This window comes from Streptomyces sp. NPDC006259 (genome assembly GCF_042870975.1).
In the GTDB taxonomy this organism is placed as follows: domain Bacteria; phylum Actinomycetota; class Actinomycetes; order Streptomycetales; family Streptomycetaceae; genus Streptomyces.
Window position 1 is genome coordinate 1 of the sequence record NZ_JBIAHY010000008.1, and the last position, 57,671, is coordinate 57,671.

A 57,671-nucleotide genomic window follows, 5' to 3' on the forward strand; every position below is an offset into this window, starting at 1 on the left:
CCCCGCCCGGCCGCGCGCGGGGCGGCCCGGGCGCCGCGCGGGCGCCCCCGCCCCCCCCCCCGCCCCCCCCCCCCCCCCCCCCGGGGGGGGGGGGGGGGGGCCAAAAAGCCGGGGTCCGGGGCACAGCCCCGCGACGCCCACCCCACCCACCCGCCCCGTGGACTAACGCCCGGCCAACAGCACCCGATGCATCGGCGTGTCCAGCAGAGCGACCCGCCGCAGACCGGCGTCCGACAGCCACTGGTCGTAGTCGTGCACGGTGTACGCGTCCCCGCCCCCCGTCGCCAGCATCGACGCCGCGAACAACCGGAAGAACCGGTTCTGGACATCCCCCGAGCCGGCCTCCTCGTCCACGATGTGGTCGACGATCGCGATGAGCCCGCCCTCGGAGAGCCCCTTCGCCGTCTTCAGCAGCAGCTCGTGCGCCGACTCCGGCGTCTGGAGGTGGAAGATGTTGACGAACAGCGCGAGGTCCGTCCCGTTGCCCCAGTCGTCGTTCCAGAAGTCCGCCGTGAGCGGCGAGAAACGCTCGCTGACCCCCAGCCGCGAGGCCTGCTCGGCGGCGATCGCGGTGATCCGGGGAGCGTCCAGCCCGCGCGCGGTCAGCTGCGGGAACGCCTGGAGCAGCAGGTGGCTGTAGATGCCGGTGCCGCAGCCGACGTCGAGGAGGACGGCCTCGGTGTCGTCCCCCCAGCCCCGCTCGCGCAGCGCGTCGGCGAGGACGGAGACGACCGGCGGCGCCCAGAAGTTGATGCCGCGGGCGAGGGAGGTGTAGTCCTCCTCGGATATCTGGTTGACCTGCTGTCCGCCGTGCTCGCCGCGCGCCCCGTTGCGGACGTTCTCGGCGAGGTTCCGCCAGGCGTGCCAGGCGACGTTGCGGTCGTGGGTGATCTTTCCGGCGAGGCTGTAGAGCCCGTCGGGCGCGAACACGCCGTGCAGGGCGAGCGGCAGGGTGTAGACGGCCTGGCCGTCGCCGCCGCGCTCGCGCCCCACGATGTCGTAGGCGTGCAGCCCGTCCAGCAGGACGCGGGTGGCCCGCAGGTCCGTGCCGAGGGTCTCGGCGAGGCCGGCCGCGGTGGCGGGGCCGTCGGTGAGGGTGGCGAAGACGCCGAGGTCCTGGGCGGCTTCGATGACTCCGGGCGCCCACATGCCGATGAGGTGCTCGTAGACGCGGTGGGTGGCGCGGGCGCCGTCGTCGTCGGCGGTCAGCAGCCGGGTGTCGACGAGCGGGGTGTGGTTGGCGGTGGCCTTGGGCGTGAGATCGACGGGCGCGGTCATGGCAGGTCTACTCCCGGTCTGGGGTGGTGGGGTGTGGTGGGTGGTGGGGCGGCCGGTCACACGACGATCCCGCCGTCGATCCGGAGCACGGCGCCGGTGATGTACGAGGCCTTGTCGGAGGCGAGGAAGGCGATGGACTCGGCGACTTCCTCGGCGGTGCCGAAACGGCCGAGCGGTACGGCGGCGAGGGTGCGGGCGCGCTGTTCCTCGGTGAAGGCCCCGGCGGTCATGTCGGTTTCGATCATGCCGGGGGCGACGGCGTTGACGCGGATGCCGAAGCGGGCGGCTTCCTTGGCGAGGGCGCAGGTCAGTCCGATGATTCCGGCTTTGGAGGCCGAGTAGTTGCCCTGGCCGGGGTTGCCGGCGCCGGACACGCTGGACAGGGTGATGATGACGCCGGACTTCCGCTTGACCATGGGGAAGAGGGCGGCCCGGCAGAGGTGGGCGGTGCCGTCGAGGTTGGTGTCGATGACGTCCTGCCAGTCCTGGTCGGACATCAGCAGCAGGGGGCGGTCGCGGGTGATGCCGGCGGAGGCGACGGCGACGGTGACGGGCCCGAGGTCCTTCTCGGTGCGGGCGACCCAGTCCCGTACGGCCCGCGCGTCGACGACGTCGAGTCGCTGTGCGAGCCAGCGCACGCCGAGTGCGTCCAGCTCCTTGCCGAGCCGGTTCGCGGCCTCCTCGTCGGAGCGGTAGGCGATGCTGATGTCGTACCCGTCCTGGGCGAGCCGCAGGGCGGTGGCCCGCCCGATGCCGCGCGACCCTCCGCTGATCAGGGCGGTCCCGACGGCGTTCCCGGCGCCACTCCCCGCGGCGGTCCCGGCAGCGCTGCGGACGTCCGTCCCGGCGCGGCTCCCCCCACGGCTGCCCGTGGGGGTGTTCTGCGTGCTCACGGCGCCTCCCCGAGGAGCCGTACGACCGCGCAGGCCACCGAGCCGTCGCGGTCGACGGAGGTGATCACGGCCGGTCTGCCGTGGGCCTCCGGCGTGCGGCGGGCGGCGGCGAGGACGGCGGCGAGCTGGAAGGCGCTGGAGGCGCCCGCGGTGTCGCCGATGCGCTCGTGGACGTCGACGCGGGTGCTGGCGTCGGCGCCGAACAGCCGTCGCAGCAGGGCGGTCTCGACGTGGCCGACCCGTCCGGTGAGTCCGCCGCCGATGGCCGCCCACACGTCGGCCGGCTCGACGCCGGCGGAGGCGAGGGCGTCCCGGACGCATGCCTCGGCCGTGCTGGCGAGTTCGTCGTCGACGTCCACGCGGACGTCCACGGCGAGGAGTTCGGCCAGAGCGGTGCGACCGGCCGGTATGCCGTTGCCCGGCTCGACCAGGAGGAGGGCGCAGCCCTCCCCGAGCGGGCCGGGTGTCTCGTCGGCGCCCCGGGTGTGGTGCTCGATCCAGGAGCGGGACGGCGAGTACTCCTCGACGGCGCCGACGAGGACCCGTTCGGCGCGGCCGGCCGCGAGGAGGCGGCGGGCGTAGCCGAGCGCGATGAGCCCGGTGGGCCGGCCGCCGGCGAGGGTGGTGTTGGGACCCTTGAGACCGAAGCGGATGGCGCTCGCGGCGGCGGGGCAGTTCATCAGCACGTTCGGCATGAACTGGGCCGGCACGTCGTACGGCTTGTCCCCGGTGAAGGAGGCCATGGCGAAGTCGTGCTGGCTCTGCGCGCTGCCGAGGGTGGTGCCCAGGACGAGCGCGGTGCCGGTGCCCACCGGGACCGGCCGCAGTTCGCGGGAGGCCTCGTCGAAGAGTTCCCGTACGGCGGTGACGGCGAGGCCGGTGGCCCGGTCCATGGTGCGGGTGCCGGCCCGGCCGAGCACCTCCCGTACCTCGAACCCGGGTACCAGGCAGGCCTCCTCGGCGGCGTGGCCCTCGGGGACGGGGACGGCCCGGCTGTCGCCGGAGTCCTTCGTCACGATGCCCCGCGCGTAGTCGGCGCTCGTCACGCCGTAGGGCGAGACGGCCGACCAGGCGGTGATGAAGTGGCGGTCCGTGGGGACCGCGACGGTCGTCATGATCAGGTCTCCTCGTGTCTGCCGAGGACGACGGCGGCGTTGTTGCCGCCGAAGGCCAGGCCGTTGTTGACGACGACCCTGAGGTCGGCCTCGACGGCGTGGTTGGGCACGCAGTCGACGGCGCATTCGGGGTCGGTGGAGCGGTGGTTGACGGTCGGCGGGATGAACCCGTGGGTCAGCGCGAGCGCCGAGGCGGCGGCTCCGAGGGCGCTGGCGGCGCCCATGGAGTGGCCGAGCATCGACTTCAGGGCGACGGTGCGCGGCGGCCGTTCCCCGAACACCTGGCGGACGGCCCGGATCTCGGTGACGTCGTTGGTGGGGGTGCCGGTGCCGTGCGCCGAGACGAGGTCGACCTCCTCGGGCTTGACGCCCGCGTCGGCCAGCGCGAGCCGCATGACCTGGGCGACGCTGTCCATGTTGGGTGCCGTGGGGTGATGGGCGTCGCAGTTGAGGCCGTAGCCGAGGAGTTCGGCGTAGACCCGGGCGCCGCGGGCGCGGGCGGAGTCGAGGCTCTCCAAGAGGAGGATGCCCGCGCCCTCGGCGGTGAGCAGTCCCTCCCGGTCGGCGTCGAAGGGCCGGCAGCGGTCGGAGGCGACCAGGCCGAGCCGGTGGAATCCGGCGAAGGTCCGCCGGGTCAGGGCGTCCGCCCCGCCGACGAGCGCCCACTCGGCCTCGCCGGAGCGTACGGCGTCGTAGCCGTCGCCGACGGCGTAGTTGCCGGCCGCGCAGGCGGTGCCGAGCACGGAGGGCACCGCCCGCGGCAGCCGCAGCTCCTTGACGACGGCGAGGGCCAGCCGGTGGGCGGCGAGGCGGCCGACGCCGACCGGGTCGAGCCCGGCCGGGTCGGTGCCGTTCGCCTGTGCCTCGACGAGCCGGTCGAGGGCGTCGGCCTCGCCGTCGGTGGTGCCGACGGTGACCAGGCCCGGCCCGCCCCGCAGGTCCGCCGGGTCGAGCCCGGCGTCGCTCACCGCCATCCGGGCGGCGGCGACGGAGAACTGCGTGGCGCGGCCGAGCTGTTCGGCCGGCGTGTGGCGGACCCATGCGGACGGGGTGAAGTCGTGCACCTCGTGGGCGAGTTGACGGCGGAATCCGGTGCTGTCGAAGCGGGTGATGGGGCCCGCCCCGCACCGGCCCTCGCGCAGACCCCGGGTGAACTCGGTGACACCGTTGCCGATGCTGGACAGGACCCCGATCCCGGTCAGCACCACACGCCGGGCGGTCATCGCGCCGCGGCCCGGGACAGCACCTCGAGGACGGCCTCGAGGTTGACCATCTTGGGCAGCTCGTCCTGCTCGATCGTGACGCCGAAGGTCTTCTCCAGCGTGGACAGCAGCTCGATCGCGGCGAGGGAGTCGGCGCCGTAGTCGTCGACGAACAGACCGGTCGCGGTCAGTTCCTCCTCCAGCTCGAGGGCGTCGGTGACGATCGCTCTCACCTGGATCTCGACGGCCTCGTCGATGGTGATGGCACTCATGGTCTCGGTTCCTTTCCTGGGTGGTGAGGTGGTGCGTGGTGGGCGGTGGGTGCCTGGCCGGTCAGCTCGCCTCGGCGAGACTCCTGGGCCGCAGGTCGGTCCAGTTCCGCTCGATGTGGTCGAGGGCCTCGGCCCGGCCGGCGTCGGACAGGACGGCCTTCCAGCCGTCGGGTATCTCCGCGAATGCCGGCCACAGGCAGTGCTGGCCTTCTTCGTTGACCAGCACATGAAATGTCCCGGTCTCGTCGTCAAACGGATTTCCCATTGCCGTGACGTGTCCCTTCTCTTTCCACGGACGCGGGCGCACTCATCCCGCGCGGGCATTGCATGGAATGCCTCAGAATTCGCATCGCGCTCATTCGGATGCCGGTCGGCCGATGTCATTCCATGAGGTCGGTCAGCACGCGGGCCACGGCCGCCGCGGGGGCGGCGTCCAGCATTCCGTCGTGGTCGGCGTCCACCTCGTGGCGGACGATCCGGCCGGTGGTGTGGGGGGCCCAGACGGAGGCGTCGGTGGCGTGCGTGTCCCCTCGCGTCGCCGCGAAGAAGTGCAGGTCGCCCTGGTGGAGGCGGGGACGGTGGGTGACGGCGAGCGCGTCGAGCGCCCTGATCACCCGCAGCAGGCGGGTGTACTGGTCCTCGGTCAGCTCCGCCAGCGTGTCGCCGGCGGCGCCGAGTCTGGCGCGCAGTTCGTCGCCCAGGAGGGCGTCGTCGGGAACGTCGTCCGGCTCCGCTTCCGAAGCCCCGCCCGTTCCTGCCGGGAAGCCGTCGAGGTTCGCCAGCAGGGCGACCTCTTTCCCGGATTCCACGAGCTGGCAGGCCATTTCGTGGGCGACCAGTCCGCCGAACGACCAGCCGATAATATGATACGGGCCGTCCGGCTGAATTTCCACCATTCTTTCGACGTATTGCCCGGCCATTTCGGATACGGATTCCGGCTGCGGGGCGTCCTCCTGGATTCCGGCGGCCTGGAAGGCGTGCACGGGTGTGTCCGGGAGGTGCGCGGCCAGGGACAGGAAGGGCCAGCCGAGGCCGACACCGCCGTGCACGCAGAACAGGGGCGGACGGCTGCCGTGCGGGCGGATCGGCAGCACGGGCGCGAAGGCGGCGTCCCCCGAGGTGTCCGGTTCGGCCACGCCGAGGTCGGAGTCGGCCACGGAGTCCAGCGCGGCCAGCGCCGCCGCCGTGCGGTGCACGAACACGTCCGCCGGCGTGAACCGGACTCCGGCCGCCCTGGCCCGGCCCACCAGCCGGATCGAGCGGATGGAGTCGCCGCCCAGGGAGAAGAAGTCGTCGTCGGCGCCCACCGCTGCGGCGCCGGTCCCGAGGGTCTCGGCGAACAGGCGGCACAGCAGCTCCTCCCGCGGGCCGGCCGGCGCGCGGCCGCCCCTGCGGGCCGGTGCGGCGGGTGCGGGCAGCCGTGCCCGGTCGACCTTGCCGTTGGGGGTGAGCGGCAGGGCGTCCAGGACGACCAGGCCGGCCGGGACCATGTAGTCGGGCAGCCGGCGGGCCACCCGGGAGCGCAGGTCGGCCGGTTCCGTACCGCTCGCCGTGACGACGTATCCGGTGAGCCGGTCCTCGCGCACCACCACCGCCGACTGCTCGACGTCGGGATGGTCGGCCAACGCGGCCTCGATCTCGCCGAGTTCGATGCGGAAGCCGCGCACCTTGACCTGGTGGTCGACCCGGCCGAGGTAGTCGATCGTGCCGTCGGTCCGCTGCCGTACCAGGTCGCCGGTGCGGTACATGCGGGCGCCGGGCGTCCCCGCGAACGGGTCGGCGGCGAACCGTTCGGCGGTGAGGCCGGGGCGGCCGTGGTAGCCGCGGGCCAGGCCGACGCCGCCGATGTACAGCTCGCCGGTGGCGCCGGTCGGCACGGGGTGCAGGTCGGGGCCGAGGACGTAGACGCGGTTGCCGCCGAGGGGGCGGCCGATGCCCGGGGTCCCGGTGCCGTCGAGTTCGGTGGCGGTGGACCAGATGGTGGTCTCCGTCGGGCCGTACAGGTTGGTCAGCTTCCGGGTCGTGGCGGCCAGCCGGGCCGCGAGGGCGGGACTGATCGCCTCGCCGCCGGTCAGCGCGTGCAGACCGGCGAGGGCGTGCGGGTGCTCGGTGACCAGCGCGTGCCACAGGGTGGGCGTGGCCTGCATGACGGTGGCGCCGGAGCCGGTCAGCAGGGCGGCGAGGGCCTCGGGGTCGCGGACGGTGTCGTGTCCGGCGAGGACCAGGCGGGCGCCGGAGACCAGCGGTCCGAACAGTTCCAGGTTGGCGATGTCGAAGCCGAAGGTGGTGACCGCGACGAACCGGTCCTCCTCCCCCAGTTCCAGGCGGGCCCGCAGGTCGGCGAGGAAGTTGGCGAACGCGGCGAAGGAGATCACCACGCCCTTGGGGCGGCCGGTGGAGCCGGAGGTGTAGATGGTGTAGGCGGCGTCGGCGGGCGCCGGGCCGCCGGTGAACGCCGGCGCGTCCGGGACGGGTTCGTCCAGGAGCAGCCGCGGTACGGCGTCCAGGGCGGGCAGGCCGTCGGCCACGTCGGTGGTGGTGAGCGCCAGGACCGGCCCCGCGTCGTCGACGACGTACCCGATGCGTTCGGCGGGGTAGGCCGGGTCGATCGGCAGGTAGGCGGCGCCGGCCTTGTGCACGGCGAGGACGGCCACGGCCAGTTCGGCCGAGCGGCGCAGGGCGACGGCGACCAGGCTGCCGGGTCCGGCACCCCGGGCGCGCAGGGCTCGCGCCAGGTGCCCGGCCTCTTCGTCGAGCCGGCGGTAGGTGAGGACGCGGTCCCCGGAGACGAGGGCGGTGCGGTCGGGGTGGGCGGCGGCCCGCTGTTCGAACCAGCGGTGCGGCGGACCGTCGTAGTGGTGGGCGGGGGTCCGGTTCCAGTCCTCCAGGAGGGTCTCGCGTTCGCCGGGCAGCAGCGCGGAGACCGCGCTGAGGGGACGGCCGGGGTCGGCGGTCAGGGCGTCCAGGAGGTGCGCGAACCGGTCGGCGAGGCGCCGGGCGGTCTCCTCGGTGAACAGGTCGGCGCTGAACTCCAGGCGTCCGGCGAGCCCGGCGGGCGCGCCCGTGGTGTCCTGTTCCTCGGCCAGGTCGAAGGCGAGGTCGAAGCGCGCGCCGCCGGTGGCTGCCGCGCCGAACTCGACGTCGAGACCCGGGAGTTCCAGATCGGGCCGGGTGTTGTTGTGCAGGGTCAGCAGGGTCTGGAAGAGGGGGTGGCGGGCCAGGGAGCGGGTCGGGGCGAGCGCCTCGACGAGCTTCTCGAAGGGCACGTCCTGGTGGGCGTAGGCGGCCAGGTCGGCGGTGCGGACCCGGTCGACGAGGTCGGTGAAGGTCGGGTCGCCGGACACGTCGGTGCGCAGCACGAGCGTGTTGACGAAGAAGCCGACCAGGTCGTCCAGGGCCTCGTCGGTACGGCCGGCCACCGGCGTGCCGAGGGGCACGTCCTGGCCGGCGCCCAGCTTGGCGTAGAGGGCGGCCAGGGCGGCCTGGAGGACCATGAAGAGGCTGGCGCCCGAGCGGGCGGCGAGAGCGGCGGCCCGACGGTGGGTGGCGGCCGGCACGGTGAAGCCGACGGTGGCGCCCCGGTAGGAGGCGACGGCGGGCCGGGGCCGGTCGGCGGGCAGCTGGAGTTCGTCCGGCAGGCCGTCCAGGGCCTTGCGCCAGAAGCCGAGCTGTTCGCCGGCGAGGCTGCCCGGGTCGTCCTCGTCGCCGAGCAGGTCCCGCTGCCACAGCGCGTAGTCCGGGTACTGCACGGGCAGGGCCGCGAACAGCGGGGCCGTGCCGGAGAGCCGGGCCCGGTAGGCGGTGCCGAGGTCGCGGGCGAGGACGGCGTTGGACCAGCCGTCGGCGGCGATGTGGTGGATGACGACGGTCAGCAGGTGCTCCTCGTCCCCGGCCGCCGACAGACCCGCCCGCAGCGGGAGTTCGGTGGCCAGGTCGAAGCCTCGGGCGACGAACTCCCCAAGGTCGCCGACGGCGGCCAGCGGCACCCGGGCCGTCTCCAGCACCCGCTGGTACGGCTCCCCGTCCGCCTCCGGGAAGACGGTCCGCAGCGCCTCGTGCCGGGCGACCACGTCGTTCAGCGCCGCCTGGAGGACCTCCCGGTCCAGCGGCCCGGTCAGCCGCAGCGTCCACGGCAGGTGGTAGGCGCCGGCCGTCCCCTCCAGCCGGTTGAGCACCCACATCCGCCGCTGTGCGTACGACAGCGGCGGCCGCGCGGGCCGTACGGCGGGGGCGAGCGCGGGCCGGGCCGCGTCCGCCGTGCGCAGCCGGGCGGCGAGGCGGGCCGGGGTGGGTTCCTCGAAGACCAGGGCCATCGGCAGCTCGGCGCCCAGCAGTGCGCGCACGCGGCTGATCAGGCGGGTCGCGAGCAGCGAGTGACCGCCCAGGTCGAAGAAGTCGTCGTCGGCGCCGACCCGTTCGACGCCGAGGACGTCGGCGAAGGCCTGGCAGAGCGCGGCCTCCTGCGGGGTGCGCGGCTCACGGGTGGTGACACCGGCGAGGTCCGGGGCGGGCAGTGCCTTGCGGTCCACCTTGCCGTTCGGGGTGAGCGGCAGCGCGGGCAGCACGACGAACGCGGACGGCACCATGTACTCGGGCAGCAGCGCGGCCAGTTCGCGTCTCACGCGCGCGGGATCGGCCGGGCCGGCGAGGTGGGCGGCGAGGCGGGCGGTGCCGGGCTCGCCGACCACGGTGACCACGGCGTCCGCGACCCCGGGCAGGGTCCGCAGGACGGCCTCGATCTCGCCGGGTTCGACGCGATGGCCGCGCACCTTGACCTGGTGGTCGCGCCGCTCCAGGAACTCCAGCCTGCCCTCCCCCTCCGGGGAGACGGTCCGCACCACCCAGTCCCCGGTGCGGTACATCCGGGCGCCGGGCGTCCCCGCGAACGGGTCGGCCACGAACACGGCCCCGGTGCGCCCGGCGTCGTCCAGGTAGCCGCGGCCCACCCCGCGCCCGCCGACGTACAGCTCCCCCGGCACCCCTGCGGGCACCGGACGCAGGGCGTCGTCGAGGACGTACAGCCCGGTCTCGCGCACGGCCCGGCCGATGGGCGCCCGTACCTCGCCGAGGCCGGCGGCGTCGGTGATGACGGCGTGGGTGACGTCGTCGGAGCACTCGGTGGGGCCGTAGGCGTTGACCAGGGGCACGGCGGGGAAGCGGGCGAGCCAGCGGCGGCACAGGTCGGCGGGGAGCGCCTCGCCGGTGACGACCAGCTGCCGCAGCCCGGCCAGGACCGGCGGGCGGGCGCCCGCGTCCCAGGCGTCGAGGGCGGCCCTCAGCAGTGAGGGCACGACCTCCAGGACGGTGACGGCCTCGGTGTCGGCGAGGCCGAACAGGGCCTGCGGGTCGGCGGCCGTGGAGCGCGCCACGACCCGCAGCCGGCCCCCGCTCACCAGGGCGGCCAGCATCTGCCACACGGAGATGTCGAAGGTCACCGGCGCGTTGTGCACCAGCACCGTGTCCTCGTCGAGGCCGAGGTCCGCCGCCTTGGCGAGGAGGTGGTTCACCATGCCGTCGCGGTGCACCATGGCGCCCTTGGGCCGCCCGGTGGACCCGGAGGTGAAGATGACGTAGGCCAGGTCGAGGGGGCCGCCGGGCGCCTCCGGGAGGGGGGCGGGCGGCAGGGTGGCGACGGGGGTGACGGGCAGGTCGGCCCCGGCGGCGGCCAGTACGTCACGTGCCGCGCCCTCGTGCTCCGCGTCGACCAGCAGGTGCCGTACGCCCGCGTCCTGGACCAGGGAGGCGCTGCGGGCAGTCGGGGCGTGCACGTCGAGGGGGACCCAGGCGGCGCCCGCCGCGAGGGTGCCGAGGACGGCGGCGACGAAGTCGCGGCCGGGGGCGGCGAGGACGCCCACCAGGGAGCCGGGGCCGATGCCGGCGCCGGTGAGGTGGGCGGCGATGCCGCCGGCCCGTCCGGCCAGGGCGCCGTAGGTGAGGCCGCCGTGGTCGTCGGCGACGGCCTCGGCGTCGGGCCGGGCCGCGGACAGCTCACGCACCCGGGCGACGACGTCCGTGAAGGCGTCCCCGCCGGACGGCGCGGGCAGGTCCAGCACGTGCTCGCCGGGCAGCAGCGCGCCGATCCGGCCGGACGGCGTCTCCGGTTCGGCGACCGCCGACCGCAGCACCCGCTCCAGCCGGGCCACGACGGAGGCCGCGTCGGCGGCGGTGTACCGGCCGGGGTCGTAGGAGACCGTCAGCTTCAGCCGCTCGCCGGGGATCGCCATGAGGCTCAGCGGGTAGTGCGTGGCGTCCTTCGCCTCCAGGCCGGTCACGGCGAGGCCGGGGACCGGGTCGCGCAGGGCGGCCGGGTCCAGCGGGTAGTTCTCGAAGACCAGCACGGTGTCGTACAGCTCGCCCAGGCCCACCGCCCGCTGGATGCGGGCGGCGCCGAGGTGCTGGTGGGGCAGGAGCGCGGCCTGCCGCTCCTGGAGCCGGCCGAGGATCTCGGGGAAGGTGGCGTAGGGGTCGAGCGTGACCCGCACCGGGACGGTGTTGATGAACAGGCCGACCATCGACTCGACGCCGGGCAGCTCCGGCGGGCGGCCGGAGACGGTGGAGCCGAAGACGATGTCGGCGCGCCCGGTGAGGGTGCCCAGGACCGCCGCCCAGGCGCCCTGCACGACGGTGTTGAGGGTGAGCCCGCGTTCCTTCGCCCAGGCCGTCAGCTCGGCGGTGAAGCCGGCCGGGAGGTCGAGGACGTGGTGGTCGGGCAGCCGGGAGCCGTCCGTGCCGCCGGGGGCGACGAGGGTGGCCTCGGTGAGCCCGTCCAGCGCCTCCCGCCAGGCCGTCTCGGCGCCGGCGCCGTCCTGCCGGGCGAGATGGGCGAGGTAGGTCTTGTACGGGGTGACGGGCGGCAGCGGGGCCGACGGGTCGCCGTACAGGGTGAACAGTTCGCTGATGATGACCGGCATGGACCAGCCGTCGAAGAGGATCTGGTGGGCCGTCAGCACGAAGCGGTACGACGCCTCGCCGGTGCGGATCAGACGGAACCGGAGCAGCGGCGGGCGGGCCATGTCGAAGGGCCGCAGGCGGTCCTCCTCGGTGAGCTTCCCGACGCGGTCCGGGTCGGTGACGTGGTCCTCCTGCCAGGGCAGGGCGATCGTGCGCGGCACGAGCTGGACGGGGTCGCCGTTGTCGCGGTAGCGGAACCCGGCCTTGAGGTGCGGGTGGCGGTCGAGGAACCGTTCGGCGGCGGCCTTCAGGCGCGCCCCGTCCAGCGGCCCGGACAGGTCCAGGACCAGCTGCACGGTGTAGACGTCCAGCTCCCGCCGCCCGGAGACCGCGTGGAAGAGCAGGCCTTCCTGGAGCGGGGTGAGCGGCAGGACGTCGCTCAGGTTGGATCGTCCTCGTGTCACAGGGAGGCCCCCCAGTCGTCCATCTCGTTCTCGAATGCGTCCAGTTCGTCCTGGCTCAGGGCGATCAGCTCCACGTCGCTGGGCGTGTGGCCGCCCGCGTCGGGGTTCTGGGCGTGGGCGACGAGCGCGCGCAGCGCCCGGAACCAGCCCTCGGCGACGTCGGCGGCGTCCGCCTCGTCGAGCAGTCCGCCCGGCCAGGTCCACACGGCCGTCAGGCGCGGCCCGTCCGGCCCGTCCTCGGTGAGGGCGTTCAGGCCCAGCACGTGCGGCAGCGCGAGTCCGGGGTCGGCGCCCGCCGCGATGAGCGGGGACTCCTCGGTGGTCGCCCAGTCCGCGTCGCGCGGGGCGGGCAGCCGGCCCAGGTAGTTGAAGCCGAGCTGCGGGGTGCGCTCCAGACCGGGCAGGGCGGCGATGCGGCGCAGCACGCCGAAGCCGATGCCGTGGTCGGGAACGGCCCGTAGCTGTTCCTTGACCTGCTTGAGCACGCGTCCCGCCGAGGGCCCGCCGGCCCACACCTCCGCCCAGTCCGGGGCGCCGAGGTCGACGCGCAGCGGGTAGGTGGTGGTGAACCAGCCGACCGTGCGGCCGAGGTCGACGCCGTCGGCGATCTCCTCGCGGCCGTGGCCCTCCATCTCGATGAGCACCGCGGCCGCGTCGTCGCGGGTCCGGCGCCGCCAGTCGGCGACGGCCAGCGCGTAGGCGGTGACCAGGACGTCGTTGATCTCGGCGTGGAAGGCGGCGGGCACCTCGGTGAGGACCGCCCGGGTGGCGTCGGTGTCGAGGGTGAGGCGCAGGGTGCGGGCGGTGGCGTGGGTGTCCCGCGCCGGGTCCGGGGCGCGCCCGGCGAGCAGCGGGTCGGGAGCGGCCAGCGTCCGTCGCCACAACTCGCCCTCCGCGAGCCGCCGTTCGGAGGCGGCCTCCTCGTCGAGCAGTCCGGCCCAGTGCCGTACGGAGGTGCCGACCGGCTCCAGCTCCGCCGGAACGCCGGCCACGGCCGCCTCGTGGGCGCGGGCGAGGTCGTCCAGCAGGATCCGCCAGGAGACTCCGTCGCAGACCATGTGGTGCAGGGTCAGGACGAGCCGGCCGGGGCGGTCGGCGCCCGCGTCGAGCCAGGTCGCGCGGAGCATGGTGCCCTCGCGCGGGTCGAGGCGTGCGGCGTCGGCCGGCGCGGCCCGCCGCACGGCCTCGGCGAGGGCGGGGCCGTCCAGCCGGGCCACGTTCTCCCGGCCGAGCAGCCAGGGCGCGTTGACGGCGCCCGGCTCGCGCACCTTGAGGGTCCAGGCGCCGTCCTCGTCGATCAGCCTCGTCCGCAGGGCGTCGTGGTGGTCGATCACCGTCTGGAGGGCGGTGGCGAGGCTCGCCCGGGTGGCGCCGGCCGGGGTGCGGACGGCGACCGCCTGGCGGAAGGCGTCGTAGGGGCCGTCGAGGGCGTGCAGCCAGCGCATGATCGGCGTGGGTGCGAAGGTGCCGATCCCGTCGTCCGTGCCGCGCACGACCTGCTCCCGCACCGGGCGGGCCACCGCGGCGAGCCCGGCGGGCGTGCGGTGCAGGAAGACGTCCTGCGCGGTGAGCAGCAGCCCTGCCGCGCGGGCCCGGCCGACGAGCTGGATGGAGCTGATGGAGTCGCCGCCCAGGTCGAAGAACCCGGCGTCGGCGCCGACCTCGTCGAGCCCGAGGACCTCGCCGAACACCGCGCACAGCGCGCGTTCCCGCTCGGTGACCGGGGCCCGGCCGCGGGTGGCGTCGGTGTAGTCGGGGGCGGGCAGGGCGCGCCGGTCGAGCTTGCCGTTGGTGGTCAGCGGCAGGCCGTCCAGGGTGACCACGGCGGCCGGGACCATGTAGTCGGGCAGTCGCCCGGCCACGTGGCTGCGCAGGGTCGCCGGGGGCGCCGCCGTGCCGGCCGCCGGGACGACGTAGGCGACGAGGCGCTTGTCGCCGGGGCGGTCCTCGCGGACGACGACCGCGGCCCGGTCCACCTCCGGGTGGGCCGCCAGCGCGGCTTCCACCTCGGCGAGTTCGATGCGGAAGCCCCGCAGTTTGACCTGGTCGTCGGCGCGGCCGACGTAGTCGAGGGTGCCGTCGGCGCGGCGGCGCACGAGGTCGCCGGTGCGGTACATGCGGGCGCCGGAGGGGCCGTAGGGGTCGGTGACGAACCGCTGGGCGGTCAGGTCCGGGCGGCCGAGGTAGCCGTGCGCGAGGCTCGCGCCGCCGACGTACAGCTCGCCGGTGACGCCGGCCGGGACGGGCCGCAGGTCGTCGTCGAGGACGTGGACGACCGTGCCCGCCAGCGGGGTGCCGATGGGCGGCCTGCCGCCGGGCACGAGCGGTTCGCTGACGGTCGCGCAGACCGTCGTCTCGGTGGGCCCGTAGGCGTTGAGCAGGGTGGTGTGGGCGGCCCACTTCTCCACCAGCGCGGGCGGGCAGGCCTCCCCGGCGGTGATCACGGTGATCCCGGCCGGCACCGGACGGTCCTCCGGCCAGGCCGCCAGCACGGCCGGCGGCAGGCAGACGACGTCGATGGCGGCGTCGGTGAGACAGGCGGCGAGCGGGTCGCCGGGCGCGCGCTGGTCCTCGGTGGCCAGGACCAGGACGGCGCCGGTGACCAGGGCGGTCAGCGTCTCCCAGGCCGCCGCGTCGAAGCTGAGCGAGGCGAACTGGAGCAGCCGGGTGCCCTCGCGCACCCCGAACCGTGCGGCCTGCGCGGTCAGCGCGGTGGCCGAGGCGTGCCCGACGACCACGCCCTTGGGGCGGCCGGTGGAGCCGGAGGTGTAGATGACGTACGCGGGGTCGTCGGGGACCGGACCGTGCTCGGGGGCGCGGGTGGGCCGTCCCACGAGGTCGGCGAGGGTGGCGTCGGCGTCCAGCACGATCGGCTCGGGGGCCGTCGCGGGGACGCGGTCGGCGACGGCGGCCGTGGTCAGTACGGCGGCGGGGCGGGCGTCGTCCAGGACGTACGCGATCCGCTCGTCGGGGTAGGCCGGGTCGATGGGCAGGTAGGCGGCTCCGGCGGCCAGGACGGCGAGGACCGCGGTGATCGTGTGCGCGGAGCGGTCCGCCATCAGCGCCACGATCTGGCCGCGGCGCACACCCCGCTCCACCAGCAGGTGCGCGAGCCGGTGCGCCCGGTCGGCGAGGTCGCCGTAGGACACGGTGGTGCCGTCGGGGAGAGCGAGCGCGGGGCGGTGCGGGTCGGTGGCGGCGCGGACGGCGAACAGGCGGGCGATGGTGCTGGGTTCGGGCGCCGCGGCCGCCGCGCCGTTCCACTCGCCGAACAGCCGCTCGCGCTCGGCGGGCAGCAGGGCGTCGAAGCCGCTGAGCGCGGTGTCCGGCCGCTCGGTGAGGGCGTGCAGGAAGCTCACCATGCGGGCGGCGACCGACTCGGCCGTCTCGTGGGTGAACAGGTCGGCGCTGTACTCCAGCAGGCCGCCGATGCCGGCGGGGCGGCCCTTGTCGTCCTGTTCCTCCGTGAGTTCGAAGGCCAGGTCGAAGCGGGAGGTGCCGGTGGGGACGGCGGTCGTCTCGGCCCGGGTGCCGGGCAGCGCGAGATCGGTCGCCGCGTTGTTCTGGAGGGCGAGCAGCACCTGGAACAGCGGCTGGCGGGCCAGCGAGCGCTCCGGGTTGAGGGCCTCCACGAGCCATTCGAAGGGCACGTCCTGGTGGGCGTAGGCGGCCAGGTCGGTGGTGCGGGCGCGGCCGATCAGCTCGCGGAAGGTGGGGTCGCCGGAGACGTCGGTGCGCAGCACGAGGGTGTTCACGAAGAACCCGACCTGCCGCTCCAGGGCCGCGTCGGTGCGGCCGGCGACGGGGGTGCCGAGCGGGATGTCGGTGCCGGCGCCGAGCTTGCGCAGCAGGGCGGCGAGCGCGGCCTGGAGCACCATGAAGACGCTGGCGCCGGTGGCGCGGGCGAGGGCGGTGACCGCCTCGTGCAGTTCCCGCTCCAGTCGGAAGGCGATCTGGCCGCCGCGGTGGCCGGGCAGCGCGGGGCGCGGGAAGTCGGCCGGCAGTTCCAGCTCGTCGGGGGCGCCGGCGAGTTCGTCCCGCCAGAAGCGGAGCTGGCGGGCGGCGAGCGAGCCCGGGTCGGCGCTGTCGCCGAGCAGCTCGCGCTGCCACAGGGTGTAGTCGGCGTACTGCGCGTCGAGGGGCGCCCAGCCGGGGGCGTGGCCCGCGGCGCGTGCCGTGTAGGCGGTGCGCAGGTCCTCGGCGAGGGGCAGTACCGACCAGCCGTCGCCGGCGATGTGGTGCAGGACCACCAGCAGTACGTGCTCCCGCTTCTGCGCCGACGTCTGGTCCTGGTCCTGCTCCTGCTCCTGGTCCTGCTTCTGGTCCTGCTTCTGGTCCGCGAGCGTGAACAGTTCGGCGCGCAGCGGCAGGTCGGCGGTGAGGTCGAAGGGGCGTACGGCCCGTTCGGCGAGCACCGCGTCGAGGTCGTCCGCGGTGACCTCGGTGACGGGGAGGTCGAACGGTCGGTTCTCGGCGGGCCGGACGACCTGGACGGCCCGGCCGTCGCGCTCCGGGAACACCGTGCGCAGCGACTCGTGGCGGTCGACGACGTCCCCGAGGGCCGCGGCGAGCGCCGCGTGGTCGAGGGGGCCGGTCAGCCGCACGGCGCGCGGCAGGTGGTAGCCGACCGCCGCCTGCGCGTCGAGCCGGTCCAGGAACCACAGGCGCTGCTGGGCGAAGGACAGCGGCAGTTCGGCGGGCCGCTCCCGGGCGGTGACCGGGGGGCGCGCGGCCCCCGCCTCGGTGAGGTGTTCCGCGAGCGCGGCCACGGTGGGGGCCTCGAAGAGGACCCGGACGGCGAGTTCGGCGCCGAGCAGCACCCGGATACGGCTGATCGCGCGGGTCGCGAGGAGCGAGTGGCCGCCGAACTCGAAAAAGTCGTCGTCGATGCCGATCTGCTCGACGCCGAGGACCTCCGCGAACACCGCGCACAGCACCTGCTCGCGCGGGTTGCGGGGGCGGCGTCCCGCCTGTGCGGCGCTGAGGTCGGGCGCGGGCAGCGCCTTGCGGTCGACCTTGCCGTTGGCGGTGAGCGGCAGCCGGTCCATGACCACGAACGCGGCCGGGACCATGTAGTCGGGCAGAGTGGTGGCCAGTTCGGCCTTCACCTCGGCGACGTCGACGTCCCCGGTGACGAACGCGGCGAGCCGGGTCGAGCCCGCGCTGTCCACGGCGACGTCCACGGCCGCGTCGGTGACACCGGTGACACCGCGCAACGCGGCCTCGACCTCGCCGAGTTCGATGCGGTGACCGCGGATCTTGACCTGGTGGTCGACGCGCTCCAGGAACTCCAGGCGGCCGTCCGTGCGGTGCCGTACCCGGTCGCCGGTGCGGTACATGCGGGCGCCCGGCGCCGGTGCGAACGGGTCGGCGACGAACACGGCCGAGGTGCGGCGCGGATCGTCCAGGTAGCCGCGTCCCACGCCGACCCCGCCGACGTACAGCTCGCCCGGCGCGCCCACGGGCACGGGGCGCAGGCCGTCGCCGAGGACGTACAGGCGGGTGTTGCGGATCGCGGAGCCGATCGGGGTGTGGACGTCGCCGAGGTCGGCCTCGGAGCGGATGAAGGCGTGGGTGACGTCGTCGGAGGCCTCGGTGGGGCCGTAGGCGTTGACCAGCGGCACGTCGGGGAAGTAGGCGAACCAGCGGCGGCACAGGTCGGCGGGCAGGGCCTCGCCGGTGACGACGAGGTGACGCAGGGAGGCCAGCGTCGGCCGGGCGGCCCCGCTGTCCCAGTCGTCGACGGCCGCCCGCAGCAGCGAGGGTACGACCTCCAGGACGGTGATGTCCTCCTCGTCGACGAGCGCGAACAGGCCCTGCGGGTCGGAGGCCAGCGTGCGCGGCACGACCCGGGTGCGGCCGCCGGCCACGAGCGCGGCGAGCATCTGCCACACGGAGATGTCGAAGGTGACGGGCGCGTTGTGCACCAGGACGTCGGTGGACGTCAGCCCGAGGTCCTCCACCTTGGCGAGCAGGTGGTTGACCATGCCGGCCCGGTGCACCATGGCGCCCTTGGGGCGGCCGGTGGAGCCGGACGTGAAGATGACGTAGGCCAGGTCGTCGCCCCGGCCCGCGGCCGGTGCGGCAGGCGTCGGGGCATCGCCGGATCCTCCCTCCCGGAGTTCGACGATCTTCGGCCAGTGGTCGCCGGCGGCCAGCAGCTGGTGGGCGTATCCCTCGCGGTCGGGGCTGAACAGCAGGGCGTCCGCTCCGCTGTCGGCGAGCAGGGCCGCTCCCCGGGCGACGGGCGCGTGCACGTCCAGCGGGATCCAGGCGGCGCCCGTGGCGAGCACCCCGAGCACGGCGGCGACGAACTGCGTCCCCGGATCGGCGACCAGCGCCACCAGCGATCCGGTGGCCACCCCGGCCCCGGCCAGCCGCAGGCTCACCTGGTCGGCCCGTGCGCACAGTTCGGCGTACGTCAGCCGTACGGTGCCGTCGTCGACGGCGATCGCGTCCGGGCTCGCGGCGGCCAGTTCGCGCACCCGCTCCACCACGTCGGTGAAGCCGCCGGTGCGGACGGTGGCGTTCCAGTCCTCCAGGACGATCTGCCGCTCGGCGGGCAGCGTGACGTCGAGCCGGCCCAGCGGCAGGGCGGCCGGGGCGAGCGCGAAGCTCTCCAGGTGGCCGAGCAGCCGCTCGCCGTGCGCGGCGAGCTCCCCGTCCGTGAACAGGCCCGGGTTGGCGTCCAGCCGCAGTGTCCAGCGGCCGTCCGGCGCGTCCAGGTAGATGAGCTGGAGTCCCGGCACGGGCCCGGTGGACAGGTTGTGGAGCCGGCCGGTGCACGCGCCGAAGACCAGGTCGGCCCCCGACTCCAGCACGTTGACGGTCGGCCCGTACGACAGCTCCGCGTCCCCGGCCAGACCCAGCTCGCGGCGCAGCCGGTCACCGCGGTAGCCCTGGTGGCGCAGGGTGCCGCGCAGTTCGGCCGCGGTGAGTTCCAGCAGGCCGTCGCGGGTCAGTTCGGGCGTCACGTCCAGCGGCAGGGGCAGGAAGTTGGCGCGCATGCCGGGGACGGTGCGGGCCGCCGGCGTGGTCCTGGCCGGCACGGGCAGCGTCAGCAGCACCCGGCTGCCGCCGGTGACCCGGGCCAGGTAGGAGGCGGTGGCCGCGACCAGCGCGGCGGGGAGGGTGACCCGGCTCTCCCAGGCGACCCGCTCCAGTCGGGTCACGGTCGCTGCGGGAACGGGGGAATTCCACCTCAGCGTGTGCCGTGCCCGCAGGGGGCGGCGCGGGGAGAGCCGGGTCGGCTCGGGGGTCTCCGCGAACCGGCCGGCCCAGAACCGGGCGTCCCGCTCGTGCTTCGCGGAGTCGAGATACGTCTGCTCGTCGTCGACGAGGAGCCGCAGGGCCGGCAGGGCCGTGCCGCCGTCCGTGCCGGCGTACAGCTCCGCGAACCGCCGGTAGAACGGGGTGCGGCTGAAGCCGTCCAGCAGGATGTGGTTGGCCGACAGGTAGAAGCGGTGGTGGTCGTCGGCGAGCCGGTGCAGCTGCCACCGTACGGCGCCGTCCGTCAGCGAGGACGGCAGGGCCAGGTCCTCCTCCATCAGCCCGCGCGAGACGGCGTCCGGGTCGGCCTCGGCGCGCAGGTCGCGCACCGCGACGCCGGGCGCGGCCAGCGGACCGGTGGGGTCGCCGGGGTCCGCCCGGCGCAGTGCGCCCTCGTGGACCTCCCAGGTGAAGTCCGCGATCGTCTGCACGGCTTCGCCGTCCCGCTCGGTGAACAGCGCGCGCAGGGCGTCGGTCTCGGCGAGCAGGCCGTGCCAGGCCGCCGCGAGGCGGGCCGGGTCCAGGGGTCCGTGCAGGTCCAGGTGGTCGGCCATGGTGAAGACCGGGTTGCCGGGGTCGAGCTGCTGGGCGTACCACATCTCCCGCTGCGCGAGCGAGAGCGGCAGTTCGTGGCTGAACGACTCGCTCATCGTTGATTCACTCCAGAAGTGGCGGGGGTCGGCCCGGTCCCCAGGCCGAACTCGTCGAGGCCGTAGATGTCCTGGACCCAGTTGCTCTGGTAGATCGTGTCCAGGTAGCGATCACCGAGGTCGGGAGAGATGGCCACGGCGGTCACGTCCTCGCCGGGCCGGTGCTCGGCGAGCCAGCGCACCGCGCCGTTGACGACCGTTCCGGTCGAGCCGCCGAAGAGGAATCCGCTGCGGGCCAGCTGGTGGCAGGTGCGGATGGTGTCGATCTCCGGCACCAGCACCATGTCGTCGACGTAGGACTCGTCGAAGAGGGCCGGCCGTACGCCCGCGCCCAGGCCGGGGATCATGCGGGCGCCCGGCGGCCCGCCGAAGGTGACCGAGCCGACGCTGTCGACGCCGACGATCTTCACCTGCGAGCCGGGGCGGTCCTTGAAGTAGCGGGCACAGCCCATCAGCGTGCCGGTGGTGCCGGCGCCTACGAAGAGCAGGTCCAGGCCGGGAAACTGTTTCTCGATGGCGGGAGCGGTGGTGCGGTAGTGCGCCATCCAGTTGTTGGCGTTGGCGTGCTGGTTGAGCCAGAGCACCCGCTCGTCCTCGGAGCACAGCGCCCGTACGTGGTCCAGCCGGGCGCCCAGGAACCCGCCCGCACCGGTGGCCTCGGTGATGACGTGCACCTCACCGCCCAGCGACTCGATCGCCTGGCGCGTCGTCAGGTTCGTGCGGGCGTCCACGACGCAGATGAAGCGATATCCCTTGGCCGCGGCGATCATGCTCAGCGCCAGGCCCAGGTTGCCCGACGAGGACTCCACCAGAACGGAGTCCGGTCCCAGCGTGCCGCTGCGCTCGGCCGCGTCGATCATGGAGGCGGCTGCCTTGAGCTTCACCGAGCCGGCGAAGTTGAAGGCCTCGCACTTCAGATAGAGCGGCCATCCGTACAACTGCCGCAGGTCTACGAAGAGGTCTTCCTCGTGGAACTCCTGCGGGGTTCCGATGATGGGCACCGTGCCCGACCTCCCCCGTCTTCCCGCGTCAGGACCACTCGGGCTCGCCGTGGAGCCCGCCGAGCCCCTGAAGGGCGCCGACCAGCTCCGCGAGCGCTTCTCCGACGGCGGGCAAGGTGACCGCCGTCTCCGATCCCGCTCTGAGCGTGCTCGCGGAGGCGGAGCCCGCGCCGACAGCGATCGCGGAAACGGCGACGACGGTGCAGGCGGCAATTCGAAGCATCGAGCGCATGACTAATTCCTCGTTTCAACTGGTCGGGTATTTCCGGGGAAGCCCGCTCGGAGTTTTCCGGGGGAAAGTCCGGGGCATCTCGTCCGATGCGTTGATTCTTACAACCCGTCACCCCTGGGTTAAGGCTTTCGACTGTCAGGGTCCTGCCGTGACAACGTCATGCCAGATTGTTTTCTGGGGATCCGGGAAAAGGGAATTAACCATTCCCCCATGACATATGAGGCCCCGCCGAAATAGGAGGACAACATTCCGGGAACCGGGGGCGCGGACGGGGCCGGTCGGACGCCGGCGGGATGCGGACAAGTGACGCCCGAATGCGGACGGATACGGACAGATGGCGGCCGGATGCCGGTCGGGGGGCCGGTCGGGTGTCGGTCAACCGCCGGTCTGGTGTCGGCCAACCGCCGGTCGGGTGCCGGCCAAGCACCCGGGGGGCCAACGGTCCGGTGCCGATCAAGCACCGGGAGGCCGGCGGTCCGGTGCCGATCAAGCACCGGGGGGGGTCGGCGGTCAGAGTCGGTCATCAGCCGGTCGACGGTCAGACGCCGATCAGAGTCGGTCAGTCGCCGGGTGACTGTCAGCGGGTCGCCGATCAGAGTCGGTCAGTCGCCGGTGACTGTCAGCGGGTCGCCGACCAGACGCCGGTCAGTCGCCGGCGGACCGTCAGCCGGTGGCCGGTCAGAGGCCGGTCAGTCGCCGGCGGACTCCCGGATCGCCCAGCCGCGCAGCGAGTCCACCCGCAGGAATCGCGCCACGACCCGCCGCGCGGCGGCGTGGGCCGCGGCCGGCGTGGAGGCGGAGACGAACAGTACGAGGTCGGCGCCGTCGGCACCGACCTCCGCGTAGATGTGCTGCACACCGTCCTGGCTGCCGGCCACCGCCCGGACGGACCGACGCAGCTCGCGGTCGTCCAGTGGCCTGAGGCCACGCGCCAGGCGCACATTAATCATGTACATAGCAAGCTCTCGCAGCTTGGCCGACAATCGGTCAACTTGGGGTGTATTCGCGCCACACGTGTCTCATTCCGGTAGGACAGCCGGGGGCCGTCACTGACGATCTACCTAGCCCGCGGGGACCGGGAGAGCGGGAGACTGGTACGTGGTCTGAAGGCGTACGTAGGGGGCGAGAGTGTTGCGGATACTCGGGCTGGCATCGGATCCGGAGAGTCTGTATCGAGCCATGATCGGCGAACCCCACCTGGATGTGCCGGGGCTCGCCGATCATCTGGACTGGGCTGTGGAGCGGGTGCGGCACGCCCTCGACGAGCTGGCCCGGCTCGCCCTGGTCCGCCCCTCCGGCGACACCCCAGGCGAACTTCTCCTCGTCAACCCGGAGCTGCGACTGACCGCGCTGCTCACCCAGGAGGAGGTCCGGCTCGCCGAACGCCAACAGGCCATCGCCACCAGCCGCCAGGCCGTCACCGAGATCATCGGCAGCTACCACAACGCCGTCCGCAACCAGCGGGGACTCGAGGTGGAGCGCATCACCGGCCTGGAGATGATCCGGGCCCGGCTGGAGGAACTGTCCCAGGAGTGCGCCGAGGAACTCAGCGGGTTCATCCCGCTGAGCAGGCAACCGGCCGATTCCCGCCGCGCGGTCCGCCCGCTGGACGAGAGCCTGCTGAGCCGCGGCGTCCACATGCGCAGCATCTATCTCCAGGGTTCGCTGAGCGACCCCGACATGACCACGCACTTCGACTGGCTGACCGACCTCGGCGGCCGGGTGCGCACGGTGGCCACCCTGCCACTGCGGCTGATCATCTTCGACCGGCGGGTCGCCGTGGTCCCCTCCGACCCGGAGAACACCGCGTCCGGCGCCCTGCTGCTGCGCGGCAAGGGCCTGGTCTCCGCCCTGTGTTCGCTGTTCGAACACGTCTGGGAGGCCGCGACGCCCTACGGCCAGGAGCCGATCAACGACTCCCGCACCGGTCTGTCCAGCCAGGCGCGAGCCATTCTCAGCCTGCTCGCCCAGGGCTACACGGACGACGTGGTGGCCAGAAAGATAGGGGTCTCGGTCCGCACCTCGCGCCGCATCACCGCGGAGCTGATGAGCCAACTCGGCGCCCGAAGCCGTTTCCAGGCCGGCGTTCTCGCAGGGGAGCGCGGCTGGCTCAGAGGGGCGACCGCAGAGGGCGGGACGACGGACTGACCGGGCCGAACCGCCGACACCGACCGGGCGCCGCACCCTGACGGCGCACGCGCAGGAGAACGGACCGGACAGGAAGGCTTCACGAACCGGCACTGCGCCAAGGGTCCGACGGGCCGGCCGAGACCCGGAGGCCCCTACGACCGGCGCAGCCCCCGGAGCCCGACGGACCCGCCCGGACCCGCCGCCACCGACGACCGACCCGGACCCGAAAGCCCGACGGACCCGCCCGGACGCCAGGGCCCGCCGGACCGACGCGGACACGAACGGGCCGCGGACCACCGTGGAAGCCGAGGTTCCGCGAAACGCCATGGGAGCCGGGGTTCGGCGGACCGCCGTAGGGACTGCGGTGAGACAGATCGCGGTAGGGACTGCGGTGAGGCAGATCGCCGTAGGGACTGCGGTGAGACAGACCGCCGTAGGGACTGCGGTGAGGCAGGCCGCCGTGGGGACAGAGGTGAAGAGGGCCGCGGTGGACGCGGACGCGCGGCGGGCCCCGGTGGACACAGAGATGAGGCGGACCGCCGTCGACACAGACGCGCAGCGGGCCGCCTCAGAGACAGACGTACAGCGGGCCGCCTCGAACCACCAGGTGAGGAGGACCGCCGTGGACGAAGACGTCAGACCAGCCGCCGTAGAAAAGGACGTGAGGCGGGCTGCCCTGGACACAGACGTAAGGCGGGTCGCCCTAGACGAAGACGTGAGGCGGGCCGCCGTGGACACAGATGTACGGCGGGCCGCCGTGGACACGATGGCCGCGCGGACCGCCGTGGTGGTCGGGGCCGCGCGGGCCGCCGTAGGAACAGAGGCCGCCCCCCGGGGGAAGCGGGTGTCGCGGCTGTGGCGCCGGGCGCCACGACACCCGCCGCTCACCGGGCCGCGGCGGAGCGAAAGGCGCGCAGGGCCAGCGGTACGACGACCGCCAGCAGCACGCCCAGGGTGAGCACCGACGCCAGTTCCGGATGCCGTACCGGCAGGCTCGCGCCCGAGGAGGCGGGGGCGTTGCCCCACAGCACCCGGCAGGCCTCGGCCACCGAGCTGACCGGGTTCCACTCCGCGACCGTCCGCAGCCACCCGGGGAGTCCCCGCAGCGGCATGAAGGAGTTGGAGAGGAACGAGAACAGCACGAGGGCCAGGGCGGTGACGCCGTTGATGGCCTCCATGTTGCGCATCGCGAGTCCGATCAGCACGCCCAGCCAGAGCATCGCGTACGTGAATCCGAGGAGCAGCGCGAAACCCGCGACGACCTCGAAGAACCCGCCGTGGACGCGCCAGCCGACCAGCAGGCCGACCCCCGCCACCGCGACCATCGCGGCGGCCGCGGTGACCAGGTCCGCCACGGTGTACGCGAACAGCACCGAGGCCCGCGAGATGGGCATCGAGCGGAACCGGTCGGTCAGCCCGGCACGCAGGTCCGACGCCACCCCGAGCGCGGTGGCGCCCACGCAGGCCAGGCCCACCTGGGCGAACACGCCGGCCATCACGTAGTCGTGGTACTCGCCGCCCTTGACGCTGATCACACTCGCGAAGAGATAGCCGAGGATGACCACCATCGCGATCGGTGTGAGCGACACCGAGATGAGCTTCTCGGGCGTCCGGCGCAGATGCGTCATCTGCCGTCCCGTCAGGGCCAGGACCTCACTCATCGCCGCTCTCCTTGGTCTGGGCGCCGGCCCCGGTCAGCTGGAGGAACACTTCGTCGAGCGAGGGCCGCCGCAGGGCGAAGTCGGTGACCGGGACCCCGGACCGCTCGAGTTCCGCGGCCGCGCGGGCCACTCCCCCGATGCCGTCCACGAGCCGCACCGCGACCTGCCGGGTCTCCCGGTCGACCACCGGCACCTCGGACACCGCGCGGCCGAGCGCCGCCGCGGCCGCGTCGAGCGACGCGGAGCCCTCCACGGAGATCTCCAGCCGCTCGTCACCCACCTTCCGCTTGAGTTCGTCGGCGGTCCCCTCGGCGATCACCCGGCCGGAGCCGAACACGGTGATGCGGTCGGCGAGGAAGTCCGCCTCCTCCAGGTACTGCGTGGTCAGCAGCACGGTGACACCCCGGGCTATCTGCTCGCGGACCTGCTGCCACAGCGTGATCCGGCTGGCCGGGTCGAGCCCGGTGGTCGGCTCGTCGAGGAACAGCACCTGCGGCGAGGCGACGAGGCAGGCGGCCAGATCGAGCCGCCGGCGCATTCCGCCGGAATACGTCTTCGAGGGCCGGCCCGCGGCGTGCTCCAGCCCGAAACCGTCGAGGAGTTCCGCGGCCCGGGTCTGCGCGCCGCGCCGGCCGAGGCCCATCAGCCGGCCGATCAGCACCAGGTTCTCGCGCCCGGTGAGCAGCTCGTCCACGGCCGCGTACTGCCCGGCGAGGCCGATCCTGCGGCGCACCTCGCGCGGCTGGCGCACCACGTCGTAGCCGGCCACCGTCGCACGGCCGGCGTCCGGCGTGAGCAGCGTGGCCAGCGTGCGCACCGTGGTCGTCTTGCCCGCGCCGTTCGGGCCGAGCAGCCCGAGCACCGTTCCCGGTGGCACGCTCAGATCGACACCGGCCAGCACCTCGTGGTCACCGAATCTCTTCTTCAGCCCTTCGGCTTGAATGGCGAATTCCATGCCCCTCCCCGCCCTCTTCTGGATCTTTCCGAGTGTGTGTGCATTACCTTTCCGAGGCGTGAAGGTAGCAGGATAAATACCGGCCAGGTGCCCGCTATGTCCGGTATGACATGGCAGCACTCTGCAGCCGCAGCATGCTGCCTCCGCGAGACCTACGAATGCCCGCGAGCCCGCGCCAAGCTCTTTCCTGGAACCCCGCACCCCCCATGCCGCAGGAGAGAAGAAGCGAAATGGCAGCCAAACGGAACCTCGCAGCCGCACTCGGCAGGTGGAGTGCCGAACACCGGAAGACCGCGGTGTTCGGCTGGCTCGTCCTGGTCGTTCTGGTGATGACGCTGGGCAGCTCGGCGGGCCAGGTCAACCTCACCGAGGCCGACTACGGAACCGGCGACTCGGGCCGCGCCGAGCGCATCCTCCAGGACGCCGGACTGACCGAACCCGCCGGCGAGCTGATCTACGTCCGCAGCGACGAACTCACCGCCGACAGCCCCCGGTTCGCCAAGGCCGTCGCCGACACCACCGACGCCTTGGAGGCCACCGGCCTGGTCACCCGCGTCCGCACCCCCGACGCCACCAAGCTGGTCTCCGGCGACAAGCACGCCGCCCTCATCACGTACGACGTCAAGGGCGACCCGGACACCGCCGCCGACCGCGTCCAGCCGGTCATCGACGCCGTCGAGAAGACGGACGCCGCCCACCAGGACGTGACCCTCGGTCAGTACGGCGCCGCCACCGGCCTGAAGGCCATCAACGACAGCCTCGGCGAGGACTTCGTGCGCGCCGAGTACACCGCGCTGCCGGTCTCGCTGGGCATCCTGCTCGCCGTGTTCGGCGCGCTGGTCGCCGCCCTGCTGCCGATCGCGCTCGCCGTGACCGCCTGCGTCGGCGCGATCGGCCTGCTCGCCCTGACCAGCCACGTGGTGCCGGTCGACGGCATGACCAACTCCATGATGTTCCTGATGGGTCTGGCCGTCGGCGTCGACTACTGCCTCTTCTACCTGCGCCGCCAGCGCGAGGAGCGCGAGGCGGGCCGCGACAACGCCACGGCGCTCCAGATCGCCGCGGCCACCTCCGGCCACTCCGTGCTGATCTCCGGCATCACGGTCTGTGTCGCCATGGCCGGCATGTTCCTGTCCGGGCTGACCGTCTTCGAGGGGTTCGCCATCGCCACCATCGAGGTCGTCGTCATCGCCGTCCTCGGCTCCATGACCGTCCTGCCCGCCCTGATGGCCATGCTCGGCGACAGGATCGGCGCCGGCCGCATCCCGTTCCTGGGCCGCCGCCGTGCCCGCCGCGCCGCCACCGGCGTCCCGCGGCGCGACAGCGTCCTGCTGCGCGGCGTCCTCGCCCGCCCCGCCGTCTTCGCCCTGCTCGCCGCCGCCTTCCTGCTCGCCCTGGCCGCGCCCGCGCTCGGCATGAAGACGGAGAAGCTCGGCACCGACAAGCTGCTGCCCGAGACCAACCCGACCGTGGTCGTCTCCCAGCAGATCGAGAAGGACTTCCCCGGTTCGCCGGCGCCCGCCAGTGTCATCGTCAAGTCCGACGACATCGACTCGGCGGAGATGAAGCGGGCCATCGCCGACTTCCAGGCGAAGGCCGTGGCCTCCGGCCAGACCGGCAAGTCCATCGACGTCACCGTCCACGCGAAGGAGAACATCGCCGAGCTGAGCGTCCCGCTGGCCGGAAACGGCTCCGACGCCACCTCCAAGAAGGCGCTCACCACCCTGCGCGAGACCCTCGTCCCGGACACCGTCGGCAAGGTCGCCGGCAGCACCGCCCTGGTCCGCGGCGACCTCGCCTTCTCCGTCGACTACAACGACCAGCTGAAGAAGAGCATCGTCCCGGTCTTCGCCTTCGTCCTCGGCGTGACCTTCCTGCTGATGCTGTTCTCCTTCCGCTCCCCCGTCATCGCCCTCACCTCGATCCTGCTGAACCTGCTCTCGGTCGGCGCCGCGTACGGCGTGATGACGGCCGTCTTCCAGCACGGCTGGGGCGCGTCCGTGGTGGGCACGGAGGGCATCGGCGCGGTCGAGTCCTGGATGCCGCTGTTCGTCTTCGTGGTGCTGTTCGGCCTGTCGATGGACTACCACGTGTTCGTGGTCTCCCGGATCCGCGAGGCCTACGACCGCGGCGCCAGCAACCGTGACGCCATCGCGCACGGCATCCGCACCACCGCGGGCGTCGTCACCAGCGCCGGTCTGATCATGGTCGCCGTCTTCGCGGTCTTCGGAACGCTGGAGATGCAGGACTTCAAGCAGCTCGGCGTCGGCCTCGCGGTCGCCGTCCTGCTGGACGCCACCCTGGTCCGCGCCGTCCTGCTGCCCTCGGTGATGCTCCTGCTCGGCGACGCCAACTGGGCGGCCCCGAAGTTCCTGCGCAAGTCCCGCCCGGCCACCTTCGACGGCCCCACCTCGGCCCCCACGGCCCCGGAACGCGCGGCAGCAGGCCGATGACCCCCACCCGTGCGACGGAAGGCACCCCCGTGTTCGAGTTCAGCGTGGTCGGCGGCACCACGGCCCGTGAGGTCATCGCCCGCTCCCGTCCCGAGATCGTGCGCGAGGTGCGCTCCACCTACCTGGCCCACGACGACGGCGACTCGGTCAACCCCGACAGCTACTTCCTGCGCTTCCCCGACAAGCCGGACGCCCGCATCATCGCGCTCCCCGCCTACCTGGGCGGTGAGCACGACGTGGCCGGCATCAAGTGGATCGGCTCGTTCCCGCAGAACATCGCCGACGGCATCCCGCGCGCCAGCGCCGCCCTCCTGCTGAACGACTACGCCACCGGCTACCCGTTCGCCCTGCTGGAGGCCTCCCAGATCAGCGCCGCCCGTACGGCCGCCTCCGCGGTCCTGGCCGCCGAGCAGCTCTCCGGCTCCCGCACCGCCGGCCATCTGTCGGTGATCGGCGGCGGCATCATCGCCCGCAACATCCTGGAGTTCTTCGCGGCGCAGGGCTGGGAGTTCGGCGGCGTCACGGTCCACGACAAGATCCCCGAGTACGCCGAGGCCCTCGCCGCCCACGCGGACGACCACCTCGGCTACCGCACGTCGACCACCGCGAGCCTCGAAGTCGCCCTGCTCAAGGCCGACATCGTGGTCTTCGCGACGACGGCGGCGGAGCCGTACGTGCTGGACGCCGGGGCGTTCGCCCCCGGCCAGGTGGTCCTGAACATCTCCCTCAGGGACATCGGCCCGGAGCTGGTCAACGACGCCTACAACATCGTCGACGACATCGACCACTGCCTGAAGGCGAACACCTCGCCGCACCTCGCGGAACAGAAGTACGGGCACCGCGACTTCATCACCGGCACCCTCGCCCAGCACATCCGCGGCCAGGTGAGCACCGGCACCGACAAGCCGGTCATCTTCTCCCCGTTCGGCCTCGGCGTCCTCGACCTCGCGGTGGGCCTGCACATCTACCGGGAGGCCCGGGCGGCCGGCGAGGCCATCGCCATCGACGGCTTCTTCGGCGAGACGACCCGCTGGCCGACGCGCCCGCCCCAGCACGGCTGACCCGGCACCCCACGGAGCCCCCGCCGACCTCACCGGCGGGGGCTCCGTGGCACACCGGCACATGGCAAGGGGCCCGTCCCTGAAATCAGGAACGGGCCCCTATGATGCGTGGACCTGTGGGGATTTGAACCCCAGACCCCCTCGATGCGAACGAGGTGCGCTACCGGACTGCGCCACAGGCCCTTGCAACGAGTGAAACTCTAGCATCCCCGTCGGGGTGCTTGGAAATCCGTTCCCCGGGCCCCCGACCACCGCGAATACGGCGTCCCCCGCGGACGGTCGATCACTCGTCGGCTCTCACTTCTCAGCCGCTCCCACGCTTCGGCGCCGGCTCTCCGGCGCTCACTCGTTGGCGCCGGCTCTCCGGCGCTCACTCTTCGGCGCGCGTTCGCGCTCACTCGTTGGCCGCCCGCGGCCGCTCGCCGTCCTCGTACTGGTCGAACAGGGGCGTGCGGCCCCGCTCGCGCGAGCGCCGGGCCGACGCGGCGCGCCGCGCGTCGCTGCGCTCGCCGCCCTCCGCCCGTCCCGCGTCCCCGTCCGGTACGTCCTCCGCGCCGTCGGCGCCGTCCCGGCCGGCTGCCTCGTCGGCCGCCTCGTGCTCGGGCGCGACCGAGCTGGACCGGGCCGAACTCCAGGTGTCCGGCGCCCCGAGGTCCACGTCGGAGGTGGCCCGCGGCGCGACCGGCGCGGTCACGTACGTGGGCAGCGGCACCGGCACCGGGTCCCAGCTGTCGCCGTGGCCCGGCCGCCGCTGCCGTTCGCGCTGCTGGTCGACCCACTCGGCGTGGTCGGTCTGCTCGACGAGCGCCCTGCGGTCCGCGGCGAGCGCCACCAGGCCCGGGTCGGTCTCGACCTCGGGGCCCGCGGCCGGCTCCTCTGCGCCGGCGTCGAGACCGGGGTCGTCGGGGGTGTGCGCGGCCGAGGCGGACGCCCGCCGGCGGGGCTGCCGCTCGCGCAGCCGCTGGGCCGCGGCCTCGGCCTGCCTGCGGTCCATCTGGTAGGCGAAACGGCGGTGCTCCTGGGAGCGCAGGTAGGCGATGTAGCCGCTGAGCAGGACGGCGGGCACGCCGGGCGCCCAGAGGAACGCCAGTCCGCCGACGGCCGCGACGATCGCGCCCAGGGTGAAGGCGAGGAAGAGGACGACGGTGGTGCGCCTGCGGCGCGCGAGCACCTTCGAGCGCCGGGCGCGCGCGGCGGCCGCCTGCGCCTGCGCGGCCGCGGCGGCGGAGACCGCCGGCGCGGAGGGCGCGCGCCGCGTTTCGGGCACGCGCTGGTGCGCCGGCGCGGTGCCGGATTCGTGCGCGGACCTGACCGCCTGCTCACGGGCCGCCCTGGCCGCCTGCTCGCGGGCCTCGTGCGCCTCGTGCGCCTCGTGGGCCGCGAATGCCTCACGGGCCGCACGGGCTTCCTGGGCCAGGTGGGCCGCCTCGGCGGCGGCCTGTTCGCGGGCCGCCGCCGCGAGGGCCTGTTCGCGGGCCGCCCGCGCGGCGACCTGCTCGCGGGTCGGCTCCGGGCGGGGCTGTTCGCGGGCCGGCTCCGGGCGGGCGTGCTCGTGTTCCGGGACCTGCCCCTTGACCTGCGGACGGGCCGGAGGCATGGCGAAGGCCCGGACGTCCACCGAGTCGGTGGCGTGGTCCGGCGCGTCGGCGTCGGGCTGCTCCCCCTCCTCGGCGAAGCGCGCCCGGTCCTTGGCGTACCGGCGCTCCATGCCCGCTCGTCCGGACAGGAGCCGGATGGCGGTGCTGAAGCGTTCCGTCGGACGGGCCTCGTTCAGTTCGTCCTGCCTACGGAGCCACATCGGCACCAAGTAGGCGGCCCAGGCCCCGACGATGACTGCGTAGATCAGGCCGCTGCTGCTCACGTCTCACACGGTAGAGGGGTTTGTGTGAGGCCATCCGCCAATTGAGCCGGTGTGTCGCACGATCTGGCTGATATTTCGAGCTTTTTTTGTGACCGATCCGATCAGCAGGCCGCCCCGGCGGTGAATTCCCTGCCTCAGACGGTCATCGCCCGCCATTTTCGAACACTTATTCAATTCCCGGGGCTCGCGTGATTCCCGCGGCTGCTCTGCGGGTCACGGGGCGAACTCCGGGGGCGGTTGCGTCGCCAGCGGCTCAGCAGGCCCTCCGGCACCTCCTCGGCCGTGAGGGCGAACACGAGATGGTCGCGCCAGGCCCCGTCGATGTGGAGATAACGCGGCCGCAGCCCCTCCTCACGGAATCCGAGTTTCTCCACGACCCGGCGGCTGGGCCCGTTCTCGGGCCGAATGCAGACCTCGACGCGGTGCAGCCCGACCGTACGGAAACAGTGGTCCACGACCATCGCGACGGCCGTGGGCATCACGCCGCGCCCGGCCACCGACTCGTCCACCCAGTAGCCGACGTGCCCCGAGCACATGGACCCCCAGGTGATCCCGGCGACCGTCAACTGCCCGACCAGCCGCCCCTGGTACTCGATGACGAACGGCAGCATCCGTCCCGCGTTCGCCTCGGAGCGCAGGTGGCGGACCATCTGCCGGTAGGTCGGCCGGTGCGTGATCGGTCCGGCGGGCGCGGGCGGCGGAATGGTCGCCTCCCAGGGGCGCAGCCAGTCCCGGTTGCGCCGGTTGACCTCGCGCCAGGCCCGCTGGTCGCGCAGCTTTATCGGCCGCAGGACGATGTCGCCCTCCGTCAGTTCGACGGGCCAGGACGGGCTGTTCAGCTCGCACCCCCAGGACTGGCGCCGGGGCCGGTGTGGTCACCGCCGCGGAGCTGGTCCACGGCGTGGGTCAGCAGGGGCTCCAGGACGGCGAGCCCGTCCCTGACCCCGCCGGTGGAGCCCGGCAGGTTGATGATCAATGTGCGGTGCGCCACTCCGGCCAGGCCCCGCGACAGCGCCGCGGCCGGCACCTTGTCGCGGCCGTACGCCCTGATGGCCTCCGCGATGCCGGGCACCTCGTGGTCGATCACCGCGCGGGTCGCCTCGGGCGTGCGGTCGGTGGGCGAGATGCCGGTGCCGCCGGTGGTGACGACCACGTCGTACCCGGCCGTCACGGCGGCGCGCAGCGCGGCCTCCACCGGGTCCCCGTCGGGCACGACCCGAGGCCCGTCGACGGCGAATCCCAGGCGGGTGAGGGCCTCGGCGATCAGCGGACCGCCCCGGTCCTCGTAGACCCCGGCGGAGGCGCGGTTGGAGGCGGTCACGACCAGCGCGCGGTACGGCGGCGCGGGGCTCACGGCCGGCTCCAGTCGCCCGACTTGCCGCCTGTCTTCTCCTCGACCCGCACGTCCGTGATGACCGCTCCCTTGTCGACCGCCTTCACCATGTCGATCACGGTCAGCGCGGCGACGGAGACCGCGGTGAGGGCCTCCATCTCGACGCCCGTGCGATCCGTCGTCCTGACCGTGGCGGTGATCTCCACGGCGTCGTCCGCGACCGACAGATCCAGTTTCACACCGGAGACGGCCAGAGGGTGACACAGCGGGATGAGGTCGGGCGTGCGCTTGGCCCCCATGATGCCGGCGATCCTGGCGGTGGCCAGGGCGTCCCCCTTGGGCACCCCCTCGCCGCGCAGCAGCTCGACCACGCGGGGCGAGACGAGGACGCGCCCGCTGGCCCGCGCCGTCCGCGCCGTGACGTCCTTGCCGGACACGTCGACCATGCGGGCGGCGCCCGCCTCGTCGATGTGCGTCAGTCGGTCCTGCACAGGGGGTCCGGGGGTCTTCCCCCGGGAAGGCACAGTCATGGTGGTGTCGCGCTCCCGGTCCGGGCGTGTTGTGCGCGACACGGTACCCCCATGCGCGGGTCCGCAGCGGACCAGGACCGGCCCACGGACCCGGCACCCGCGGGTGCGCTCAGCCGAGCAGCACGACCTCGACCTCGGTCCCCGGCTCGACGGACTCCACGTCCTCGGGTACGACGATCAGCGAGTCGGCGTGCGCGAGGGCCGCGACCAGGTGCGAGCCGGCGCCGCCGACCGGGCGCACGGTGTCCCCGGCGCGACTCGCCCGCAGGAACTGCCTGCGCCCCTTCGGCGAGGTCAGCGCCTGGTCCGCGACGAGTGTCGCGCGCGTCGTGGGCCGGTGGACGTCCGGGAGTCCCATGAGGGCGCGGATCGCGGGCCGCACGAACAGCTCGAAGGAGACGTACGACGACACCGGGTTGCCGGGCAGGGCCAGCAGCGGGGTGTGGTCGGGGCCGATGGAGCCGAAGCCCTGGGGCTTGCCGGGCTGCATGGCGAGCTTGCGGAAGTCGATGCCGCCGCCCGCCTCGTCCTCGTCGCCGACGTGCGACAGCGCCTCCTTGACGACGTCGTACGCCCCGACGCTCACGCCGCCCGTGGTGACCACGAGGTCGGCGCGGACCAGCTGGTCCTCGATCGTGGACCGGAGGGTCTCGGCGTCGTCGGCGACCGCGCCCACCCGGTAGGCGATGGCTCCGGCGTCACGGGCGGCGGCGGTGAGGGCGAAGCTGTTGGAGTCGTAGATCTGGCCGCTGCGCAGTTCCTCGCCGGGCTGGACGAGTTCGCTGCCCGTGGAGAGGACCACCACGCGCGGGCGTGGGCGTACCCGCGCGGTGCCGCGTCCGATGGCGGCGAGCAGGGCGATCTGCGGCGGGCCGAGGACGGTGCCGGCCTCCAGGGCGCGGTCGCCGGCCCTGACGTCGCTGCCCTTGGCGCGGACGTGCGCCCGCGCCTGCGCCGCGCGGTACACGCGGACCTGCCCCGAGGCCTGTTCGGGGGCGAGGGCGCGGGCGCGCATCCCGTCGACGGGGCCCTCGCCGAGGCCCCCGTCGGTCCACTCCACCGGGACGACGGCCTCGGCGCCGGGCGGCAGCGGGGCCCCGGTCATGATCCGGGCGGCCTGTCCCGGCCCCACGTGCAGGAGGTCGGCCTGGCCGGCGGCGACGTCCCCGACGACCTCCAGGGCGGCCGGGTACTCCTCGCAGGCGCCCGCGACGTCCGCGACCCGCACCGCGTACCCGTCCATGGAGCTGTTGTCGAAGGGCGGCAGCGAGACCGGCACCATGACGTCCTCGACCAGGACGCAGCCCTGGGCATCGGGCAGTTGCAGCTCGATGGGTTCCAGGGGGCGGACGGCGGCGAGGATGTCCTCCAGGTGCTCGTCCACCGACCAGAGACGGTCCTGGCCGTTGGTGCGGGGCGCGGCGGTGCTCAAGGCTGGTGCATCTCCTCGGTGACGTAACTGCGGAGCCAGGACCGGAAGTCCGGTCCCAGATCCTCACGTTCGCACGCGAGTCTGACAATGGCACGCAGATAGTCGCCGCGGTCGCCTGTGTCATAGCGGCGGCCCTTGAAGACCACGCCGTGCACCGGACCGCCGGCCTTCTCGTCCTGCGCCAGCTGCTGGAGGGCGTCGGTGAGCTGGATCTCGCCGCCGCGTCCGGGCTCGGTCCGGCGCAGTATGTCGAAGACGCCGGGGTCCAGGACGTAGCGCCCGATGATCGCGTAGTTCGACGGGGCGTCCGCCGGGTCCGGCTTCTCGACCAGGCCGGTCACCTTGACCACGTCGCCGTCCGTGGTGCCCTCCACGGCGGCGCAGCCGTAGAGGTGGATCTGTTCGGGGGCGACCTCCATGAGGGCGACGACGCTGCCGCCGTGCCGCTCGCGCACCTCGATCATCTGCTGGAGCAGCGGGTCACGGGGGTCGATCAGGTCGTCGCCCAGGAGAACGGCGAAGGGCTCCTGCCCGACGTGCGGGGCCGCGCACAGCACCGCGTGTCCGAGGCCCTTGGGGTCGCCCTGGCGCACGTAGTGCATGGTCGCCAGGTCGCTGGACTGCTGGACCTTGGCGAGGCGGGCGGCGTCGCCCTTCTTCTGAAGTGCCGACTCCAGTTCGTAGTTGCGGTCGAAGTGGTCCTCCAGCGGGCGCTTGTTGCGTCCGGTGATCATGAGGACGTCGTCGAGGCCGGCGGAGACGGCCTCCTCGACCACGTACTGGATCGCGGGCTTGTCCACGACCGGCAGCATCTCCTTGGGAGTGGCCTTGGTCGCCGGCAGGAACCGGGTGCCGAGGCCGGCTGCGGGGATGACAGCCTTGCTGATCCTGGGGTGCGACTGAGTCATGTCGGAACCTTATCCGGTGGCTTTGTGAGGGATCTGTGGCTCCGGTCAATTAATGATCATATGAGCGTATGGAAAGCATGCGGGAGCCACACATGAGCCACACCGAAGGCGGAGCAGAGTCTCACAAACGGGTGTTGCGGCGAGAGTTCCTCACGGTGAGGAACAGGTTGACGACGGATGACCTGCGGGAAGCCGCCACCTCGCTCGCCGAGCGCGCCCTGCAACTTCCCGAGTTGGGGCGCGCCCGGACCGTCGCGGCGTACGTCTCCGTGGGCAGCGAACCGGGAACCCTCGCGCTGCTGGACGCGCTGCTCGCGCGGGGCGCGCGCGTCCTGCTCCCCGCGCTGCTGCCCGACAACGACCTCGACTGGGGCGCGTACGGCGGCGAGGGATCCCTCGCACGGGTCCAACACGGCGGGAGAATGACCCTCTTCGAGCCTGCGGGCGCGCGGCTGGGGCCCGACGCGGTGACGGAGGCCGACGTGGTGCTGCTGCCCGGCCTCGCCGTCGACGCGCGCGGCATGCGCCTCGGCCGCGGCGGCGGATCGTACGACCGCGTGCTGGCGCGGCTGGAACGCGCGGGCGCGGATCCCGCGCTGGTGGTGCTGCTGTACGACAGCGAGGTCGTCGGGCATGTCCCGGAGGAGCCGCACGACCGGCCGGTGCACGCCGTGGTGACGCCGTCGGGCGTGCGGCGCTTCACCGGCTGACGGCACGACGGCACGGCTCACGACAAGGCCGGTGACACGACGGAGGGCCCCGCACGCGCGCGTGCGGGGCCCTCTCGGCTGTTCGGCGTCTCAGCCGTTCACGGCTTCAGCACCAGGGTGTCGCTCGTGCTGTCGTCGACCGCCTTCTTCTTGAACGACCAGTCGAGCAGTTCGCCCTTGGCCCACTTGTCCGTCTGATCGGTGTAGTGGGCGCTGAAGGCGTGCCCGGAGGCACCGGTGAGGTTGATCCACTTCGACTTGTCGAGGTCGTCCAGGTTGACCACCATCCGCATCGACGGCACCCAGACGACGTCGTAACCGCCCGCGGCGTTCCAGCCGGTCGCGTCGACCGCCGCCTCGCCGCCGCCGAGCTTCCAGGGGCCGCGGTTGAGGATGGTCCGCAGGATGCCGGGACCGCTGGTGCCCAGGGTCTGGTTCTTCAGGAACAGGCGGTGCAGCCGGCCCCAGCTCCAGGTGTCGATGTCCTTGCCGAGCTTGGCGGTCAGCTCCCAGCGGGCGTCGATCATGGCCCGCGCGAACAGCTTGTCGCGGTTCTTCTCGGCGCCGGGGCGGGTGCCCACCTCGGGCGTCGTCCACCAGTCGCTGTCCTGCTTCTCCATGAGGGTGCTCACGACCTCGAACCAGCGGTCGCCGCCGTCCGGCTGCGCCTGGTCGCCGTCGCGCTGGCCGCACTCGCGGACCTTGTCCTTGTCGTCGACCGGACCGGTGGTGTCGACCGGGTCGACCCACAGGCACTGGCCCTCGACCCGCAGTTCCTTGGGCAGCTTGTGGCCGAAGGCCAGCTTGAGGATGTTGCGCCACACCGCGTTGAAGTAGGCGGCCGCGGCGGAGTCGGCGTCCTGGGTGCGGTCCCAGCCCTGAAGCAGTTCCTGCGCCTCACGGACGTCCGCGTCGTCCAGGTTGATCTTCAGCAGCGTGGGCACCAGCTTGTTGGCGATCTGGCTGCTGTTGTCCAGCTGCATCTGGCGCATGTCGTCGGTGGAGACCTTGCCGCCGCCCTTGATCTTCTGCTTGATCAGGTCGGTGATCCGCTGGCTGCGGGTGCCGTAGCCCCAGTCCGCGGTGAGCGTGTACGGGTACTTGTCCGGGTCGACCACGGCCTGGTTGGCGGTGACGATGTAGCCGCGCTCCGGGTCGTACTCGTAGGGCAGCTGGTCGAACTTCAGATAGCCCTTCCACTTGTTCCTCGACTCCCAGCCCAGGGTGGGGACCCTGCCGTCGAGGCCCTTCGCGCGCGTGGGGATCTTCCCGGGCAGCTGGTAGCCGATGTGGTTCCTGGTGTCGGCGTAGACCAGGTTCTGCGAGGGCACGTCGAACTTCTCGGCCGCCTTGCGGAAGGCGTCCCAGTCGGCCGCCCTGTTCATGGCGAACACGGCGTCCATGGAGGTGCCGGGCTCCAGCGCGGTCCACTTCAGGGCGACCGCGTAGCCGTTCCCGCGGTCGGGGGCGTCGTCGTCGACGGTGGCCTTCCTGCCGACCTTGACCAGTTCGTCGTCCCGGTCGGACAGCAGCGGCATCCCGTCCTCGGTCTGCCGGACCACGATCTTCTTCGCCGTGCCGCCCGCGACCTCGATGGTCTCCTCGCGCGTGACGAAGGGCTTGACCTTGCCGTCGTAGAGGTAGCCGTCGCCGGAGAGTTTCTCCAGGTAGAGGTCGGTGACGTCGACGCCGGAGTTGGTCATGCCCCAGGAGATGTCCGCGTTGTGGCCGATGACCACGCCGGGCATGCCCGCGAAGGTGTAGCCCGAGACGTCGTACTGGCACTTGTCGGAGACTTTGCGGCAGTGCAGGCCCATCTGGTACCAGACGGACGGCAGGGAGGCCGACAGGTGCGGGTCGTTGGCCAGCAGCGGCTTACCCGTGATGGTGTGCTCACCGCCGACGACCCAGGAGTTGGAGCCGATGCCGTTGCCGTTCACGCCGACGGCCGTGGGCAGGTCGTCCAGGACGTCGTAGAGGCCCGCGAGCTGGCCCTCCAGGGCCGAGCCGGACGTGTCGGCCGTGTCGGAGGAGGTGCCGGACCCTCCGGTCGCGCCGTCCAGGGAGGAACCGTCCGAGGTGCCGTCCGCGGAACCGTCCGAAGTGCCGTCCGAAGTGCCGTCCGCTGAGTCCCCGGAGCCACCGGAGCTGCCGGAACCGCTCTGCTCGAACGTCTCGGTCAGCTCGTCGTACTGGCCCTCCTGGACGATCGGCTTGTTGCGGTCGTACGGGTACTGCGGGTACAGGTCGGCGATCTGCTGCGGGCCGAGGCGGCTGGTCAGCAGGGCGCGGTCGATCTCGTCCTGCATGTTGCCGCGCAGGTCCCAGGCCATCGCCTTCAGCCAGGAGACCGAGTCGACGGGCGTCCACGCGGCGGGCTTGTAGTCGTTGGTGAACCCGAGCGCCGCGTACTCCAGCGAGATGTCCTCGCCGTCCTTGCCCTGGAGGTAGGCGTTGACCCCCTTGGCGTACGCGTCGAGGTACTTCTTCGTGGAGTCCGACAGTTTCTTGTCGTACTCAGCCCGGGCGATCCGGTCCCAGCCGAGGGTGCGCAGGAACTCGTCGTTGTCGACCTGGCTCTTGCCGAACATCTCCGACAGGCGCCCGGAGGTCATGTGACGGCGCACGTCCATCTCGTAGAACCGGTCCTGCGCCTGCACGAAGCCCTGCGCCATGAACAGGTCCTCGTCGGAGGAGGCGTAGATCTGGGGGATGCCGTACCCGTCCCGCTTCACGTCCACCGGCCCGGAAAGGCCGTCCAGGGTGATCGAACCCTTGGTCTGCGGGAAGGAGGCGCGGACGGTACTGATCGACCAGTAGCCGCCGTACGCGATGCCTCCGATGAGGGCCAGCACCAGGACGAGCACGAAGAGCCGGGCTTTGCGCCCCTTCTTCCTGCCGGACTCGGCGGGCTTGTCGCCCGTTGTGGCGGTGGTGTTGGGGGGCATCGCTGTCCTTGCTGTCCTAACGCGAGCGGCAGGTCGGGCTATGACTATGAATGAGCGCTGGAGCAACCATAGGCGCAGGGGTCCGCGCCACTTGACGCGGAGTCGGCAACCAGCGCGTAAGGATGTTCGATCTTCCACCGTCGAGCGTCAAGAAATCGTCAAGAGTTAGGTAAGGTAACGAAGTAATGGGGTCCGGGGCGCCGCAGCTTCGTGTCCGATGTACATGTGCGCCCCGCGCGCGAGACGCGCGGGCCAGCGAAGGGAACCGCCGCTGACTGTCCACCACCTCAACCAGCTCCTGTTCGTCTGCTCGCTCGTCCTGCTCGTCGCCGTCGCAGCGGTCCGGATCTCCTCGCGCAGCGGACTCCCCAGCCTGCTCGTGTACCTGGGCATCGGCGTCCTCATGGGCCAGGACGGCATCGGCAACATCCACTTCGACAACGCCGAGATGACCCAGGTCATCGGGTACGCGGCCCTGGTCGTGATCCTGGCCGAGGGCGGCCTCGGCACGAAGTGGAAGGAGATCAGGCCGGCCCTGCCCGCCTCCTCCGTGCTGGCGCTGGCCGGGGTCGCGGTGAGCGTCGGCGTCACCGCCGCGGCGGCCCACCACCTCGTCGGGCTGGAATGGCGGCAGGCGCTCATCATCGGCGCGGTGGTGTCCTCCACGGACGCGGCGGCGGTCTTCTCCGTGCTGCGCAGGATCCCGCTCCCCTCGCGCGTGACGGGCACCCTGGAGGCCGAGTCCGGCTTCAACGACGCGCCTGTCGTCATCCTGGTCGTCGCCTTCTCCACCGCCGGACCCGTCGAGCACTGGTACGCGCTGCTGGGCGAGATAGCGCTGGAGCTGGTCATCGGCGCCGCCATCGGCCTCGCGGTCGGCTGGCTGGGCTCCTGGGGCCTGCGCCACGTGGCCCTGCCCGCCTCCGGCCTCTACCCGATCGCCGTCATGGCGATCGCGGTCACGGCGTACGCGGCGGGCGCGCTGGCACACGGCAGCGGCTTCCTCGGCGTGTACCTCGCGTCCATGGTCATGGGCAACGCGAAACTCCCGCACTGGCCCGCCACCCGCGGCTTCGCCGACGGGCTCGGCTGGATCGCCCAGATCGGCATGTTCGTCCTGCTCGGCCTGCTGGTGACCCCGCACGAGCTGGGCGACGACGTGGTGCCGGCGCTCGTCATCGGTCTGGTGCTGACCATGGTGGCGCGCCCGCTCAGCGTGGTGCTCTGCCTGACGCCGTTCCGCGTGCCCTGGCAGGAGCAGACGCTCATGTCCTGGGCGGGCCTGCGCGGCGCGGTCCCCATCATCCTGGCGACCATCCCCATGGTGAGCGGCATCGAGGGCAGTCGCCGGATCTTCAACATCGTCTTCGTCCTGGTCGTCGTCTACACCCTGATCCAGGGTCCGACGCTGCCCTGGCTGGCCCGCACGCTGCGGCTCGGCAAGGACCCCGAGGCCGACGACCTGGGCATCGAGTCCGCGCCACTGGAGCGGCTGCGCGGGCACCTGCTGTCGGTGGCGATCCCGGAGGGCTCCAAGATGCACGGCGTCGAGGTCAACGAGCTGCGGCTGCCCGCCGGGGCCGCCGTCACCCTCGTCGTGCGCGGCGGCACCTCCTTCGTGCCGCTGCCCACGACCGTCCTGCGGCGCGGCGACGAGCTGCTGGTCGTCGCCACCGACCCGGTCCGGGACGCGGCCGAGCGACGGCTGCGCGCCGTGGGCCACGGCGGCAAGCTGGCCGACTGGCTGGGGACGGACGGCGCGGACGCACGGTGAGCGCGCGCCCCCGCTCGACCGGGTCGGCACCCGGCACCCGGCCCGGCACCCGCGAGCGTTAAGCGCAGGTTTCGTACCGTTCACACCTCCTTCATTCGGAGGCGGTCCCGTTCGTGGTGCTCACTTTCACAGGCACCGCGGGCGGTGATCCCTGTACGATGAAGGCACACCTTGATCGAACCAACTCTGCCTGACGCAGAGCTGGCGCGACCGTATGGCGGCCGGAACACCTCCCGAGTGGGCACCGGTATCTACCGCAGTGCGCGCAAGAGGACAGCTCTCGGCGCCGCCCGAACACACAAGGGGTCGCGCTACCAGGCGGCAGAAAGGCACGGGCCGTGGCATCCACGGTCACCTCCGAGCCGTCGCAGGACGCGCCGGCCTCGCCCCGCCCGGGGTACGGGCAGCTGCTGCGCACCCGCGGCGCCTGGACGTTCCTGCTGCCCGGCTTCGCCGCGCGCCAGCCGTTCGCCATGCTCACCATCTCCATCGTGCTGCTCGTGCAGCACACCACCGGCTCCTACGGCGTGGCGGGCGCCGCCGCGGCCGTCACCGGTGTCTCCATGGCGCTGTGCGCGCCCTACACCGGCCGTCTCGCCGACCGGTACGGCCAGCGCGCCGTACTGATCCCGGGCGTCCTGGTGCACTCGCTGTCGGGCCTGACCCTGACGGCGCTCGCGCTGGGCCACGCCCCCCTGTGGGCGCTGTTCGTGGCGGCGGTGCCCACCGGCGCCTCGGTCCCGCAGGTCGGCCCGATGGTGCGGGCCCGCTGGGGCGTGAAGCTCAAGGGCTCACCCCTGATGACCACGGCGGCCGCCTTCGAGTCCGTCACGGACGAGCTGACCTTCGTGGTGGGCCCGCTCCTGGCGACCGCGCTGTGCACCGCCGTGAACCCGGCCGCCGGCCTGGTGACCGAGGCTTCGCTGACCCTGCTCGGCGGTCTGCTGTTCGCCGCGCAGAAGGGCACCCAGCCCTCCGTCGCCGTCGACGGGCACGCGCGCGTGGAGCACGCCTCCGCCCTGGGCATCCCCGGTGTGCGGGTGCTGATCGTGGCCTTCCTCGGCATCGGCTCGGTCTTCGGCGGCATGCAGGTCTCCCTGGCCGCGTTCACAGAGTCGATCGGCGAGCCCGGCCTGAACGGCGTCCTGTACGGCACCTTCGCCGCCGGCAACATGCTCTCCGGCCTGGTCTGCGGCGCCGTCGCCTGGAAGTCGGCCCCCCAGCAGCGTCTGGTGGTCGGGTACACGGCGCTGGCCCTCACGGCGTCCGGCCTGTGGGCGGCGCACTCCGTGCTCCTGCTGGCGGGCCTCGGCCTGCTGGTCGGCATGTGCATCGCGCCCGCGCTGATCACCGGCTACACGCTGGTCGAGGGCCTGGTCCCGGCGGGCGCGCGCACCGAGGCGTTCACCTGGCTCACCGGCGCGGTGGCGCTCGGCCAGGCGGCGGCCGTCACCGCGGCCGGTCAGTTGGAGGACCGCTTCTGGGGCGGCGCCGGTTTCCTGGTGCCGCTGGCCGGTACGGTCCTGGCCCTGGGGACGCTGCTGGCGCTGCGCTCGCGGCTGGTGGCGCGGCCGCGGGGCCGTACCGTCGCACGTGGCGTCGGTCACCGCTTGCCGGTCGCAGTGGACTGATCCCGGGGAATGCGTCAGTATGGACCGTCGTTAGCACTCATTGAGTGAGAGTGCCAGGAGGAAGACAGTGCCGACCTACCAGTACCAGTGCACCGAGTGCGGCGAGGGCCTCGAGGCGGTGCAGAAGTTCACCGATGACGCCCTGACCGAGTGCCCCAACTGCGGTGGCCGCCTCAAGAAGGTGTTCTCCGCCGTCGGCATCGTCTTCAAGGGTTCCGGCTTCTACCGGAACGACAGCCGCGGCTCCTCGTCGAGCAGCGCGCCGGCGTCGTCGCCCTCGAAGTCGTCGACGCCCTCGACGCCCTCGACCACGTCTTCGTCGTCCTCCTCGGACTCGAAGCCGTCCAGCTCCGGCACCTCGGCGGGCAGCTCCGCCGCGTAAGCCACACTTCCCGGACCCCGCCGTCGTACGACGGCGGGGTCCTCGGTGTTCTCTGCGCTCCGCCGACGCCGGCCGGGGGCGTCGGGCGGCCGGGGGCGTCCGGAGCCCGGAGCCGGATCCAGGGCGTGAGCGGCGCCCGCTACTGTGCTGGTCATGGTGAACGCAGAGATCGGCGTAATCGGCGGCTCGGGCTTCTACTCGTTCCTGGACGACGTGACCGAGATCCAGGTGGACACCCCCTACGGGCCACCCAGCGACTCCCTCTTCCTCGGTGACATCGCCGGCCGGCGGGTCGCCTTCCTGCCCCGGCACGGTCGCGGTCACCATCTGCCGCCCCACCGGATCAACTACCGGGCCAACCTCTGGGCGCTGCGCTCGGTCGGCGTGCGCCAGGTCCTCGGCCCGTGCGCGGTGGGCGGCCTGCGCCCCGACCACGGCCCCGGCACGCTGCTGGTGCCGGATCAGCTCGTCGACCGTACGAAGACGCGGCCCGGGACGTACTTCGACGGGCTGCCGCTGCCCGACGGCTCGGTGCCCAACGTGGTGCACGTGTCCCTGGCCGACCCCTACTGCCCCACCGGCCGCTCGGCCGCGCTGAAGGCGGCGCGCGGGCGGGAGTGGGAGCCGGTGGACGGCGGGACGCTCGTCGTGATCGAGGGGCCGCGGTTCTCCACCCGTGCCGAATCGTTGTGGCACCAGGCGCAGGGCTGGTCGGTGGTGGGCATGACGGGTCACCCCGAGGCGGCTCTCGCACGCGAACTCGAACTCTGCTACACGTCGTTGACACTGGTCACGGACCTCGACGCGGGTGCCGAGACCGGCGAGGGCGTCTCCCACGAGGAGGTGCTGCGGGTGTTCGCCACGAACGTGGACCGGTTGCGCGGGGTCCTCTTCGACGCGGTGGCCGCGCTGCCCCCGACCGGCGAGCGGGACTGCCTGTGCGCCAACGCGCTGGGCGGGCTGAATCCGGGGTTCGAGCTGCCGTAGCGGCGGAGGGCCGAAGGCAGAGGGGCAGATCCGGAGTTCGGGCTGCCGTGGCGGCGGAGGGCGAGGGCAGAGGACGGAAGGCGTCGCCGGTGCGGACGGCCTCGTCCAGCTTGGGGAGGGCGGGCGATCCTCACCCACTGCGCCCGGTTCTTCGGAGGCGGAAGTCGGGACTCATCGTTCGGGTGAGGGAGTTGTCCACAATCCGGCGGTGATCCACCGGTTCGGGCGGGCGGTGGCGCGAGGGCTCACCGTGGATGGACAGGCCCCGTCCGTCCTCGCTGGTGGTGATCCCGTTGTCCTTTCGGTCCGCGTCTCCCTGTAGCCCTCCTTCTCCGCTTGTGCGGCCTTCTCCTCCTGCCCCGCCTTCTCTCCCCGGTGCTCCTTCTCTTCCCGTCGCTTCATCGCTCCTCGTTGCTCCGTCCCTTCTCGTTCCCTCCCTCCCCGTTCCGCCCTCGTGCGAGGTCCCGCAGTTCGCTCCGGTGCGGGTCCGGGGCGGGCTTCACCTACTGCACCGGCTGGCACGGAACCGGAGGCGGGCTCTCGCGGTCGGCCTGGCCGTCACGGCCGCCGCGCTGGTGGCGGCCGGCCCGCGGGACGGTGAATCGACTCGCGGACACCCGGTCGGAGGGTCGCCCGCTCGCGCCCAGTCGTCGGCACGCGCTCCTGCCGGTGGCTCCCACACCGCCGGGAGGGTGAGGGCGGCGGTGCGGATCGCCGACGCGGCCACCGTGCGGCTGCTGCGCCCGGGCGACCGGGTCGACGTCATCGCCGTCGACCCCGCCGAGCGGCCCGCGGTGCGGGACGGCGAGGCCCACGTGATCGCGCGCGGTGCGCTGGTGACCAAGGTGCCGGGACAACCGTCGTCCGACTCGGTCGGCTCCGGTGCCGAGGGCACCGACCGGGCCGCCGACTGGACCGCTGACGGGGCCGTCGAGGGCGGCGGTGACGGCGGCGCGCTGGTCGTGCTGTCCGTACCCCGGTCCACCGCGGCCCGCCTCGCGGGGGCGAGCGCCACGGCTCGGCTGGCGGTGACCCTGTGGTGAGTCTCGTCGTCCGGGGCCCACGGGCCTCGCTGCCGCTTCCCCTGTCAAGTCCCTCCTTGGAGCTACCGCATTGGACACGCCCGCCCGGGGGTGACGTAGGTTGCGGAGCTGTTTGTTCCACGACCCGTCCATGCGAGGAGTGTCACCGAGGTGAGCGAAAAGGCGAGCGTCTGGCAGGGCTTCAAGGCCTTCCTGATGCGCGGGAACGTCGTCGATCTGGCAGTCGCGGTGGTGATCGGCGCGGCCTTCACCAACATCGTCAACTCGGTGGTGAAAGGGGTCATCAACCCGCTGGTCGGCACCATCGGGACGAAGAACCTGGACAGCTACAACTCCTGCATCAAGGGGCCCTGCGTCGGCACGGGCGACACCGCGACCGGTGTCCGGATCCTCTGGGGATCCGTCCTCGGCGCGACGCTGACCTTCGTCATCACGGCGGCCGTCGTCTACTTCCTGATGGTCCTGCCGATGTCGAAGTACCTGGCGCGAATGGAGGCCCGCAGGAAGGCCAAGGAGGGCACGCACGAGGTCATCGAGATCACCGAGCTGGAGGTGCTCAAGGAGATCCGCGACGCGCTGGTCGCCCAGCGCGGCTCCGGGCACGGCGAGCGGTAGCGGTCCCGCGCGGGGCCTGGCGGCCGGTGGTCCGACGGGCGATGGCCCGACGGATGGTGGTCCGGCGGGCGATGGCCGGGCGGGCTCGCCGGGTTCAGATGTGGTGGGGCGGCTTCTCGTCGAGGAAGCGCTTGAGGTCGGCCGCGCTGTCGCCGCCGGCTCCTGGCCGATCGCCCCATCCGCCGTCCGTGTCGTCCGAGGACTGGCGGTCCAGCGGGTCGTCGAAGATCAGCGCGGCCTTGGGCTCACGCGGCTCGGGGGCGGTGGGGGTACTCATGGCTCCAGGGTACGGCCCCGGGTGCGGACCGGGGCGGCCCTCGACCGCCGCCCGGCCCCGGCCCCCTCACCCGCCCGTCTCCCCCGCTGAACTGCGCCTTCGCGCACGGCATCAGCCGTCATCGGCCCGTGCACTCCTCGGCAAGATTTTCCCCGCGACATCTGTTGTGCTGGGATCCATGACGCCCAGTCCTCCTCCGCCGTCCTCCCCGTCCCCCTCTTCCTCCCCGTCCCCCACGCCCACACCCGGTGCGCCGGCGCACCCCAGGCCGCTCCGCAGACTGACGTCCCGCGGCCGGGGTGAGGCCCACCGCGTCGCCTCCCCGCTGGAACTGTTCTTCGACCTCTGTTTCGTCGTGGCCATCGCCCAGGCGGGCATCCAGCTGGTGCACGCCGTGGCGGAGTCCCACGCGGGCGAGGGCATCCTGAACTACGCGATGGTCTTCTTCGCCATCTGGTGGGCCTGGATGAACTTCACGTGGTTCGCGTCGGCCTACGACAACGACGACGTCCTCTACCGGGTCGTCACCCTCGTACAGATCGCGGGCGTCCTGGTCCTGGCCGCCGGGGTGTCACGGGCGTTCGAGGACCACGACTTCCTGGCCGTCGTGGTGGGCTACCTGATCATGCGGCTGGCCATGACCACGCAGTGGCTGCGCGTCGCCCTGTCGAGCGAGGGCGCGGAGAGAGCGATGGCCCTGCGGTACGCCGTCGGCGTGGCGCTCTGCCAGATCGGCTGGCTGGGGCTGCTGTTCCTGCCCGAGGGCGGCAAGCCCTGGCTGTTCCTGGTGATGGCGCTGCTGGAGATGTGCGTTCCGGTCTACGCGGAGAAGGACCACCCGACCTCCTGGCACCCGCACCACATCGCCGAGCGCTACGGGCTGTTCACGATCATCGTGCTGGGCGAGACGATCGCCGCGGCCACGGTCGCCGTGAAGGTCGGCATCGACGAGAACGACGCCCTCGACGAGCTGCTCCCGATCGCCGCGGGTGGGCTGTTGATCATCTTCTCCGCGTGGTGGATCTACTTCGTGGTGCCCATCCACGGCCGGCTGCGCTCCAGCAAGGAGGCCTTCCGGTGGGGTTACGGCCACTACCTCGTCTTCGCCTCGGCCGCCGCGATCGGCGCGGGCCTGGAGGTGGCGGTCGAGCAGGCGGTCGGCGAGGCGCACCTGTCGACGTCCGCCGCGTCGGCGGCGGTGACCCTGCCGACGGCGCTGTATCTGCTGACCGTCTGGGCGCTGCATTCCCGCCACTTCAAGGTGGGCCTCGCCCAGCAGTCGGTGCTGCCGGTCGCCGCGCTGCTGGTGGTCTGCTGCACGTTCCTCGGTGACTGGTCGGTCCTCGCGGCGGGCCTGGTGTCGGCACTGACGGTGGCCACCGGGACGACGCTCACGGCGCGCATGGCCGCGCGGGACAACACGCCGCGGGGCGCCGGCGAGGCGGTATGACGGAAGCCGGGTGACCTTCGGGTGCGCTGCCTGGCCCGCTCCCCGCGACGGCTGCGCGGCCACCCGTGGGCCGGCAGGCGGAGGTGGTGCGCGGGGACGTCACGGACGTCACGGACGTCACTGACGGCGCGGTGCTCGCCGAGGCCATGGACGCGGGCCGTGTGACGCCGGGCCCTGCGGGACGCCGCGCCGCGTGCCGCTCACGCCGTACGGGACGCCACGCCGCGCGCCGCCCGCGCCGCGTACCGCCCACGCCGTACGGGACGCCACGCCGTGCGGGACCGCCCCGCTGTGTGCCTCAGGGCGTGCGACGGGAGCTGCTGGGGAGCCGGTGCGCGGGAGGCGGGGTGAGGGCCGCGCGGTGTCGGTCGCCGCGCGGGACGAGGGGCTGGGGCGGAAGAGGGCTGAACGGGGTTGAGCGGGGCTGCCCCGCCGGGTCGGCGGCGCGCGAGACTGGGGCGTATGACAGTTGACGCTCTGACAGTCGGCGCTCTGACGGATGTGGCCGGGATGCGCGTGGGGCATGCCTCTCGCACCGGGGACGGGTGGCTGACCGGCACCACGGTCGTCCTCGCCCCGGAGGGCGGGGCCGTGGCCGCCGTGGACGTACGCGGCGGTGGCCCCGGGACCAGGGAGACCGACGCCCTCGATCCGCGCAACGTGGTGCAGCGGGTGGACGCGATCGTGCTGACCGGTGGCAGCGCCTACGGACTCGACGCGGCGTCGGGGGTGATGGCCTGGCTGGAGGAGCGGGGCCGCGGGGTGCCGGTCGGCGCGGACCCCGCACACGTCGTGCCGGTGGTGCCCGCCGCGTGCGTATTCGACCTGGGGCGCGGCGGTGACTTCCGGGCCCGCCCGGACGCCGCGCTCGGCCGGGCCGCGGTGGAGGCGGCCGCGGCGAGCACACCCGGGGCGCGGGTGCCGGAGGGGTGCGTGGGTGCCGGGACGGGCGCCGCGGTGGGGCCGATGAAGGGCGGGGTGGGTACCGCCGCCACCGTGCTCGACTCGGGTGTCACGGTGGCCGCGCTGGTGGTGGCCAACGCGGCGGGCTCGGTCCTGGACCCGGAAACGGGCGTGCTGTACGGGGAGTTGTTCCAGGGACGTGTGGCGTATCCGGAGGAGGAGGTGCACGAGGCGGCCCGTCGGCGTCTGGCGGAGAGCGCCGCGAAGAGTGCGCCCCCGCCGCTGAACACGACCCTGGCGGTGGTCGCGACCGACGCGGACCTCACGAAGGCACAGGCGCAGAAGCTGGCGGGCACGGCGCACGACGGCATCGCCCGCGCGGTACGGCCGGTGCATCTGCTGCACGACGGGGACACGGTGTTCGCGCTGGCGACCGGCGGGCGTCCGTCGGGCGCCGATCCGCTCGGCACCGCGCATCCGCTCGCCCTGAACGACGTCCTCGCGGCGGGTGCGGACATGGTGACGCGGGCGATCGTGCGGGCGGTGCGCGCCGCGGAATCGGTGACGGCGGCCGGCGGGACGTGGCCGTCGTACGGGGAGTTGTACGGGAACCGGTAACCAAGTCCCCTCAAAAGGCGGGGTCATTGTCCCGGTTCTGTCACGCGACGGGCTCAGTGGCGGACGGCGGGAACCCCGGCGGCCGTGGTGGTCCTCTTCCTCCACGTACTGGAGCGGATCTCGCACATCACACGAAGCTGGAGCAGCCCGTGACAACGCCGAACAAAACAGCGCGGCGCACACTGGGGGCCTGTGCCGCCCTGGTGGTCGGCGCCCTCACCCTGTCCGCCTGCGGCGGCAGCGCCAACGCCGAGGACAAGAACGGCAAGGGTGGTGCGGACTCTCCCAGGACGTCCACCGCCAAGATCGTCATCTCGGCCGCGGACGGTTCCATGAACGCCTCGATCAACAGCACCGGCGTGAAGGTGAGCGACGGCCGGCTGACCACCGTGAAGATGACGGTGGCCGGGACCCAGCAGGTCGTGGCGGGCACGCTCGCGGCGGACGGCAGCAGCTGGAAGCCGAAGGAACAGCTGGAGCGCGGGACGAAGTACGAGATAGCGGCGACCGCGAAGGACGCGGGCGGCCGGACGGTGGCGGCCGACTCCGTCTTCACGACGGTGTCCTCGGCCAACAGCTTCATCGGGACGTACACGCCGGACAACGGCACGACGGTCGGTGTCGGGATGCCGGTGTCCTTCACCTTCGACAAGGCCATCGACGACAAGAAGGCCGTCCAGTCGCACATCACGGTCTCGGCCAGCAGCGGGCAGAAGGTGGTCGGCCACTGGTTCGGGTCGCAGCGGCTCGACTTCCGGCCCGAGGAGTACTGGAAGGCCGGTTCCAAGGTCACGATGAAGATCGACCTGGACGGCGTGCAGGGCGCCAACGGCGTCCACGGCGTGCAGAAGAAGACGGTCACCTTCACCATCGGGCGCTCGCAGGTCTCCACGGTCGACGTCGGCACCCAGACCATGTCCGTGGTGCGGGACGGGGCGGCGCTGAAGACGGTCCCGATCTCCTCGGGCAGCGCCGAGCACACGACGTACAACGGCCAGATGGTGATCACGGAGAAGTTCACGCAGACGCGGATGAACAGCCGGACGGTCGGCCTGGGCGGCGAGTACGACATCCCGGACGTGCCGCACGCCATGCGCCTGACCCAGTCCGGGACCTTCATCCACGGCAACTACTGGTACAACAAGGGTAATCCGCCCTTCGGCCGGGAGGGCACCAGCCACGGCTGCGTCGGTCTCGCGGACACGCGGGGAGCCCAGGGCGACACCCCCGCCAAGTGGTTCTACGACAACTCGCTCGTCGGCGACGTGGTGATCGTCAAGAACTCCCCCGACAAGACGGTCGCCCCGGACAACGGCCTCAACGGGTGGAACCTGGCGTGGAGCGCATGGATCGCGGGGAGCGCGACCTGACCCGTCCGAGCGCCTCCCGTTCCGGCGGGAAGCGTCTCTGACCGGCGGTTTCCGACGGATCCTCGGGCCGCGCGGGAACTTCTCGCGCGGCTTCCGCGTTTTCCCGGCGTACGTTTTCCCGGTTCCCGGACACGACGTCCGACGGAGGGGCTACGGTATGCACCCACAAGGTGACATGCAGCAACGCCGGGAGAAACCTTGAGCGTTCCGTACGAGACGGCAGCGCACGAAGCAGCCGAGTCGCCCGAGACTCCGGAGGAGCATCTCGCGCGGCTCCTCGGTCGCGCCCTGAACTCCTTCGAACTGCCTGACGACTGTGTGAGACAGCTCGACTCCGCGCTGGCGCACGACAGCTCGCTGCACTCCGCGCACCACAGCGCGGGCCTGCACCGGGAGACGTACCGGCACACCTGGCTGTTGTCGGACGGCTCCGCGCTCACCCTGTGGGAGCTGGTCCACAACCCCACCCCGGGCAGTGAGCCGCAGCACGAGGTGTACGTCGACGAGGAGGAGCTGCGGGCCGCCACGGCCCGGCTGCCGCTCCCGTCGGACACGGCGGACTTCGAACTGCCGGTGCTGGTCCAGCTGGCGCCGATCCCCGCCCCGCGGCACGTGTACGTGCCGGACGACTCGGCGGACCACGCGCGCCGACTGCTGCGCCGGGCGGAGAACGCGGACCGGCCGGGCGCCGAGACGGCCGCGCTGCTGAGGTCGGCGTTCGCGCACCAGATCACCCAGGCCTTCGGCCGGCCCTGCCGTGCGGGGCGCATCGGCCTGGGCTTCACGCTGTACGAGCACGCGTTCCTGCTCCGTGACGGCCGGGAGGTCTCCCTCTGGGAGGTCGAGCACACGGCCACACCCGACGGGCGGCACATGTGCGAGGTGTATCCCACCGAGGACGCGGCCCGCGAGGCCATGGAACGCCGGGCGGCCCAGGTCTCCTGAGCCGCGGTCATCCCGCCGGGCCCCGGCCGCTGGACCCCGGCCGCAGGGCCCGCCGCCGGTTCAGCGGTCGTCGCCGAGCCGTCGTACGAGACCTTCGAAGGCGGCCCGCTCCGCCGCGGTCAGTTCCACGGCCTCCAGAGGCGGGCCGGTCCGGCGCTGGGCCGGGACGGCGGGGAGGGCCTGCCGGGCCGACGAGTGCGGGAGACGGGCGGGGGCCGGCCGGCGTACGCCCCTGTCCTGGCGGCGATCGGTGTCCGGGCGCCGTGGTTCCGTGTCCTGGCGGGGTACGGCCGTGGTGCGGCGGCGTCCGCGCGGGACCGGGCGTATCGCGTCGTGACCGGGGCGCATCGCGCCCAGGGCAGGGCGCCGTGTGCGCTGTGCGCCGACCCCGAGACCCCACGCGCCGGCGTTCGGACGACTGCGGCGCAACAGGGCGGTCACGGTGACCAGCCAGGCGACTCCCGCCAGGGCGAGGACGAGCGCCGCCGTGCCCGTCGGACGGGGGATCGAGAGGTACTCAGGCATACCGACCAGTAGACACCGCAGACGTCACGGTCCGGGACTTTCGCCCCGGACCGTGACGTATCTCGCAGGTGCCGCCGGTCGCCCGAAGGCCCCGCGCGTACGGGAGTTACGCCGCCACCGGCTGCTTGCGCTCCGCCGCCGAGGGGGCGGCCGTGTCCTCCGCGCCGGGAGCCGCGGCCCCGTTGGCGGGCTTGCGCAGGCCCTTGAGCACGACGACCAGGGCCGTCGTGGCGCACACACCGGCCGCGATGGCGACCAGGTAGAGGAACGGGTTGCCGATCAGCGGGACCACGAAGACGCCGCCGTGCGGGGCGCGCAGGGTCGCGCCGAACGCCATCGACAGAGCACCGGTGATCGCGCCGCCCACCATGGCGGAGGGGATCACGCGCAACGGGTCGGCCGCCGCGAACGGGATCGCGCCCTCGGAGATGAACGAGGCACCCAGGACCCAGGCGGCCTTGCCGTTCTCGCGTTCCGTCCGCGTGAACAGCTTGCCCCGGACGGTCGTGGCCAGGGCCATCGCCAGGGGCGGGACCATGCCGGCCGCCATGACCGCGGCCATGACCTTCATCGCGGAGTCGCTCGGGTCGGCGACGGCGATGCCCGCGGTGGCGAAGGCGTAGGCGACCTTGTTGACCGGCCCGCCGAGGTCGAAGCACATCATTAGGCCCAACAGGGCGCCCAGGAGGACGGCGTTGGTGCCGGTGAGGCCGTTGAGCCAGTCGGTCATGCCCTTCTGCGCCTCGGCGATGGGCTTGCCGATGACCACGAACATCAGGAACCCGACGACCGCCGAGGAGATCAGCGGGATCACCACCACCGGCATGATGCCGCGCAGCGCCGCCGGGATCCGGACCTTCTGGATCGCCATCACCACGCCACCGGCGATCAGGCCGGCGACCAGACCGCCCAGGAAGCCGGCGTTGACGGTCAGGGAGATCGCGCCGCCGACGAAGCCGGGCACCAGGCCCGGCCGATCGGCCATGCCGTAGGCGATGTAGCCGGCCAGCACCGGGACGAGGAAGCCGAAGGCCACGCCGCCGATCTGGAAGAGCAGCGCGCCCCAGCTGTCCGCCTGGGTCCACACGAAGTGGTCCATGACCGACGGCGCCTTGTTGATCTCGTAGCCGCCGATGGCGAAGCCGAGGGCGATCAGCAGGCCGCCCGCGGCGACGAACGGGACCATGTAGCTCACGCCGGACATCAGCCACTTGCGGAGCTTGGTGCCGTAGCCTTCGGTGGAGTCGCCGGCGCGCTCGACCGGCGTGCCGGGAGCGGACCCGGCGGTGACCTCGCCGCGCTCCGCCCTGCCGCGCACCTCGGCGATCAGTTCGGCGGGCCGGTTGATACCCGCCTTCACGCCGACGTCGACGGTGGGCTTGCCCGCGAAACGGTCCTTCTCCCGTACGGGGACGTCGTGGGCGAAGATCACGCCGTCCGCCGCCGCGATGACGGCCGGGTCGAGCCGGGTGAAGCCGGCCGAGCCCTGGGTCTCGACGACCAGTTCCACACCCGCCGCACGGCCGGCGTTCTCCAGGGACTCGGCCGCCATGTAGGTGTGGGCGATACCGGTCGGGCAGGAGGTGACGGCGACGACACGGAAGGGGGACGCGCCGGTGTCGGGTACCGAGGGGGTGGCCGCAGCCGAGGCGTTGCCCGTTGTGGCGTCGGCGGAGGCCGCCGCCGACGCCACAACGGTGTCTTCGGGGCCGCTCGCGCCCTCGGCGGGCGCCTCCGCGGGCGCCGCCTGCGCAGGCTCCTCCGCGGGCGCTTCCCCGCGGATCAGCGCCGCCGCGGCAGCCGCGTCGCGTACCGACCGCAGGGCGGAGGTGAAGTCGGCGTTCATCAGCTGGCGGGCCAGTGCCGACAGGATCGTCAGGTGGGCGTCGTCGGCTCCCGAGGGAGCGGCGATCAGGAAGACCAGGTCGGCCGGGCCGTCCGGCGCGCCGAAGTCGATACCGGCGGCGCTGCGCCCGAAGGCGAGCGTCGGCTCGGTGACGTGGGCGCTGCGGCAGTGCGGGATGCCGATGCCGCCGTCGAGGCCGGTGGGCATCTGGGCCTCACGGGCCGCCACGTCGGCGAGGAAGCCCTCCAGGTCGGTCACCCGGCTCAGGGCCACCATGCGTGCGGCGAGGGACCGCGCCGCTGCTTCCTTGGTGTCGGCGGACAGGTCGAGGTCGACCAGTTCCGCGGTGATCATCTCGCTCATCGCGGGCTCCTTCGCTCGCGTATCGCCCGGGGGGTGTGCTGGGCGCAAGGGGGGACGGGGGTGCGGTGGGGGTCGGTAGGGCGGGCGGAGGCGGGGCGGGGCAGGCCCCGCCTCCGCGGGCCGGCAGGCTGGTACGGGCCCTGCCCACCCTGGTCAGCGGGGCGGCTCAGGACGCCACGCTGCCCGTGCTGGGCGGCGGGTAACGGGGACCCTCGCCGCGTCCCGGCCGCCGCGGTGAACGGGGCCGGCGAAGTGTGCGTTGTCCGCGGGGAGCGGCGTGCCGTGACGGGCGCGGGACGGCGCGTCGTGCGACGCCCCGCGCTCACGGCCGTGCCGGAACCCGGACCCGTACCCGCGCCTGCGCCCGCGCCCGGCCCCGGGCGTGAGCCCGTCCCGAGACCCGGACCGACACCGCCCACACCAGGCCTCCAACCGTCACTCACGGCAGGCCTCGAACCGTCACTCCGGCCCGGCCCCGACCAGACGGCCGTGACAGACGCCGGACGCAGACCCGCGGCAGACCCCGGACGCAAACCCACGGCGGACCCCGGACGGACGCTCATGACACCGGCTCCTTCAGCTCGCGGTCCACCGGTACCTCCGTGGTGACCGTCACCGCCGCCGGGTGCAGGTCGGCCGGGGTCGGCATCACGCTGCCGGGCAGCTGGACGGCGGCCGCGCCGTGTGCGACGGCGGAGGCGAGTGCCTGCGGGCCGCTGCCGCCGGCGATGAGGAATCCGGCGAGGGAGGAGTCCCCGGCCCCCACGTTGCTGCGGACGGCGTCGACGCGCGCGGTGGCGAACCAGGTGCCCGCGTCCGCCACGAGCAACTGCCCGTCGGCGCCGAGGCTCGCGAGTACGGCGCCCGCGCCCATCTCGCGCAACTCCTCGGCCGCCTTCACCGCGTCGCCCACGGTCGCCAGGGGGCGCCCGACGGCCTCGGCGAGCTCCTCGGCGTTCGGCTTCACCACGTCGGGCCGCTCGCGCAGCGCCTCCAGCAGCGCGCGCCCCGAGGTGTCCAGCGCGATCCGGGCGCCCCCGGCGTGCGCCCGCGCGACCACTTCGGCGTACCAGGAGGGCGCGAGCCCGCGCGGGAGGCTGCCGCAGCAGGCGATCCAGTCGGCGTCGCGGGACTGCTCGCGCACGGTCTCCAGGAGAAGCTCCTGCTCCTCGGGGGAGAGTTCCGGCCCCGGCGCGTTGATCTTCGTGAGCACGCCGTCGGACTCCGCGAGCGCGATGTTCGAGCGGGTGGCCCCGGCGACCGGGACCGGCGCCACCTCGATGCCCTGCGCGTCGAGCAGCTCGGCGACGAGCGCGCCCGGCGCACCACCCAGGGGCAGTACGGCGACCGTGCGCCGTCCGGCGGCCGCGACGGCACGGGAGACGTTGACGCCCTTGCCGCCGGGGTCCATGCGCTCGCCGGTGGCGCGGATGACCTCACCGCGGTCGAGGGAGGGGACCTCGTAGGTGCGGTCGAGGGACGGGTTCGGGGTGACGGTGAGGATCATGCGCGTACCACTTCCGTGCCGCCGCGCTCGATGGCGGCCGCGTCGTCGGGGCTCAGCCCGCTGTCGGTGATCAGCAGGTCCACGTCGCCCAGGTCACCGAAGCGGGCGAAGTGCTCCTGACCGTGCTTGGCGGAGTCGGCGAGCAGGACGACACGGCGGGCCGCGGCCATCGCCGCCCGCTTCACCGCCGCCTCGGCGAGGTCGGGGGTGGTGAGCCCGTGCTCGGCGGAGAACCCGTTCGCGGCGACGAACAGGATGTCGGCGCGGATCTCGCCGTACGCCCGCAGCGCCCAGGCGTCCACGGCGGCGCGCGTACGGTGCCGTACGCGCCCCCCGATCAGGTGGAGCTGCATGCCGGGGTGGTCGGCGAGGCGGGCCGCGATCGGCAGGGAGTGCGTGACGACCGTGAGGTCGGCCTCCAGCGGGAGGGCGGCGGCCAGGCGGGCGACGGTCGTACCGGCGTCGAGGATCATCGTGCCCTCGGCCGGCAGCTCGGTGAGGGCCGCCTTGGCGATGCGGTCCTTCTCGTCGGCGGAGGTGGACTCGCGTTCGGCGAGGTCCGGCTCGAAGTCGAGGCGTCCGGCCGGTATGGCACCGCCGTGCACGCGGCGGACGAGGCCGGCGCGGTCGAGGGCCTTCAGATCGCGGCGGATCGTCTCCGCCGTGACCTGGAACTCCTCGGCGAGCGACAGGACATCCACCCGGCCGCCGTCACGGGCGAGCCGCAGGATCTCCTGCTGCCGCTCCGGTGCGTACATGTCCGTTCGCCTCCGACCGTTCCCGGGTTTATGCCCGATCCTGTGGTTTCGTCACGGAGGCTACGCCCGGATTTCCGGAAAGTAAACAGGTTCGGACGTCGTTCGGGCATGAACGGACTTCGGCTCGTCCTGACCGGAGGGCGTCCGGACAAGGCGAAGGGCCCGGCACCTTCACAGGTGACAGGCCCTTCTCTCGCGGTGGCGAGACGCGCCCCGTTGCAGGACGCGCGCCCCCTCTCGGGACATGTGCCGCGTTCAGGACACGCGCCCCGGTCAGGACACGAGTTCCGGCTTCTTCTCGTTCCCGGCCGTCAGCGGCTCCGCGCTCGCCGCGCTTCCCGTGGCCTCCGCGCTTCCCGCGTCCTCCGCGCCCTCCACATGCTGGGCGGGCCGCTTCGGGAGTGCGAACATCAGCAGGAAGATGACGGCCAGCACCGCGGCCACCCAGCCCAGCGCGTACCGGAAGGCGGCCACGAACTCCGGGCCGATCTCGGCCGGGGCCGGCCGATCGCCGATCCGGCCGAAGAAGACGACGGACACCAGGCCGAGGCCGAGCGCGTTGCCCATCTGCTGCACCGTGTTGATCAGCCCGGACGCCGAACCCGCGTGCGCGCGCGGTACGTCCGACAGCACCGCGTCGGTGAGCGGGGCGACGATCAGTCCCATACCGGCGCCCATCACGGTGAGCGGCAGGATCATCTGCCAGGGGGCGATACCGAGGCCGTAGTGCCCGGACTCCCACAGGTAGAGCAGGACGCCCGCGGCCATGGTCAGCGCGCCCGCCTGGAGCACCTTGCGACCGAAACGGGGGACGAGCTTCTGGACCGAGAGACCGGCGGCCGTCGAGACCGCGAGGGAGAACGGGATGCCCGTCAGACCGGCGCGCAGCTCGCTCCAGCCGAGGCCGATCTGGAGGTACAGCGTCCAGACCAGGAAGAAGATGCCGAGGCTGACGCCGAAGACCGTCTGGACCGCGATGCCCGCGGCGAAACTCTTGACCCGGAAGAGGGAGAGTTCGATCAGCGGCGAGCCGTCCCGCGCGCCCTTGCGCCGCTCGTACGCCACCAGCGCGCCGAAGACGCCGAACGCGCCGGCCATCGACAGGTACCCCCACAGCGGCCAGCCCAGCTCACGGCCGCGGGTCAGCGGGTAGAGGAGCATCAGCAACCCCAACGTCACCAGCGCGACGCCGACCAGGTCGAGCTTGAGCGCCTTGGGCGCCCGCGACTCGGTGATGAAGCGGCCGCCGAGGACCAGTGCCGCGATGCCGACCGGCAGGTTGATGAGGAAGATGGGCCGCCACTCCAGCCCGAAGAGGTTCCACTCCGTCAGCAGCGCGCCCAGCAGCGGTCCGGAGACCGCGCCCAGGCCGACGATCGCGCCGAAGAGTCCGAAGACCTTGCCGCGCTCGTGCGCCGGGAAGGTGGC

40 protein-coding genes and 1 tRNA gene (1 of these 41 running past the window's edge) are annotated in these 57,671 nt (G+C 72.9%); 14 read left to right on the forward strand and 27 right to left on the reverse strand.

Features of this window, described 5'->3' with window-relative positions:
* Positions 1-162 precede the first annotated feature (162 nt).
* From ACFYO5_RS29800 to ACFYO5_RS29850, 11 genes are all read right to left on the reverse strand, one after another.
* Positions 163-1,278: a class I SAM-dependent methyltransferase gene (locus tag ACFYO5_RS29800; protein WP_356565297.1), complete on the reverse strand. Its 1,116-nt coding sequence runs from the start codon at positions 1,276-1,278 to the stop codon at positions 163-165.
* 56 nt (positions 1,279-1,334) lie between these two features.
* Positions 1,335-2,054: a 3-oxoacyl-ACP reductase FabG gene (gene fabG / locus ACFYO5_RS29805; RefSeq protein ID WP_356565327.1), complete on the reverse strand. Its 720-nt coding sequence runs from the start codon at positions 2,052-2,054 to the stop codon at positions 1,335-1,337.
* Between the two features lie 113 nt (positions 2,055-2,167).
* Positions 2,168-3,286 carry a beta-ketoacyl synthase N-terminal-like domain-containing protein gene (locus ACFYO5_RS29810; RefSeq protein ID WP_388714579.1) on the reverse strand — a complete coding sequence of 373 codons (1,119 nt, stop codon included), beginning with the start codon at positions 3,284-3,286 and terminating at the stop codon, positions 2,168-2,170.
* Between the two features lie 2 nt (positions 3,287-3,288).
* Entirely contained in the window at positions 3,289-4,509 is a 1,221-nt protein-coding gene (locus tag ACFYO5_RS29815) for a beta-ketoacyl-[acyl-carrier-protein] synthase family protein (protein ID WP_388714582.1), read from the reverse strand.
* Entirely contained in the window at positions 4,506-4,760 is a 255-nt protein-coding gene (locus tag ACFYO5_RS29820; RefSeq protein WP_356565291.1) for an acyl carrier protein, read from the reverse strand. The genes ACFYO5_RS29815 and ACFYO5_RS29820 overlap by 4 nt, the downstream gene beginning before the upstream one ends.
* 61 nt (positions 4,761-4,821) lie before the next feature.
* Entirely contained in the window at positions 4,822-5,025 is a 204-nt protein-coding gene (locus ACFYO5_RS29825) for an MbtH family protein (protein WP_356565289.1), read from the reverse strand.
* A gap of 115 nt (positions 5,026-5,140) precedes the next feature.
* Positions 5,141-12,115 carry an amino acid adenylation domain-containing protein gene (locus tag ACFYO5_RS29830; protein WP_388714586.1) on the reverse strand — a complete coding sequence of 2,325 codons (6,975 nt, stop codon included), beginning with the start codon at positions 12,113-12,115 and terminating at the stop codon, positions 5,141-5,143.
* Entirely contained in the window at positions 12,112-20,034 is a 7,923-nt protein-coding gene (locus ACFYO5_RS29835; RefSeq protein WP_388714590.1) for an amino acid adenylation domain-containing protein, read from the reverse strand. Before ACFYO5_RS29835 ends, ACFYO5_RS29830 begins: the two co-directional genes overlap by 4 nt.
* A complete protein-coding gene (gene sbnA / locus ACFYO5_RS29840) occupies positions 20,031-21,035 on the reverse strand; it encodes a 2,3-diaminopropionate biosynthesis protein SbnA (protein WP_356565283.1) in 1,005 nt (334 codons plus the stop codon). Before sbnA ends, ACFYO5_RS29835 begins: the two co-directional genes overlap by 4 nt.
* A gap of 28 nt (positions 21,036-21,063) precedes the next feature.
* Positions 21,064-21,267 (reverse strand): hypothetical protein, encoded by a 204-nt coding sequence (locus ACFYO5_RS29845; RefSeq protein ID WP_356565281.1) that lies wholly within the window; start codon positions 21,265-21,267, stop codon positions 21,064-21,066.
* Positions 21,268-21,956: 689 nt separating this feature from the next.
* The gene (locus ACFYO5_RS29850) at positions 21,957-22,217 is read right to left on the reverse strand and encodes a hypothetical protein (RefSeq protein WP_388714594.1); all 261 of its coding nucleotides are present in this window, start codon (positions 22,215-22,217) and stop codon (positions 21,957-21,959) included.
* A 229-nt stretch (positions 22,218-22,446) separates the two neighbouring features.
* Between ACFYO5_RS29850 and ACFYO5_RS29855 the strand changes: the two genes are divergently transcribed.
* Complete coding sequence (locus ACFYO5_RS29855) at positions 22,447-23,415, forward strand: helix-turn-helix transcriptional regulator (RefSeq protein ID WP_356565277.1); 969 nt, start codon at positions 22,447-22,449, stop codon at positions 23,413-23,415.
* A gap of 866 nt (positions 23,416-24,281) precedes the next feature.
* On the opposite strand, the gene ACFYO5_RS29860 is transcribed toward ACFYO5_RS29855, so the two are convergent.
* Together ACFYO5_RS29860 and ACFYO5_RS29865 are read right to left on the reverse strand one after the other, a co-directional pair.
* Positions 24,282-25,058 (reverse strand): ABC transporter permease, encoded by a 777-nt coding sequence (locus tag ACFYO5_RS29860; RefSeq protein WP_356565275.1) that lies wholly within the window; start codon positions 25,056-25,058, stop codon positions 24,282-24,284.
* Complete coding sequence (locus tag ACFYO5_RS29865; protein ID WP_388714598.1) at positions 25,051-26,013, reverse strand: ATP-binding cassette domain-containing protein; 963 nt, start codon at positions 26,011-26,013, stop codon at positions 25,051-25,053. Before ACFYO5_RS29865 ends, ACFYO5_RS29860 begins: the two co-directional genes overlap by 8 nt.
* Before the next feature lie 230 nt (positions 26,014-26,243).
* Here ACFYO5_RS29865 and ACFYO5_RS29870 point away from each other — a divergent pair, with 230 nt between their 5' ends.
* Both ACFYO5_RS29870 and sbnB read left to right on the forward strand, forming a co-directional pair.
* The gene (locus ACFYO5_RS29870; protein WP_356565271.1) at positions 26,244-28,466 is read left to right on the forward strand and encodes an MMPL family transporter; all 2,223 of its coding nucleotides are present in this window, start codon (positions 26,244-26,246) and stop codon (positions 28,464-28,466) included.
* Positions 28,467-28,495: 29 nt separating this feature from the next.
* Complete coding sequence (gene sbnB, locus ACFYO5_RS29875; protein ID WP_356565269.1) at positions 28,496-29,527, forward strand: 2,3-diaminopropionate biosynthesis protein SbnB; 1,032 nt, start codon at positions 28,496-28,498, stop codon at positions 29,525-29,527.
* Positions 29,528-29,636: 109 nt separating this feature from the next.
* On the opposite strand, the gene ACFYO5_RS29880 is transcribed toward sbnB, so the two are convergent.
* The 7 genes from ACFYO5_RS29880 to galU all read right to left on the reverse strand — a co-directional run bounded on the left by ACFYO5_RS29880 (position 29,637) and on the right by galU (position 35,591).
* Positions 29,637-29,710 (reverse strand) — tRNA-Ala (locus tag ACFYO5_RS29880).
* A 211-nt stretch (positions 29,711-29,921) separates the two neighbouring features.
* Positions 29,922-31,388 (reverse strand): gephyrin-like molybdotransferase receptor GlpR, encoded by a 1,467-nt coding sequence (gene glpR, locus ACFYO5_RS29885; RefSeq protein ID WP_388714602.1) that lies wholly within the window; start codon positions 31,386-31,388, stop codon positions 29,922-29,924.
* Between the two features lie 170 nt (positions 31,389-31,558).
* The gene (locus tag ACFYO5_RS29890; RefSeq protein ID WP_356565325.1) at positions 31,559-32,227 is read right to left on the reverse strand and encodes a GNAT family protein; all 669 of its coding nucleotides are present in this window, start codon (positions 32,225-32,227) and stop codon (positions 31,559-31,561) included.
* Entirely contained in the window at positions 32,224-32,742 is a 519-nt protein-coding gene (locus tag ACFYO5_RS29895; protein WP_388714605.1) for a molybdenum cofactor biosynthesis protein B, read from the reverse strand. The genes ACFYO5_RS29890 and ACFYO5_RS29895 overlap by 4 nt, the downstream gene beginning before the upstream one ends.
* Positions 32,739-33,251, reverse strand: coding sequence for a cyclic pyranopterin monophosphate synthase MoaC (gene moaC, locus ACFYO5_RS29900; protein ID WP_252555533.1), 513 nt, complete (start codon positions 33,249-33,251; stop codon positions 32,739-32,741). The genes ACFYO5_RS29895 and moaC overlap by 4 nt, the downstream gene beginning before the upstream one ends.
* A gap of 109 nt (positions 33,252-33,360) precedes the next feature.
* Entirely contained in the window at positions 33,361-34,683 is a 1,323-nt protein-coding gene (gene glp, locus ACFYO5_RS29905) for a gephyrin-like molybdotransferase Glp (protein WP_388714608.1), read from the reverse strand.
* Positions 34,680-35,591 carry a UTP--glucose-1-phosphate uridylyltransferase GalU gene (gene galU, locus ACFYO5_RS29910; RefSeq protein WP_356565261.1) on the reverse strand — a complete coding sequence of 304 codons (912 nt, stop codon included), beginning with the start codon at positions 35,589-35,591 and terminating at the stop codon, positions 34,680-34,682. The genes glp and galU overlap by 4 nt, the downstream gene beginning before the upstream one ends.
* A 92-nt stretch (positions 35,592-35,683) precedes the next feature.
* Between galU and ACFYO5_RS29915 the strand changes: the two genes are divergently transcribed.
* Positions 35,684-36,301, forward strand: a complete 618-nt coding sequence (locus ACFYO5_RS29915; protein ID WP_388714612.1) for a 5-formyltetrahydrofolate cyclo-ligase — start codon at positions 35,684-35,686, stop codon at positions 36,299-36,301.
* Between the two features lie 98 nt (positions 36,302-36,399).
* Here ACFYO5_RS29915 and ACFYO5_RS29920 read toward each other — a convergent pair whose 3' ends face one another.
* The gene (locus ACFYO5_RS29920; RefSeq protein ID WP_388714615.1) at positions 36,400-39,249 is read right to left on the reverse strand and encodes a penicillin acylase family protein; all 2,850 of its coding nucleotides are present in this window, start codon (positions 39,247-39,249) and stop codon (positions 36,400-36,402) included.
* Positions 39,250-39,466: 217 nt separating this feature from the next.
* Between ACFYO5_RS29920 and ACFYO5_RS29925 the strand changes: the two genes are divergently transcribed.
* The 6 genes from ACFYO5_RS29925 (at position 39,467) to mscL (ending at position 45,681) form a co-directional block, all read left to right on the forward strand.
* Positions 39,467-41,023, forward strand: coding sequence for a potassium/proton antiporter (locus ACFYO5_RS29925; protein WP_388714618.1), 1,557 nt, complete (start codon positions 39,467-39,469; stop codon positions 41,021-41,023).
* A 338-nt stretch (positions 41,024-41,361) separates the two neighbouring features.
* Positions 41,362-42,654 (forward strand): MFS transporter, encoded by a 1,293-nt coding sequence (locus ACFYO5_RS29930; RefSeq protein WP_356565253.1) that lies wholly within the window; start codon positions 41,362-41,364, stop codon positions 42,652-42,654.
* A gap of 67 nt (positions 42,655-42,721) precedes the next feature.
* Positions 42,722-43,036 (forward strand): FmdB family zinc ribbon protein, encoded by a 315-nt coding sequence (locus ACFYO5_RS29935; protein ID WP_356565251.1) that lies wholly within the window; start codon positions 42,722-42,724, stop codon positions 43,034-43,036.
* A gap of 153 nt (positions 43,037-43,189) precedes the next feature.
* On the forward strand, positions 43,190-44,023 hold the full coding sequence (locus ACFYO5_RS29940) for an S-methyl-5'-thioadenosine phosphorylase (RefSeq protein WP_356565249.1): 834 nt from the start codon (positions 43,190-43,192) through the stop codon (positions 44,021-44,023).
* A 254-nt stretch (positions 44,024-44,277) separates the two neighbouring features.
* Positions 44,278-45,066, forward strand: a complete 789-nt coding sequence (locus tag ACFYO5_RS29945; RefSeq protein ID WP_388714622.1) for an RcpC/CpaB family pilus assembly protein — start codon at positions 44,278-44,280, stop codon at positions 45,064-45,066.
* Positions 45,067-45,216: 150 nt separating this feature from the next.
* The gene (mscL, locus tag ACFYO5_RS29950; protein WP_388714625.1) at positions 45,217-45,681 is read left to right on the forward strand and encodes a large conductance mechanosensitive channel protein MscL; all 465 of its coding nucleotides are present in this window, start codon (positions 45,217-45,219) and stop codon (positions 45,679-45,681) included.
* A 94-nt stretch (positions 45,682-45,775) separates the two neighbouring features.
* On the opposite strand, the gene ACFYO5_RS29955 is transcribed toward mscL, so the two are convergent.
* Positions 45,776-45,958 carry a hypothetical protein gene (locus ACFYO5_RS29955; RefSeq protein ID WP_388714627.1) on the reverse strand — a complete coding sequence of 61 codons (183 nt, stop codon included), beginning with the start codon at positions 45,956-45,958 and terminating at the stop codon, positions 45,776-45,778.
* 178 nt (positions 45,959-46,136) lie between these two features.
* Here ACFYO5_RS29955 and ACFYO5_RS29960 point away from each other — a divergent pair, with 178 nt between their 5' ends.
* The 4 genes from ACFYO5_RS29960 (at position 46,137) to ACFYO5_RS29975 (ending at position 51,244) form a co-directional block, all read left to right on the forward strand.
* A complete protein-coding gene (locus tag ACFYO5_RS29960) occupies positions 46,137-47,408 on the forward strand; it encodes a low temperature requirement protein A (RefSeq protein WP_388714630.1) in 1,272 nt (423 codons plus the stop codon).
* 462 nt (positions 47,409-47,870) lie between these two features.
* Positions 47,871-48,929, forward strand: coding sequence for a P1 family peptidase (locus tag ACFYO5_RS29965; RefSeq protein ID WP_388714633.1), 1,059 nt, complete (start codon positions 47,871-47,873; stop codon positions 48,927-48,929).
* Between the two features lie 149 nt (positions 48,930-49,078).
* A complete protein-coding gene (locus ACFYO5_RS29970; RefSeq protein ID WP_388714636.1) occupies positions 49,079-50,299 on the forward strand; it encodes an Ig-like domain-containing protein in 1,221 nt (406 codons plus the stop codon).
* Between the two features lie 198 nt (positions 50,300-50,497).
* Positions 50,498-51,244: a DUF6227 family protein gene (locus tag ACFYO5_RS29975; protein WP_388714639.1), complete on the forward strand. Its 747-nt coding sequence runs from the start codon at positions 50,498-50,500 to the stop codon at positions 51,242-51,244.
* 60 nt (positions 51,245-51,304) lie between these two features.
* Here ACFYO5_RS29975 and ACFYO5_RS29980 read toward each other — a convergent pair whose 3' ends face one another.
* From ACFYO5_RS29980 to ACFYO5_RS30000, 5 genes are all read right to left on the reverse strand, one after another.
* Complete coding sequence (locus ACFYO5_RS29980) at positions 51,305-51,769, reverse strand: hypothetical protein (RefSeq protein WP_388714642.1); 465 nt, start codon at positions 51,767-51,769, stop codon at positions 51,305-51,307.
* Between the two features lie 106 nt (positions 51,770-51,875).
* Complete coding sequence (locus ACFYO5_RS29985; protein ID WP_388714645.1) at positions 51,876-53,978, reverse strand: fructose-specific PTS transporter subunit EIIC; 2,103 nt, start codon at positions 53,976-53,978, stop codon at positions 51,876-51,878.
* 559 nt (positions 53,979-54,537) lie between these two features.
* A complete protein-coding gene (pfkB, locus tag ACFYO5_RS29990; protein WP_356565233.1) occupies positions 54,538-55,485 on the reverse strand; it encodes a 1-phosphofructokinase in 948 nt (315 codons plus the stop codon).
* Positions 55,482-56,243 (reverse strand): DeoR/GlpR family DNA-binding transcription regulator, encoded by a 762-nt coding sequence (locus ACFYO5_RS29995; RefSeq protein ID WP_356565232.1) that lies wholly within the window; start codon positions 56,241-56,243, stop codon positions 55,482-55,484. The genes pfkB and ACFYO5_RS29995 overlap by 4 nt, the downstream gene beginning before the upstream one ends.
* A 273-nt stretch (positions 56,244-56,516) precedes the next feature.
* On the reverse strand, positions 56,517-57,671 hold the 3' portion of the coding sequence (locus ACFYO5_RS30000) for an MFS transporter (RefSeq protein WP_388714649.1). It continues 450 nt past the right edge of the window; only the last 1,155 of its 1,605 coding nucleotides appear in the window; the start codon falls outside the window, past its right edge; the stop codon is at positions 56,517-56,519.

What these genes read in the sequence shown, in the direction of transcription:
- ACFYO5_RS29800 (WP_356565297.1), bottom strand. Translation starts at nt 1,278, where the DNA reads ATGACCGCGCCCGTCGATCTCACGCCCAAGGCCACCGCCAACCACACC.
- ACFYO5_RS29810 (WP_388714579.1), bottom strand. Translation starts at nt 3,286, where the DNA reads ATGACGACCGTCGCGGTCCCCACGGACCGCCACTTCATCACCGCCTGG.
- ACFYO5_RS29815 (WP_388714582.1), bottom strand. Translation starts at nt 4,509, where the DNA reads ATGACCGCCCGGCGTGTGGTGCTGACCGGGATCGGGGTCCTGTCCAGC.
- ACFYO5_RS29820 (WP_356565291.1), bottom strand. Translation starts at nt 4,760, where the DNA reads ATGAGTGCCATCACCATCGACGAGGCCGTCGAGATCCAGGTGAGAGCG.
- ACFYO5_RS29825 (WP_356565289.1), bottom strand. Translation starts at nt 5,025, where the DNA reads ATGGGAAATCCGTTTGACGACGAGACCGGGACATTTCATGTGCTGGTC.
- ACFYO5_RS29835 (WP_388714590.1), bottom strand. Translation starts at nt 20,034, where the DNA reads ATGAGCGAGTCGTTCAGCCACGAACTGCCGCTCTCGCTCGCGCAGCGG.
- ACFYO5_RS29845 (WP_356565281.1), bottom strand. Translation starts at nt 21,267, where the DNA reads ATGCGCTCGATGCTTCGAATTGCCGCCTGCACCGTCGTCGCCGTTTCC.
- ACFYO5_RS29850 (WP_388714594.1), bottom strand. Translation starts at nt 22,217, where the DNA reads ATGATTAATGTGCGCCTGGCGCGTGGCCTCAGGCCACTGGACGACCGC.
- ACFYO5_RS29855 (WP_356565277.1), top strand. Translation starts at nt 22,447, where the DNA reads ATGATCGGCGAACCCCACCTGGATGTGCCGGGGCTCGCCGATCATCTG.
- ACFYO5_RS29860 (WP_356565275.1), bottom strand. Translation starts at nt 25,058, where the DNA reads ATGAGTGAGGTCCTGGCCCTGACGGGACGGCAGATGACGCATCTGCGC.
- ACFYO5_RS29865 (WP_388714598.1), bottom strand. Translation starts at nt 26,013, where the DNA reads ATGGAATTCGCCATTCAAGCCGAAGGGCTGAAGAAGAGATTCGGTGAC.
- ACFYO5_RS29870 (WP_356565271.1), top strand. Translation starts at nt 26,244, where the DNA reads ATGGCAGCCAAACGGAACCTCGCAGCCGCACTCGGCAGGTGGAGTGCC.
- moaC (WP_252555533.1), bottom strand. Translation starts at nt 33,251, where the DNA reads ATGACTGTGCCTTCCCGGGGGAAGACCCCCGGACCCCCTGTGCAGGAC.
- galU (WP_356565261.1), bottom strand. Translation starts at nt 35,591, where the DNA reads ATGACTCAGTCGCACCCCAGGATCAGCAAGGCTGTCATCCCCGCAGCC.
- ACFYO5_RS29915 (WP_388714612.1), top strand. Translation starts at nt 35,684, where the DNA reads ATGAGCCACACCGAAGGCGGAGCAGAGTCTCACAAACGGGTGTTGCGG.
- ACFYO5_RS29920 (WP_388714615.1), bottom strand. Translation starts at nt 39,249, where the DNA reads ATGCCCCCCAACACCACCGCCACAACGGGCGACAAGCCCGCCGAGTCC.
- ACFYO5_RS29925 (WP_388714618.1), top strand. Translation starts at nt 39,467, where the DNA reads ATGTACATGTGCGCCCCGCGCGCGAGACGCGCGGGCCAGCGAAGGGAA.
- ACFYO5_RS29940 (WP_356565249.1), top strand. Translation starts at nt 43,190, where the DNA reads ATGGTGAACGCAGAGATCGGCGTAATCGGCGGCTCGGGCTTCTACTCG.
- ACFYO5_RS29945 (WP_388714622.1), top strand. Translation starts at nt 44,278, where the DNA reads ATGGACAGGCCCCGTCCGTCCTCGCTGGTGGTGATCCCGTTGTCCTTT.
- ACFYO5_RS29955 (WP_388714627.1), bottom strand. Translation starts at nt 45,958, where the DNA reads ATGAGTACCCCCACCGCCCCCGAGCCGCGTGAGCCCAAGGCCGCGCTG.
- ACFYO5_RS29960 (WP_388714630.1), top strand. Translation starts at nt 46,137, where the DNA reads ATGACGCCCAGTCCTCCTCCGCCGTCCTCCCCGTCCCCCTCTTCCTCC.
- ACFYO5_RS29965 (WP_388714633.1), top strand. Translation starts at nt 47,871, where the DNA reads ATGACAGTTGACGCTCTGACAGTCGGCGCTCTGACGGATGTGGCCGGG.
- ACFYO5_RS29980 (WP_388714642.1), bottom strand. Translation starts at nt 51,769, where the DNA reads ATGCCTGAGTACCTCTCGATCCCCCGTCCGACGGGCACGGCGGCGCTC.
- ACFYO5_RS29985 (WP_388714645.1), bottom strand. Translation starts at nt 53,978, where the DNA reads ATGAGCGAGATGATCACCGCGGAACTGGTCGACCTCGACCTGTCCGCC.
- pfkB (WP_356565233.1), bottom strand. Translation starts at nt 55,485, where the DNA reads ATGATCCTCACCGTCACCCCGAACCCGTCCCTCGACCGCACCTACGAG.
- ACFYO5_RS29995 (WP_356565232.1), bottom strand. Translation starts at nt 56,243, where the DNA reads ATGTACGCACCGGAGCGGCAGCAGGAGATCCTGCGGCTCGCCCGTGAC.